We start from the raw sequence: 57,671 nt of genomic DNA, 5'->3' as shown, positions 1-57,671 counted from the left end.
TGTTGGATTGCGCTCTGACTTACAATGAGAAAAAACGTATTCTTAAGTTAGTTGAAAAACGTATTAAGCAACGTGAACCTCTGCCATATTTATTGGGCAAAGCTTGGTTTATGGGGCTGCCCTTTAAAGTCAGTAAAGATACACTCATTCCTCGATCTCCCATTGTTTCTTTGCTGGAAACAGAATTTGAACCTTGGCTAACGCAATACCCTCTGAATATTTTAGATATGTGCACAGGGTCAGGGTGCTTGGGGATTACAGCAGCTTTAGTATTTGAAGACGCTCAAGTCGATATTAGTGACATTAGTGAAAAGGCTCTGGCGATTGCTCAAGAAAATATTGAATTTCATCAGGTGGAAGATCGAGTAACCGCGATTCACTCGGATATGTTTAAAGGCCTGCATGGTAGACAATATGACCTAATTATTTGTAATCCTCCTTATGTGGATGCAGAGGACTTTAATAGTGCACCTGCTGAGTTTCATAACGAGCCTGAGCTTGCTCTTACATCAGGTGATGACGGGTTAACATTTACTTATGAGTTTTTATCGCAAGCCGCGCATTATTTGCATGATAACGGTATATTGGTATACGAAGTAGGTAATACCGAGGTGGCTCTGCAGGCAGCATACCCTGACGTTCCCTTTCTGTGGGTGGAATTAGAGCAGGGCGGCAATGGGGTCTTTGTATTAACCAAAGAACAACTTAACACATTACGACGCGAGCAAAAGTAACATTATGTCTGGCAATACATTTGGAACCCTTTTTAAAGTCACCACCTTTGGTGAAAGTCATGGCCTAGCATTAGGCGCCATTATTGATGGTTGTCCTCCAGGTATCGAGATTAGCGAAGCCGACTTACAACACGACCTTGACCTTCGTAAACCGGGAACATCAAAACATACGACACAACGCCGTGAGCCAGATGAAGTCAAAATCTTATCAGGCGTATTTGAAGGTAAAACTACCGGCACGCCCATTGGGTTGTTGATCGAGAACACAGATCAACGTTCTCGCGATTACGGCAATATCCAAGACACATTCCGTCCGGCACATGCCGACTACACCTACGATCAGAAATATGGATTTCGTGATTATCGTGGTGGTGGCCGATCTTCCGCGCGTGAAACGGCTATGCGAGTCGCGGCAGGTGCCATTGCGAAAAAGTACCTAAAACAACAGTTTGGTATTGAGATTCAAGGTTTTCTCTCTCAACTTGGTCCAATCAAGCTTGAGGTAAAAGATTTAACTCAAGTCTACGACAATAGTTTTTTTAGCCCAGATCCTGATGCCATTCCATCACTTGAAGAGTATATGACAGCATTACGCCGTGAGGGTGACTCTGTTGGGGCAAAAATTAGTGTCATCGCCAAGAACCTTATGCCAGGTTTGGGGGCGCCTGTTTTTGATCGTCTAGATGCTGATATTGCAAAAGCCATGATGAGTATTAACGCAGTGAAAGGGGTGGAAATAGGCGATGGCTTTAGTGTTATAGAGCAAAAAGGGAGTGAGCATCGCGATGAAATGACACCTGAAGGGTTTTTATCAAATCACGCCGGCGGCGTATTGGGTGGCCTTTCTTCTGGTCAGGATATTGTTGTTCACATGGCGTTAAAGCCTACTTCTAGTATTACGATCCCCGGAAAAAGTATCAACCGCGCAGGTGAAGCCATAGAAGTGATCACCAAAGGTCGACACGACCCTTGTGTGGGGATTCGTGCTACACCCATTGCGGAAGCGATGCTGGCACTGACAATCATGGATCACGTATTAAGGCATCGCGCACAAAATATGGATGTTGAATGTCCTACCCCAATTATTAAGGCTCAAGCTTAGTGCTGGATAAGTTACTTACTGTAAAATAAAAGCCGTGATGATTCCAAAGAGGGACATCACGGCTTTTTTATATATCGCTATTTTACTGTGGTGCTTTAATTAGAGAAATAAATTAAATAAACTTGGTACTTTTATTATGAATAATACCGTTATTCGCATCATCATTGCGTCCAAAAACCCTGTCAAAATAAGTGCAGCTTACCAAGCATTTAACAAAGCATTTCCAGATCATACTCTTCACTGTGAAGAAGTGAAGGCGCCATCAGGTGTGGCGGATCAACCCATGACAGAGGCAGAAACGCGCTTGGGCTCAGAAAACCGTGCTCGATTTTGCTATCAACAGAAGATTGATCAGCAAGGGGCCAATGTTATGGATGAAAATACAGCGGATTATTTTGTGGCAATGGAGGGCGGTGTTGATCAATTTGAGGAGGGGGCTGCCACCTTCGCCTATGTGACCATATTAGACAAAACGGGGAAAATGGTTACTAATCGCTCTGCTAGTTTGCCGCTACCTCGTTCAATTTATAACAGGTTGGTAGCGGGTGAAGAGCTTGGGGACGTGATGGATGACTTATTCGGCACTGTGAATATTAAGCAAAAAGGTGGTGCGATCGGCTTATTTACCAACGAAGCGGAAAATCGTGAAAGTATCTACACGCAAGCTTTGATTCTTTGTCTCGCACCTTTTATGCACCCAGAACACTTTTAGGGAATTAATCCCTTTAACTAAAGGAGATCGAACTCATGTATCAATGGATTATTTTTGATGCAGATGACACCTTGTTTCATTTTGACAATTTTGCTGGCCTAGTACACATGATGGCAAAGCATGGTGTGGAATTTACCGAACGGGACTTTAAAGATTATCAAAGCATCAACAAACCTTTATGGGTTGAATATCAAAACCAGGCTATTACCGCTGAGCAATTACAAACGAGACGCTTTCAAACATGGGCCGATAAATTGTCTGTGTCAGCACAACAGTTAAACCATGATTTTTTAGAGTCCATGGCTGAGATTTGCCAAGCACTACCAGGTGCCAAAGAGCTAGTTGACTATCTGCAAAGCCAGAAGGTGAATATGGCCATTATCACCAATGGCTTTACCCAGCTCCAGCAAACGCGTTTAGAACGAACTGGCTTTCACCGATATTTTTCTCCCGTTGTTATTTCAGAACAACTTGGTATCGCCAAGCCAAATCGTAAGATATTCGATCATACGTTGACTCTTATGGACAATCCTGATCGATCAAAAGTGTTAATGGTTGGCGATACTTTAGCATCAGATATACAGGGCGGCATCAATGCCGAGCTGGATACCTGCTGGATCAACCATCACAGTGAAACACATCCAGAACATATTAAACCAACTTACCAAGCTCGCTCTTTACTTGAGCTCAAGAACATAATGGAGAGCGTGCTTTAGAAGATGGCTTATATAAGGATGTAATGCGTAACAATGGAAATTCCGACAGAAGAAGAGCTCTTATTAATAGATGAAAAGCTAGCGAATATAGATCTTGATGTGGCGGTAAGCATGGGCTATGTCAGAAAAGCACAAGGGTGGAGTTTTTCCACCCTAAGCGAACGTTTCGCTGGTGTTAATACACAGTTATTACAACGTTATATGCAGCAAGGATATGCTTGCGTAAGGCCCATTCATTTTATAGCTGCTTACTCGTGGGTCACTATGGTGCCGATGACTAGCTTTTATAAAGGTCTAAAGATTCGAGAAACCTATAGAGGTATGGATGAGACGGGGGTTGAAGCCCTTATTTGCATAGCCAATATGCCCCATGATTTATTTAGCTTAGCGCTTCAATGTATACACTGCTTTCTAGACGAGTTTGGAAAAAAGCAAGTGGATAGTCTCAGGAAGCGTTTAGAGCAAGAATATGGTGTTTTTGATGAGGTTTTGTATCAATTTTGTTCTGCTCCTCCCATCATAGATATCGATAAATTTGCAGCAAGCTATTACCGCTCAATAGCACTAACGGTAACACAGTTTCGCAAGAGGTATCAGTTATCTCCCATGACTATGGCTAGGGTACTAGGGTTGTCTGAGTATAAATATAGAATTCTCGAGGATCCTGATAATCCTCAACCTTTCTCTATGGCAATTGGTTTGAGAGTAAAATTAGGGTTTAAGCTGAATGGTCATGTCCAATTTACTCATTGCATGAAGGATTATCCGGAATTTCACGAATATAGAAAGCTACAACACATAAGAGATTCTCTGCTGATAGAGTCACTAAGGTACATTTCTGAACAACAGAAACCGTATGTTATCGGTGTTATAAAAGGGTTAGCAACAGCTCACTCTAGCAAGAAAAAATGAGGGTAAAATCAACTTTTTTTTGACCTTGTTTTTCTGTAATCTATGTGATGTTACAAAAAAAGATACCTAGTGCCTTACCGTAATAATAGGGAGCTTATGAACATAGCAACGGATGAAGAGCTTCTTCACATTGAAAAAATGCTTGAAAATCTAGATATAGATATTGCATTTTCAATGTCATATGTCAGGAAGACACAAAACCTATCTTTTCGTGAGTTAAGCCGTCGCTTTTCTGGGATTGATGAAGTAATGTGGAAGCGTTACATGCAGCCAAGCTACCCATCAACTCGTCCTATTCATATTGTTGCTGCATACTCATGGGTAACTATGGTTCCCATGACAAGTTTCTATAAAGGGTTAAAGATTCGCGAATCGTATCGAGGAATGGACAATGAAGCGGTGGATGCACTAATATGTTCCGGTAGAATTCCAACCAATCAATTCAACCTATTTCTTAATATTATTTATAATTTTTTGGATCCGAAAGGACAAGACTGTGTAGATAATTTAAAACAAAAGCTTATTAAAGAAAAATCATATAGCGACACAGATATTATTCCATTGCCACCTTGTAAAATAGATATCAAAAAGTTCTCAAGAGATTATTATAAATCCATTGCTATTGAAATGAAGAAATTCAGACTAAAAAATAATTTCTCCTACGAAACTATGGCAAAGGTATTAGGTGTTTCTTTATATAAATATTCTAGATTAGAAGAGCCAAACACATATCAAACTTTTTCCATGTCATTAGGTGCAAGACTTAAGCTTGGTTTTAAAGTAAACAGCCATGTTGATTTCACTAGCAATATGGTCGATTATCCTGAGTTTCATCAGCTTAGAATTCAGCAAAACACTAGAGATCAACTCATTGTTGAATCACTTAAACATCTTTCCAAAAAACAAAAAAGAACAGCAACAGAAATTTTAAAAAAACTCGCAGAAGCCTATATCTGCGAGCCTTATCGATAAAAAGTGGACTTTTTTATAGCTAAAAACCCAGTTTTTTATTTTGACTGATAGGGTAGTTATCCTTTAAAAAGGATCTGTTTGAAGAAATAGCTCATCAATATATTTTTTGCTGCTTTCAATAGCGTAAGCGTTAGCAAGCATGGCCTTAGCTGTTTTTTCTGGATGCTGTATATGTACTAAATGATCGGCATTTTCAATCGATATGAATTTGCTATTGGGAATTTTTTGGGAGAAGGCTATCGCTCCTTTTTTTTTAACATAGGGATCATGTTCACCAATGCATAATAAAAATGGAACTTTTATTTTAGAAACATCGAATGAAGGCTTATGTACTAAGAGTCTAAGTGTGTTTTCACAAAAAGATTGTATTTGTACATCTGTATACCGAAAGACTTTCTGTATGGCGCTACGTGAAATAACTTTCCCCCTAGGTATTGATTCGTTATTTGACGTAAGGGATTTTATAAACTCTTGGGCAAATCGTTTTTTATCCGTCAATGCGTGCCCCATAATCTCTATTGTATTACTTCGTCCAGATTCAGGAATACCAGGAATGCCACCACAGATTGATAGACTGAGAATACCATCCCATATGTTATATAATTCTACAGAAATTGCTGTTGCATATGAAAATGCAAAAATATGTGCTTTTTCTATTTTTAAAAACATAATTAAATCCACTAACATTTTCGTTTGTTCGAGAATACTAACTGAAGCAGGTAGTACATCGGTCATTCCAGTTCCAGGTAACTCAACCGTTATACAATTTAGAGTGCTAGAAAAATATTTTGAAAAGAAATCCACTGATTCTATTTCTTGTAGGGCACCCATAAGGAAAATACCGTATTGGTCTGAGGCCTCGTTTTTATAAATTGTATAACGATATTTATTTCCATTTAGAACAAGTGTTGTTGTTTCCATTTTTTTTCTCCTTTAAATGACAATGGAAATAGAAATATAAAGGATAAAAGATACGAAAAATAATTTTATGTGGTGATTCACAGAATTTTTCATTGTTTATTTTGTCAGATTGGATTCATAGGAGTGAATTAGATGGAACATTTAACCGAGTTACTAAAGGATTTAGAGCTACTCACTTTTCGTGATATTTCAACCATTCCTGAAGAGCAGCAGCATGATGTAGCTGAGCAGATAGAGCGTCTTCAAGACTCATTACAATCAATCATTAGTCACTATGTTGAGACAAGCACAAAAAGCCAAAGTGACCAAGTCTAATCATTAATCAAATAGGATTTAAACATCAACTTAGGGCACATATTGCTATACACTAATTCCGATAAATGTGATTATCGGAATTAGTGTAATAACAAGAAATAAGCCTTTTTTGGCTTGGTTTTAATTATTTTTATTAAATTCAATGAGTTACTCTACATCATTCATTTTTAAACACGCTTTAATTTAATTAGTGCTATAAAGAAATATCCCTATCACTTTGACGATCAATGTAGTTACCCTGTCCATAATCGCAGCAGCCAAGTGATTTAATACACTGGTAGCTTGTATTTGTTTCGATGCCTGTTGCGACGACTTGAATATCCAGTGCATGTGCCATGGCACATAAAGCCTTGATACTTTGTTTAGCAACATCGCTATCATAAGCATTTTGCACCAATGACTCAGCTAAATTAATGCGTGATATTTGGCATTCAAGTAATGGCTGTATAGATAAGTTTTGTCCTGTGACATGACATAGTACCAATGATGATCCATAACTGCTTAGTAGCTTGAATGATTGCCTAGCTGGGCTATCTGGTAAGCTTGAAGAAACGATTTCGGCTGGAACCTCAAATAGTAATCTCTGCATTGCTATTGGGTGTTTTTTAACGAGAGGCAATAATACGGAGGCAAGCAAGTCCGGTTGAGATAAGCTTATCTGTGAAATAGGCATGCTTATTCGACAAGATCGGCACTCTGGAGTAGATGAGAATGATTCCATTTCTTTTTCTATTGTCGCAATGGCTTTGCTAATCAGGTTCACTTCTAAAAAAATAATATTGCCGGTCGATTCGGCAGTACTTAATAACTCCTCAGCAGAAATACATCCGAGTTGAGGGTGTTGCCAGCTATAAACCCCCTGCTCTTTTGTTCTAATACCTGTTTTTAAGTCTTCTAAGAGGGCTATTTTTAAAGAAAATACATCTTCTTTTTCAACTGTAGAGCCATTGCCTTCAAGTGCTAGCTTTAGCTCTTGGCATAAGAAATCATGACGTTTATTGTCCACGGCAATTTCTGGACTGTAGAATCGATATCTATTTTTTCCTGCTTTTTTCGCTTTGTACATGGCATGATCTGCTTTTTGCTGTATATCATGCAAGCTGACACGTTTTGCCGAAGTATAAACAATGCCAATACTGGTGGTAACATGGGCAATTCGATGATTAATGACAAAGGGGCTTTCAAAACTTTGGATAATTTTTTCTGCAATTTTTTCTACTACAGGTTGGTCTTTAATGGGGGCTGATATCACGACAAATTCATCACCGCCTAAGCGACAGATTAAATCTCGTTGACGAAGTGTATTTTTTAAACGTTCAGAGACTTGAGCGAGTAGCAAATCCCCGTAGCCATGACCATAGCAGTCATTGACTTGTTTAAAACCATCTAAATCCAATAAAAAGAAAGCAAAATTTTCGTTATTTTGGCGACATTCAAGCGTAATGCGCTCAAATTCACTGGTTAAATGTTGTCTATTTGATAGGCCTGTTAATTTATCAAAGTTAGCCTGTTGCCAATATTTGTCTTGATTCAGCTTGTATTCGGTGACGTCGTGAGAAATGCCAATCACCCCAATTACTTCATCCTTTGAGTTTTTTAAAGGAAGTTTGGTTGAGAGATTCCATGTGTCGTGACCATCATTCCACATTTCATGATGAAGTTTGTTATAGACGCCCTTTTGCGTTCTGATGATATTTAGTTCCTCTTGTCTTGTGATGTTAGCATGCTCACTAGAGTAGAAGTCAGCGTCTGATTTGCCTATTACATTGCTAGCATCTTTCACACCATAACGCTTAGCTAAGCTGGGGTTGATCAAGATGAATTTTGACTCAAGATCTTTAAGGTAAACTTGGTCGGGGATGGAGTTGATAAGTGACAGAAGTAGGTTATGTTCTTCTCTGATCTCATTTAGTAAGGCGTATTCTTTAGAGACATCTTCCCATAACTCAACCAATACATGGTCACCATCACCAAGCTCCATGGAAAATTCATTAAGGCGTAAAATGGATTGATCATGGTGTCGTAAATAGTCTTTCTGCAGCGGCAATTGTCCTTTGGATTCTGGCTGATTAGTGGTAATTGGTTGCAGAGTTTTATGGTATAGATTTTCTATCTGGGTTCGGTTTATGGTGTAGGAGCTACCCGCGACAATTGATGGCGCTAGCCATTCTTGAAAAAAAAGAGAGTTATAAAAATATACACGCCCATCTAGACCATAAATTACCATAGCCCTAGGTAACTGTTCTGCTAATGATTGGTAATCTTTTTCTAATAACACAATGTTTTTCCAACCATATAATAAGGGTAACTGTATAAATTTAGTCTTCAATTCCTACAGATACAATCCCTTACTACTAAAAAGCCGTCAAAAGCAAGGTTTTGGTGGCTTTTTTATGACTATTCTCTACTAATTGGTGGGTGTTAGCTTGCGATTAATGAATACTAATAACAATCCACAGCAAGATAATATGCCTGCTGCAGTAGGAATCCATTCATAACCAAGACCAACGGTAATAACCAGTCCGCCCAACGCAGCCCCTAAAGCATTACCTAAATTGAAGGCTCCAATGTTAATGGAAGACGCTAAGCCTGGCGCGTCCTCTGCGACCTTCATAACCTTCATTTGTAATGGCGGCCCAATACCAAAAATAGCGACACCCCATAGAAAAACCATAACTGCAGCAGAAAAGGTAGACTGAACGACGAAACTAAATGCCACCAAGAAAATAATCTGAGCTGTTAATACACAAAATAAAGCAAAGTCTGTCGACTTATCGGCTAACTTACCACTGATAAAATTCCCTAAGGTAAAACCTATTCCTGCCAGCATAAGAATAGAAGCAATGGCATTATCTGATGCATTTGATAAGGTTCGCAAGATAGGTGAAATGTATGTATAAAGTGTGAACATGGAACCTGCGCATAATACAGTACAAGCAAAGGCTCGTAATACGGCGGGTTGCACAATGGCCGTTAATTCTTTTTTCACGTTTGGTCTTTCTAATGCTGGCATATCTGGCAAGAAGCGCAGCATCCCCGAAATAGCGAGAATACCCAGCAAAGCAGTAACCGCAAAAGCGGCCCGCCAATCAAGCGTTTGCCCTAACCAAGTAGTGAAAGGGACACCAATAATATTCGCGATGGTCAAGCCTAGAAACATGGAAGCAACAGCCGAGCCTTTTTTGTCTATGGGCGCTAGGTTCATTGCCACCATGGCACCAATACCAAAAAAGGCGCCGTGGGAAAGACTTGTCACAATGCGAGAGATCAGTAATATATCGTAGTTCGGTGCTAAAGCAGAAAACGCGTTGCCGATAATAAATAATCCCATTAAGGCGATCAGAGATTTTTTACGTCCAAATCGATTTAAATATAAAGTCACGATTGGTGCGCCAAACATGACGCCGACCGCATAAGCACTAATCAATAGTCCAGCGCTAGGAATAGAGACATTCACACCATTGGCGATGACGGGTAAAAGTCCCATTGGCATAAACTCTGTTGTACCAATGCCAAAAGCACCTAACGCTAAGGCAAATATGCCCCATTGATAAGCTCGCATAGAAGCTCCCTATCTGCATATAATTAAATAAAAAAGGAAACCAAACCGAAGTTTGATTTCCTTTACGATAAGATCAAATACCGTTCTTTAGACTGCCATCATACTATTTGGGTGGTTTACCACAACAATGAGGAACATGGCGAATATTATCCCTTACATTTTGTTCGACTTGACGTAAGGTATTCAATCTCCAACGGTTTATCCAGCCATTATTAAGCATAATTTGTGAGGCTCGCATGGCTTCTAAAAGCGTCTTTAGATTCGTCCATTTTACATCATAATGGATCTGAATTTTTTGTTTTTTCACTAAAATACGTAAAAACTGAATACCGTCCGCCTCTTGCCATGTTTGAAAGAATGACTTTGCTTGCACCATTTGCATGGAGTGAGTGCAAATGGTGGCTTTAACAATGCTCGCCTGATCAAACGTTTTCATGTTCCACCCACCTGCGTCATTTTTTCTTTTTGTTCGGTGTTATCCAGAACCACCATATAATAAATACAATCAACATCACCCCGATGGCATTTACCAAATAAGTCATGAATTTTCTCCTTTTGAGTGGTCAGCTATTTTTAACTGTCGAAGTCGATTCGCATTTAACACAACGGTGATGGACGATAACGACATGGCCGCACCAGCAACCAATGGATTTAGTAACCAGCCGGTCAATGGAAACAACACCCCAGCCGCTAAAGGAATACCTAAGCTGTTGTAAGCAAAAGCCCCCCAAAGATTTTGCTTAATATTGGTTAATGTCGCTTTACTGACTTGGATAACATCGGCCACATTGATTAAATCACTGCGAATGAGCGTTATGTCGGCGCTTTGCATGGCAACATCCGTTCCTGCACCCATAGCAAAACCCACATTAGCTTGCGCCAATGCGGGGGCGTCATTAATGCCATCGCCAATCATGCCGACAATGTCTCCCTGATTTTGTAAACGGCGAACCCAGTCCAATTTATCCTCTGGCATCAACTCGCTATGAAAATCATCAATTCCCAACTCGTTAGCAACAAATTCAGCACTGTTTTGGTTATCCCCTGTTAGCATGACAACTTTCAGCCCCATATCATGAAGCATGTTAATGGCTCTTTTCGATGAGGATTTGATGGGGTCTTGTAGGTAAAAGATAGCCAACAATCGATTATCACGGGATAAGTATACTTTTGTTGCTGTGCGATTTTGATGAGTGCGCTCACTATTCGTTGGCTGCTCGATCGCTACACCTTGCAGCTCCATTAGGCGCTGGTTGCCAAGGTAGTAGCGCTCATGATTGACAATGCCTTGCAGCCCCAACCCAGTGAGTGACTGAAAGTCTGATATTTCTATCGAAGTCGCTTCTGTGATTGAGCCTGCATATTCCAGCAAGGCGTGCGCCAAGGGGTGATTTGCCCCCTTCTCCAGTGAGGCAATCAATTGAGCCGCTTCTGTTTCAGTTGTGTCATTGAAATATTCAGCCTTCACGACCGTTGGCTTGCCTTCAGTAATGGTGCCTGTTTTATCTAACACAATAGTGGTTAATTGGCTGGCCGTTTGCAAAGCTTCGCCATTACGGATGAGTCCGCCAAACTGTGCCGCTTTACCAACGCCAATCATGGTAGAGATGGGCGTCGCTAGTCCCAAGGCACAAGGACAGGCAATGATCAGTACGCTAATGGCCGCAATAAGCATATGAACAATGACCGGGGCTGGTCCGAAATTAAACCAAACCAATGCCGCGAATACGGAGATAATCATCACGCTTGGAACGAAAATAGCGGACACTTTGTCTGCCAGTTGGCTAATGGGAGGCTTAGAATTTTGGGCATGACTTACCATATCGATAATTTTTGCCAACATAGTGTGTGCACCCACTTCGGTTGCTTGGTAGCTCAAAGTCCCATTGCCATTCAGTGTGCCTGCTGAGATATTATCTCCTGTCTGTTTTTCGACGGGTATTGGCTCACCTGTGAGCATGGATTCATCAACACTGGATGAACCATTGGTTACAACACCATCAACCGGCATGGTGTCACCAGAACGAACCCGAATGATGTCACCCACCACTATGTTACTAACGGGAAGGCTTTGTTCTTCTTTGTTACGAATCACATTCGCCATTTTAGGGCGAAGATCCAGTAGATGACGTAGAGCCGCACTGGTCTTACCTCGCGCTTTTACTTCAAAGGCTTGTCCTAAGTTAATTAGCCCTAAAATCATAACACTTGACTCAAAATACAAGTGTCGTGAAGTTACCGGGAAAATATCAGGTACGATAACCACTAAGAAGGAGTACAACCAGGCACTGACGGTTCCTAATGTGATTAAGGTATCCATATTGGATTGACGATGTAAAAAGGCTTTAAACGCACTACGATAATAATGACGCCCAGCAATGATCATAACTAGTAATGTGAGCGCGCTCACCAAAAACCAACTTAACTGTTGTGATGTGGTTGTTACTGTCATATTGCCGCCAAGCCAGCCATAAAGCATCAACGGAATACCAAGCGCTAAACTGATAATGGAAGCATTACGTTTGCTCTTATATTCTTGCTGTTCTTGTTTCTCTCTTTCCACTGCGGCTTGATCTGGATCGTTAATAATGCTTGCGCCATATCCCACAGCAGAAATGGCTTCAATGATGGTGTCTGCAGATATGGATGCTGATACCTGTGCTGTACGACTGGCAAAATTCACTTCTGCTTTGGTGACACCGTCTAGATTATCCAATGTTTTTTGGATGGTATTCACGCAGGCAGCACAAGTAATCCCCGTTAGGGAAAATTGTTTTTGATGTGCTGAATCTTCTTGTTTTTGTCGGTTTGCTCCTTGTAGATCACTATTTTGCTTAGTCTCGCGGCCGTGAGAACTTTGCTGTTCTTCGGCTTGATAGTCTCCAAGATAGGTGAAGCCGACTTCTTCAATCCATTGCTGAATGTCGTTTTTGCTTTTTATCGTGGTCACCATTAGCTGATTTTGGGCGGGATTGCCTTCTACTTCGGCATTGCCTTCTTCTTGCTGAATGCGTTTTCTAATTTTACTGACGCAGCCCTGGCAGGACATTCCTTCTACGGATAAATTATAATGAGCGCGCTCAGTTTTTTTATATTGACCTAATGGTTGATAGCCTGCCTCTTGAACACATGCTTCCACTTGTTTTTGAGTTAAAACGGTTTGAACATCGAGACGATCCTCTCCTGGCGTTCCGACCACTTCCGCATTTTCATCTTCCAATTGAATTTGCTTTCTCACCTTACTGACGCAGCCCTGGCAGGACATTCCGGTTACGTTGAATGCCATGTTATGAATAGATGAGTTGGCAAGTTTATTTGAATTCATCCTATGGCTCCTTAGTGTCTGTTGTTGTGGTGCCATCCTCTTCATGGTTCCAATCCTCAATGAGGCAGCAAATAGAGTGTCCATCAGGGTTGCCGTTGGGCATTTGATCCCATACCGCTAATGCGGCTTCCATGGTGTTTAAATGCGCTTGTAGCTCAGCTATTTTTGCTTTTGTTTCGGGCACTTTTTGCAATAAGAGCTCACGCACCATGGGACATGGTGAATCCCCACTATCGGCATGCTGAAAAATATCGTCTATTTGCTTAAGACTGAATCCTAACGTTCTTGCTTGTTGAATAAACTGGATTCGCTGTAAAGCAACGTCATCATAGAGTTGGTAACCATTGTTAGGGTCGCGCTTGGCCACGATTAGACCTTCACGGGTATAGTGTCGTACTGTTTCGCTCGTTACATTGGCTTTTTTGGCCAGCTCACTCACTCGCATTTTCACCTCTCTTGAAACAGGTAGTGGAGTTGTTTGCTCCTTAGTATGGCTTATACTATAAAACCTATGGGTAACACATAGGTCAAATGCCATTTCGTAAAAAACACCATTTGCTTATGAATTGCACATTGATGAAAAGCAGGCAACTTGCAAAGTGACAAGAGAGCATCGTAAAAAAGAAAAACCGATGTGAAGACATCGGTTTTGGATTGGGCGGTTATAACAGAAAGGCCTTCTTTCTGATTAGAGAGTGAGATTAATGAAGTTTAAGCTTGGGTTTTACCACTTTGCCTATTTTTTGAGCCGCCATAATGATGGTCGCTTTAAACCAACCGTGAATAGCAATTAAATGCAAACGGTACAAAGACACATAGACAAAGCGAGCAACACGACCTTCCACAAACATGGAGCCACCCATTAAATTTCCCATCAAGCTGCCCACGGTGCTATAACGACTTAGGTTGACTAGCGAGCCATAGTCTTTATACACATACTCTTTTAACGGTTGGTCTTTGAATGTGGCTTTGATGTTGGCAAAGACAATAGAGGCCATTTGGTGGGCTGACTGAGCCCGCGGAGGCACAAAGGAACCATTTTCTTGCTTGCAAGCACAGCAATCGCCAATCACGTAGACGTTTTCATAGTTCGCGGTTTGCAAGTTTCCTTTTACTAATATTTGGTTATTGCGTGTGGTGTCAAAGCCTTCAATGTCTTTGACAAATTCGGGGGCTTTTACGCCAGCCGCCCAAATCATCAGATCGGCATCAATAACTGTGCCATCGGCTGTTTCAAAGCCATGCTTTTCAGCACGAACAACCCTTGTCCCTTGACTAATAGTGACGCCCAGACGAGTTAAGGCAGAATGGGCTTTCACGGAAATACGATCAGGTAATGCAGGGAGGATGTGTTCCCCTGCTTCTATTAATTGGACATTAAGACGCTTACCCGACATATCACGCATACCATAGGCTTTAAGAAGGTCTGCAACATGGAAGAGTTCGGCAGACAATTCAACACCTGTTGCGCCCCCACCTACTATGGCCAACTTCAGCTTGTCCTCTTTATCACCTTGGTTTAGGCGTAAAAAGTGCGTAAGAAGGGCTTGTTGGAATCGCTCTGCTTGCTTGTGCGAGTCAAGGAAGTAACAATGTTCTTTTACTCCAGGTGTACCAAAGTCATTACTGATACTCCCAACAGCCATCACTAAAATATCATAGCCAATAGTACGTTCAGGCAAAATCACATGGCCTTTATCGTCGCTGATGGCGTCAAGTGTTATGCTTTGTTCTTTGGGGTCGACATGAGAAACCGTTCCCAACTTGAATTGATAATGATGTTTTGCTGCATGAGCTCGATAATTAACACCATCACTATTAATATCAATGGATCCTGTTGCGACTTCATGTAGCAAAGGCTTCCAGATATGGATTTGGCTGCGGTCAATTAGAGTAATATTAAAGTCTTTCTTTTTACCGTATGCATGGCCAAGCTGTGTAACAAGCTCTAAGCCACCGGCCCCACCGCCGACAACAACAATTTCTTGCATTTCGATCCCCCTATAAATGAATAATCAGGAAAACATTCATAAAATGCTTTCCTGATGACTCAACACAGTAGAATACTCAGTAAGCGACCTATATAGCTCGACTATTCGATTGTGCTTTATAAATAGCATAGAACCTGAGCACTGTTTTATTCAGTCTTGATTCTTTGGGTTAATAATTTGTCCAGTGTATTGGCAAATGCCATACGATCTTGTTGACTAAATGTCGAAGGGCCATCGGATTGAATACCAGAAGAACGCATTTGCTCCATAAAGTCACGCATCGCTAGGCGTTGTTTAATATTCTCTTTGCTGTACAACTCACCACGAGGATTAATGGCCAACACGCCTTTAGTAATGACTTCCGAAGCAAGTGGAATATCAGCGGTCACAACAAGATCCAAGTTTTCCACTTGTTCAACAATATAATTATCAGCTACATCAAAACCTGAACTGACGACCCTTCGTTCAATCCATTTTGATGGCGGAATGGAGATGGCTTGATTAGCCACTAAAATACAGGGAATATTGACTCTTTCTGCGGCTCTAAAAAGAATGGTTTTAATGACATTGGGGCAGGCGTCTGCGTCGACCCATATTCGCATAATAGAAAGTTCCTCTGAATGAGCTTCTATTATTAATCAGGTTAATGATGAAATCCAGCAGCGATTATGAACATACAGATCACAAATAGTGATCTGTATGTAGTTTCAACATTTTGTGATGTTTTTTTAATAAATGCATCACATATTCGGGTAATTTGGACCACCAGAACCTTCTGGTGTGACCCAACGAATATTCTGTGATGGATCTTTAATATCACAAGTTTTGCAATGTATGCAGTTCTGAGCATTAATCTGAAAAACCGATTCCTCACCTTGTTGAACTACTTCATAAACCCCAGCAGGACAGTATCGCTGAGCGGGCTCACTGTATTTGGGTAGGTTCTCTTTAATCGGTACATCGGCATCTTTCAGTTGTAAATGACAAAGCTGGTTTTCTTCATGGTTTGTGTTAGACAGAAACACAGAAGACAATTTATCAAAACTTAATTTACCGTCGGGCTTAGGATACGCAATAGGCTGGTGTTTGCTCGCTAATTCCGTACAAGCGTAGTCCGGTGTCATATCCTTGAAAGTAAAGGGTAAACTTCCGGAGAAAATATTTTGATCCAACCAGTTGTAGGCACCACCTAAGAAGGTCCCAAACTTATGCATAGCGGGAACGAAATTGCGTGCTTGCTCCAGTTCTTTACCCAGCCACGACGCTTTAACTTCATTATTATATTGGCTTAACTCTTTTTCTGGCTGTTCTGATTGCAGCGCTTTGAACAATAGCTCAGCAGCAATCATGCCGCTTTTCATGGCAGTGTGAGTCCCCTTTATTTTAGCTGGATTCAATGTGCCAGCATCGCAACCGATTAATAAGCCACCAGGGAAGCTCATACTTGGTAAAGATCCCCATCCTCCTTTCACAATGGCTCTGGCACCATAAGCAACACGTTTGGCTCCTTTTAGGTGCTTAGCAATTAGCGGATGATGCTTATATTTTTGAAACTCTTCGTACGGGCTCAAGAAGGGGTTTTTGTAATTCAAATCGACAATTAGGCCAATAGACACTTGATTATTCTCAAGATGATACAAGAAACCGCCACCGCCCGCTTCTTTACCTAATGGCCAGCCCGCTGTATGTACGACTAATCCTGGGAAGCTTTGCTCGGCTGGCACATCCCAAAGCTCTTTTATGCCCAAGGCATAGTGTTGAGGCGCTTTACCCTTATCAAGCTGGTAACGCTCAATTAATTCTTTACCAAGGTGACCACGGCAGCCTTCCGAGAAAATCGTATATTTGGCTTTTAAGATCATGCCTGGCATGTAGCCTGATTTCTGGGAACCATCGGCCGCGACGCCCATGTCACCAGTAATGATGCCTTCGACGTTACCTTCTTCATCATATGATAGGGCTGCAGCGGAAAACCCTGGGAAGATTTCGACACCAAGGGACTCGGCCTGCTCCGCTAACCAACGACAAAGGTTGCCTAAGCTAATAACATAATTGCCTTGGTTGTGAAGGGTTTTAGGTATCATCCAAGAGCTGAATTTTCTACTGTCAGTTTCTGAACCGAGCCAATACAATTCATCCAGATTAACTTCGCTTAATAAAGGCGCTCCCATTTCTTTCCAATCAGGAAAAAGCTCTGTTAATGCCTTGGGGTCCACTACCGCACCAGATAGAATATGAGCGCCAATTTCAGATCCTTTTTCCACAAGGCAAACGCTTATCTCTTGGTTTTTTTCCTGAGCTTGTTGCATTAATCGACAGGCGGTCGCTAAACCTGCTGGACCACCCCCAACGATTACTACATCAAATTCCATTATTTCTCTGTCTGTCATACAGCCTCCTAAAACAGGCAGTTATGCTTTTGTAATGTCGCTAGAATAGCAAAACTTACCTTCCGCGACGATGCAAACTTATTGATTCACTGCCTGTTTTTTTCATTATCGAATAAAACTGTCTTCATTTAAGATTTGTACAGACTTTTGTCCATGCTCAATGGTTTTTGCGTAATAACCAGCCCTGACCAAAATATGATCACAATAAAAGTTAGCGGATTGTTGCCAAGAATTAACCTGTTGATCACCGAGTGATTCATCCGTTGTACTCACTTGCTGAGCACGAACCTGTAACCATCCACCTATAATATAACCCATCATCATCATGTAAGAATAAGCTAAGCCAGTTCCTAGCACAGGGTTCTCTTTCATGGCGGATAAGCATTTCTCTGTGGCTTGTTTAGCCACTTCAATCGAGTCTTTTACCTTTGCTGCATTATCATGTTTTTCTGAGCCTATATATCCATCGAGTTCGTTTTCCATTTCAGAAAACAATGCCGCCATGGCATGACCATTATCCCCTAATAATTTACGGCCAATTAAGTCGATGGCTTGAATGCCGTTGGTTCCTTCATAAATAGGAAGTATGCGAGCATCACGAGCATGTTGAGCGACGCCAGTTTCTTCAACAAAGCCCATTCCACCATGAATCTGAATGGCCAGAGACGTGATCTCTTGAGCTTGTTCAGTAATCCATCCTTTAACGATTGGCGTTAGTAATGCCGTTCGAGCAATAGCAGCTTGTTGTTCTTCTCCCTCACTAATGTGGGACAAATCATTTTCAACGGCAGCAACATAGATCAATGAACGCATAGCATCGATCTGGGATCTCATGGTCATTAACATGCGGAGCACATCTGGGTGCTCAATAATCGCTGCCTTGCCAGAACGGTCAGCTTTCATACCCTGCTTACGCTCTTTTGCATATTGTAATGCTTGCTGGTATGCACGCTCAGAGATAGCCAACCCTTGTAACCCTACGTCTTGTCGTGCGTTATTCATCATGGTGAACATGGCTTTTAAGCCGTCATTTGGCTTACCAACTAAATAGCCAATAGCGCCTGTTTTATCGCCGTAACTCATCACGCACGTTGGCGAGGCATGAATGCCCAATTTATGCTCAATAGAAACAACGCTAATATCATTGCGTTCTGCAGGGTTTCCCTCTTCATCAAGTAAAAACTTGGGCACAATGAACAAGGAAATGCCTTTGACTCCTGCAGGCGCATCAGGTAGACGAGCTAATACCAAATGAATGATGTTTTCAGACATTTGGTGATCCCCCCAAGTGATAAAGATTTTCTGCCCTTTAATGAGGTATGTTTCGGCTGCTAGATCAGCACTATTTGGGAAGGCTTTACAAGAAATGGCAGCGAGGTCAGAACCCGCAGAAGGCTCTGTCAAATTCATCGTGCCAGCCCACTGCCCCGTGACCATTTTGGGAATATAAGTGTCTTTAAGTTCATCACTGGCGTGAGATTCGATAGCCTCAATGGCACCGTGTGCTAACAAGGGACAAAGTGAAAAGGCAAGATTAGCAGCTTGGATGCCCTCATTTACCGCTGTGGCAATGGTGGAAGGTAATCCTTGTCCACCGTATTTCACATCACTCGATAATGCTCCCCAGCCGCCATTACAGTAGGCTTGGTACATTTCTTTGTAGCCTTTTGGTTCGAACACTTCACCGTTTTCTACTCGTGAGCCTTCTTGATCTCCGCTCCAATTCAGGGGCGCTATAACTTGCTCAGATAACTTACCTGCTTCACTAAGAATGGCTTCGACAAGTTCTTGATCAAGTGGTTCATCTAAATGGGGTGTTAAACGCTCAAGGCGAGCGACACGGTGCAAACTGAACAAAATATCTTTATAGGGGTACGTATAATCGCTCATTCTTATTCTCCGTTTTTGTTTTGAGCACAAATTTACACGATAGCATCGTCAAAGATACTCTATATCTCAATGACATTTCAGTGCTATATTTCTGACAAATACGTTCATTACTGACTTAATCCCTTTAAATATCAGCAATGCAGACTCTTAGCCATTTTTGTAAATCCCTCACTTTTTCGGTATTCCCCGGGTGTCATCCCTGTCCATTTTTTAAAAGAACGGAAAAACGCGCTTGGTTCATCGAAGCCCATTAATGCTGCGACATCATTGATACTCAGCTGAGGCGCATTCATATAGGTAATGGCCGCTTCTTTGCGACACTCATCTTTAATATGTTGGTACGAGGTCTGTTCTTCGTTAAGCCGGCGGCGTAAGGTTGAGACACTCATGTTTAGACCGCGAGCCACCTCTTCTGCACTGGGCATCTCCCGTGAAAAATCTTTGCCTAGCATCGCCGTCACCTGTGACTTAAGACTATTATCGTTGTCGACCATGACAAGCAACTGATAAGGTGCTGTTTTTAAAAAGCCTCGTAGGCTATCTTCCGTTTGAACAATTGGCATATCCAAATAACTAGAGGGAAAAACCAGAGCATTAGCATGCTGATTGAACTTTATTTCTGACTGGAATAGGGTTTTGTAATACTCCAAATCATTAGGGCGCTCACAGGTAAAATAGGCGGCTTTTAAGTTCAGGCGTCGACCAATTAACCAACAGAAAAAGTGATGCCACATCGACAGAGTGATACGAAGCTGCTCTTGGGACTCCCCTAATACTAAACTTGTGATATCGGTTTCCGTTGACTCAATTGGCGCAAAGGTAACCATGGCAAAACGCCCTTTTTTGATCAAAACCGGTTTGATTGTTGGACCACGACAAATGTCGTAAAAGTCACTACAACGGTACATAGCGTGGGCCAGTGAGGGAGCATGAATGATGCTCAAACACATCATGCGAAATGCTCCGTTGGGCATCTTGCCGCCACTCAACATACCAAAAGATTCGTCTTGAACCAGCCACATAATTTTTTGATAAAGCATGCCATACTGGTAGGCGGGGAAAGAATTATTTTGCTCAATATCTGCTCGAGAAAGGCCTAAAGACTCAAGCAGTTCATCACAATTTATTCCTTGATTCTCAACGGCTTTTAGAAGGTAGCGTACGCTTGACATCGGAACCGATGCTTTCAAATTCATAGACATAATTCCATCAAGTTTTATGCTTTTATTGTAAGGCTTATTTTACCCATAAAAAAAGGCTGCAAGAGCAGCCTTTTTAACTTTACTTCTTTAAAACTTAATTTTCTTCCGTGAAAGCGGATAGCAGCTCATCTACTGTTAACTCTTCAGTATCATCACTGTTGATACCAGACGCATTCACGGTTTTAACTGGTTCATCTTTTTTCGCCTCTTGAGGCTTTACGAACACAAAACGGCGTGGACGTGTTGCTGGCTGCGGTGCTTCTTTTTCAGGAAGCTGCCCTAGCCTTTCAAGTTTTTTGTGCGCTTGCTCTTTGCGCTCCTTGGATTTCTTAACAACAAAACGGCGAGTTGATGAGGCTTTGCGAGCTTTGTTTTGCTCTTTCATCATTTCCTTTGAGCCAGTTTTTCCAAGTTTGCCACGCATGCTGCGCGATTTTTTCGTACGAGCCATAAATAACCTCTCTTTCTCGCGCGCATTGTAGCAGCCAAACACTCAAAGGTCATCACTCTAAACGATGATTAACAGCTCGTTTTGAAAGAGCTGTGCCCGATTTTACGCTGTTGGCCTACTTTTCCAAGTAGGATTTTGACTTGTGCCATATCGTTTGCTTTTAGTGCTGTTTCCAACGACTTAAAAACACCAATGGTATCGTCAACAACCCCTTGGTACGCCTTTTCTTTTTTCGCTAATTCCGCACCTTGTAAATTCTCTTCTTTAAACAGATAAGGGGTTTCTTCGCGAGATTTTTTAAATAATGCAATAATCTTACTAACTCCTTCTGCTGCTGCTTGATTATCGCCAGATTTGATATCAGAGCTAACTGCACGCAATTCATCTTTAATATGATGCATGTACCCTGGTAATGGGCTTCCATCACAACCAGCTTGAGCTAAAGAGCTGCCTGTAAAAGCTAAAACGGCCAAAGAAGTAAGAAGAAAACGTTTAGACATGTCTGTAATCCTTTAAGATTGATTAAAGATAGAGGCAATATTAATGACTCTATTAATATAAATAGCATAAATACAGTAAAACAGACCAATAAATAATGAATTAGTTCATATATTCGGTCGAAATATGTAAAAATATAATCACTTTTCGATGGAATGATTTTGTAGATGGTGAATAAATGATTCTCATTCGTATTTTATTGCTTGTTATTTTTCTATCAAACATTACTCAAATAGCTAACGCAAAACCCAAATGCCCTGATATAAAGGCGATACAAGCATCCGATAAGCTGTCAGAGAAGTTAACTGGCGGAAAGGTATTTAAGGAAGGGGAAGTTTTAAAGGTGAACTTACCAAGCTACACTAAGGAAGTTGCCAGTTACATTTATGTAAAATCCGATGGTCTCTACTATTCAATATTTACATTGGTTAATACAAAGTGTGTGGCTCGTTTCATCAAGCGAACTAATGGCAAGTACTGAGAAAGTATGACACTGACCACTTAATATGCATCCCCTCGAGAGTGAGGCCAAAAACTAAAAGCCCCAGTGAGCTTTAAACTCACTGGGGCTTTGATTTAGACTAAGAAATATACGCTTCTTGGTAGCAGGATGAGACTAACCCTTTTTAGGCCCTTTTTTACTCTTCTCATTTTTAGATGAGTGGGAGTCATCCTTCGACGAATGGTTTTTAGCGTCGTCTTCATCCTCTTCGTCTTCTTCTCCCAGTTTAGAAATGGCTTCTAAGCGCTCAATAACTTTGGCTGAGATGGTATCTTCTGGATAGTTGCCCTCTTCATCCGCTACACCAGGCTCAATACCTGTCAGTAAATGCAGTGCTTCATCGGCGGTAGAAATCGCATAAACATGAAACTTCCCTTCTTTTACTGCATCAATAATGTCATCGCTCAGCATTAAGTTATTGGCGTTGGATTTAGGAATAATTACGCCTTGAGTTCCTGTTAACCCACGGGCGTTACAAACGTTAAAGAAGCCTTCGATTTTTTCATTGACGCCACCAATTGCCTGTATTTCACCGTATTGATTTAGGGATCCGGTGATCGCAAAATCTTGACGCAGAGGTATTTGAATCAGGGCTGATAGCAAACAACACAGTTCCGCTGTCGAGGCACTGTCACCGTCTACATAACCGTAGCTTTGCTCCATGGCAATTGATGCGGAGATTTCCAGGGGATAACGCTGAGCGTATTTATTGCCCAGATACCCTGAGAGAATCAATACGCCTTTGGAGTGAATATTTTGCCCTAGATTGGATTCACGTTCGATATCAACGATGCCTTTGCCACCAGGATGGACCGTGGTCGAAATACGAGCAGGCGCCCCAAAATGGCTATCGCCAATTTGCATGACAGTTAAGCCATTTATTTTGCCCACAGCGGTACCTTCACTTTCTAGCAACACGGTGCCTTCGATGATTTCCTCAATGATTTTTTCACTAACGCGACCTGTGCGGTGTTTTTTGGCTTTTAATGCTCTGGCAATATGGTCAGCGGTGATTGACTCATCCCGAGCCATTTCGCGAACAAAGTCTGCCTCGCCTAATAACTCAAAGACATCACCAATTTTTGCCGCCATCTCACGCTGGTGTTCGGCTAATCGGCTACTGTATTCGATCAGGGCGGCCACACCATCTCGGGTCACATTGGCATACTCTTCCTTATCTATTCGGTCTTTCATAAGACGAGCAAAAGACAGCTCTGCTTCTTTAGTGCGTTTGAGTGTGTCATCAAAGTCGACTAAAACACGAAACATCTCTTGAAAGTCCGGGTCAGCATCTTGCAATAAATAGTAAATATCCCGTGAGCCAATTAAGATGACTTTAACTTGTAACGGCAGATCTTGTGGTGACAAGGTCGTTGTATTCATCAACCCCATATCGGCGTAGGGATGTTCAATTTTGAGTGTTTTGCTCTTCAGGGCCCGTTTTAAAGCTTCCCACAGGTAATGATCCGTAAGCAGTTTTTCCGCATCTAGAATTAAATAGCCGCCGTTTGCCGCATGTAAACTCCCTGAGCGAATCAATCGGTAACTTGTAATCAACATCCCTTGATCACTGCTGTACTCTACTTGTCCAAACAGGTTGCGATAAGTCGGATGAGGCTCATATATAACCGGCATCCCCCCATTGGGACTGTGTGTGACAGCAACATTGGGCAAATACATTTCTTCATACATCTGACGACGGCCGATCTCATCACGGTTGTCCGATGCCTTGTCATCCGCCAGTTGGTCAATAATGGTTTTGTCTAAATCACTGCGCATGGCCTGCAAATATTCCTGTACAGGCGCATCGTCTTGATACTTTTCGAAGAGCGCTGCCATCAACGGATCCAGCGCTTCTTTTACGGTATTAAGGTTGAGTTGACGTAGCTGTTCATAAGAGGCTCGTTTCCATAGCGGTAGGCTCAACAACTCTTCATTTAACAGCCCCTCTAAATGGGAAACCGCATTTTGAAAATCATCTCGCTCTTCATCACTTAGTCCTGCAAAGTCACTTTCTTCAATGGCCTTGCCCTCTTTCATCGGAGCAAAACTGACCGAAGACGCATCACGAAACATGGCTACACCAATTTTGACCGCCACTCTCTCTACTTTATTAATTGCTGCTTCGTATTGCTCATTAAAGGCGCGATCTATTGCTCCTTTCTGTTGCTGGTAAGAGGGATTTTCAAACGCTGCTGGAAAGGTGGCCATAAGGCCATCAATCAATGAGCGAATTTCTTTTTCAAACTCAGCCGCATGACCGGGTGCGAATTCAAGCGCCTTAGGGCGATGGCTTTCTGTAAAATTATTGATGTATACCCACTCATTGGGTGGCGTACGGCGTTTCGCCTCGCTTTTTAAATAGCTGGTTACGTAGGAAGAGCGCCCTGTACCGGAGTCTCCCATGGCAAAAATATTGTATCCAGGACGTTGCATTGCAACACCAAATTGAATCGCTTCAACCGCACGCTCTTGCCCTAATATTCCACTTAGTGGCTCAAGATCATTTAAGGTTTTAAATGGGAGATGATCCGCTGGTACTTTAGCTGATAGTGCATGGTACGGAAGAGGGGTAACCATATTTGACATTAATGGGCTTCCTTGTAGCAAACAGGCCAACGCTTGGTTGACCTGAGAAAGAATCATTTCATCTTTCTAATGATATGAATTTTTAAAATATATGTGATGATTTGAGACTACCATTCTTATCTACTTTACACCTAATTTTTCAATAGAAAAATAGAGGAAAAGTAAACGAAAATAGGTACTTAAAACAAAGCTACTTAAATTAAACGGCTATCCATTGGCAACTTGTAAGATCTGGTCTGGGGTGGCTTTGGAAAAGACCCGATGAAAATTCGCGGCTGTTGCTTCAAGTAGTGCCTCGTAACGAAGCCCTTTTAAATCCGCAACGTACTGTGCCACATTCGCAACGTATTGCGGTTCATTTTTCTTTCCACGGTGCGGCACAGGGGCAAGGTAAGGCGAGTCTGTTTCAACAATTAACGAGTCAAGAGGAAGCTTCTTAACGGTTTCTTTAAGCTCCAGAGCGGTTTTGAATGTCACGATACCCGAAATAGAAATCAGGTAATTTTCATCTACGGCTGCTTTGGCCATAGCATAATCTTCAGTAAAACAATGCAGTACACCTGCACTGTCTGGATTACTGTATTCACGAATCAGTTTCATTGTGTCGACTTTTGCATCACGGGTATGAACAATTACGGGTAAACCGAGCTTACCTGCGGCGGTTAAATGATGAACAAAACTCGTCCTTTGTTTTTCATGAAGTGCGGTGTCTTCTTCGTAAAAGTAGTCCAGACCTGTTTCGCCAATGGCTATGACTTTATCATGCTGAGCAAGGTCCATCAGACGGTCTTCGCTGGTCAACAGCCCTTCTTTGTGCAAAGGGTGCACTCCGCAGCTGGCATAAACCCCCTGACGATGAGTGAAGGCAATAATGTCATCCATGTCATCTACATTAACAGAGATGCTAAGTAGCTGCTTAACGCCAGCCTTTGCTGCCGCATCAATCGCGCCGTTAACATCACCGTTATATGGTGTTAAGTCTAGTTTGTCTAAGTGGCAATGTGTGTCAATTAGCATAAAGTGGTTACCATTGGTTCAATTCGTGTGTGAGTTGCATAACCGGATTAAGGTTGGTCTTTGATAGGTCGGATTTTAACCTTTGTAAGGCTTGATAGCGTGCCATCAAAGCTTGAATCCCCATTCTCTGCATGATTAACGGATACAGTTCGGATAACACTGGGTGAATTGTGGCGCCAGCAGAATGACAAAGGCATTGATGCAGTATGGCGGCCAACCCATTGCAGTAATCTATAATGTTAGTGTTACTGACTCCTGTCAGTAGCGCCTCAACGGTGGTTGTGCCCTGCATCAGTTCTTTTACCTTTTCTGGCAAACTGGTGTAGATCCCCGTCTTCTGTTGTTTTTCCAAGCTAAGTAAACGAAAAGGTTGTGTTGTCAGCCAAAATAAAGCACTCAGAGCTTCACCATCGGGTTGGTTCTGCAACCAACTTTCGACCTCCATTTGGGAAGGCGTTGGCACATTAACCAGTAAACAACGGCTACGAACGGTTGGCATCAAGCTAGTAGATTGAGAACTGGTCAATAAAAAGTAGGTTTGATCAGCAGGTTCTTCTAGAGCTTTTAATACGGCATTGGAAGCATTGATATTCATGGCCTGAGCATGGGTAATCAGTACCACTTTATGGTTACCAACTTGGGGCTTTTGGTTGATTTTATTGATGAGTTGGCGGACTTGATCCACTTTGATGGTTGCTTCTTCCCCATCCAAAAGATAATAGTCAGGGTGTGACTCTCCAGCCATAAGTTCACAGGAATGGCAGTGGCCACAGGCGACGCCTTGGTCAATTTTTTCGCACATTAGATCTTTGACCAACGCTTTGGCTAAGTGCTCCTGACCAACGCCATCTGCTCCGGTAATAAGCAAGGCGTGTGAAAGCTTTTTTGTCTGTTTGAGGTGCTGTACTTGCTTATGGCAAGCCTGTAACCACGGCGCGAGTTCGATCATTTCTCGCTCTTACTCCAAGACAGTTGAAGCGCCTTTAATTGCTGTTGGATTTGTTGCTTGACGCTCTCTAAAGATTGGCTCGCATCAATCAATTTTATTCGCTGTGGGCTTTGCTGAGCGCGCTCTAAGAAACCTTGGCGCACTTTCTCGTGAAATAGATGAGACTCTTTATCCAGCCTATCTGAATGTTTTCTCTGCTGTACGCGCTGTTGCCCAATCTCTACTGGCACATCTAGTACGAACGTTGCATCGGTCTGGCAATTCCCAACGACCCATTGAGTAAGATGATCTAATACCGCGATATCACCGCCTCTAGCGATGCCTTGATACACATAAGTGGAATCGATAAAGCGATCACTGATGACCCATTTTCCTTGCTTTAAAGCGGGTTCGATTTTCTGGGAAATATGTTGAGATCGAGCGGCAAACATCATTAAAAGTTCCGCCATGTCGTCGACGGCTTCTTCCCTTGGACTTAATACGAGGTTACGAATATCTTCTGCCAATGGCGTCCCGCCAGGCTCACGAGTCATGACATAATCAATGTGTTGCGATTCTAACCAGTTTTGAATATGCGCCATCGCGGTGGACTTCCCACTGCCCTCACCACCTTCTAACGAGATAAATTTGCCTCTCACTGTGCTGTTTCTCCTTCTTTCTTTGATGATGAAGCGGATTGAGGCTCCGGACTTGAACGATAATCAGCACGTCGCTGCATTTGATATTTCTCAACTGCTTTATTGTGCTGAGCCAATGTCTTTGAAAAGACATGTGATCCATCACCTTTGGCCACAAAATATAAATCGTCTGTCTTTGTCGGATGCAAGGCCGCGACAATGGCTCGTAAGCCCACGTTGGTTATTGGAGTGGGCGGAAAGCCTTTGTGCAAATAGGTGTTATAAAGTGATTTTGAACGCAAATCCTTGTAGGTAATGGTGCCATTATAGTTTTTACCGAGACCATAAATAACGGTTGGGTCCGTTTGTAAGCGCATATGCTTGTGCAATCGATTAATAAATACGCCGGCAATTAAGCCTCGTTCCTCTGGTACACCGGTCTCTTTTTCGATCATAGATGCCATGATTAACGCTTGATAAGGGGCTTTATAAGGTAACCCCTTATCTCTTGTTGCCCATTCTGCTTTTAAACGTGATTCAAGTAGATGGTGTGCCCGCTCTAAAATACGTTGGTCGGTTGTATTATTATGATACTGATAAGTATTTGCAAAAAATAGGCCTTCAGGATTGCTTCTCTTTATCCCCAGTTTTTTGGCTATCTGAGCATTCGATAAGCCTTCAAGGGTCATTTGAATGTTCCCCTTGGCTTTCATATCCTTCAGATACTCTTGGAGTGTATTTCCTTCAACCAAGGTGATGGTATAGACAATAGATTTTCCGGAATCGAATAACGCCATCATGCTTAATAACGTCATGCCGTTGGTGATTTTATACTGCCCCACTTTAGGAACCCACTCAGGGTGAAGCTTGGCAACGACCCTGGTTAAAAAAGGGTATTTTATCCAGCCGCGCTGGGCCAGTTCTTCCCCTAAACCAAACGAGGTATCCCCTTTTTTAACCTCAAAAACTTGAGGCTGAGTGAGAGTGACCGGCTGGGTGATCTCATGATAAAGAAACCCCGCCCCGATGGCGCAAAAGGTAATGACAATAATAAAGGCTTTGAACAGCCATCTAAGCAACGTCATGCACATCCCTAGTCTGCATTTGTTTTTGGAGTCTTAAGGTATTTTCACCAATGAGAAAAGAACTACCTTGAAGAGAAATAACAGGAACAATTCCCATCAAACTGTTGGTGATGAATATTTCATCGGATTGTTTCAAATCATTTAGAGATAACTCACAAATATTGACTGGATAAAGGGTTTGGGAGGCCATGATGTGTTTTCGGTAAGTGCCCTGCACACCCGCTTCGGCCAAAGACGGTGTCATTAATACATCATTGTGAAAACAAAAAATATTGCTTTGAATACACTCAATTACATTGCCTGAGTAGTCAAGCATAACATCTTCAAAATGCTTGGCCATGAGTTGCTGTTTGGCTAATACGTTTTCTAAGCGATTAAGGTGCTTTAATCCACTTAAATAACGATTGCGACTTACCTCAATCGGAGAAAGGCCTAGATGAACTCCATAACGTTGTTCATGGGCATAATCTGGTGCGCAGCCTACGCCAACTAAAACCGTATGTTTGGGGGACGTTGGCGGTAAATACCCTCGCCCACCTTCACCTCTTGTGACAATGATTTTTACCACCGAGAAATCATCAATCTCAGCTAGTATATCGTCAAAAAGAAACTGTCTTAAACGCTGAGTATCTTCTTCTGAGAATGGCATCCCAAGCTGTTTTAGCCCTCTAGTGAGGCGAGCAACATGATCATATAACTGATAAAAGCCATAAGGTGACGCTTTAATGGTTTCGAATACACCATCACCGTAAGCCAGCCCTCGATCTGAGGCAGATACCATGTCATCCTGATAGTAATTAACAAACCACTTCATGAAAAAACGACTCAGAATAAAAAGGGTGATTATAATAGCCTAAAAACGGACATCATCACAGATTCCGCGTCTCTCTTTACTTATGTTTTTACTTATAGAAAGACCTATTGAAAGATGAGGGATGTTAGTGAAAAAGTTCGGTGTATAGTCGATTTTTACAGGGGCGAAAATGGAGGGAAGAAACAAGTTTGATAGAAAAATTGAGTTCCCTATTATTTTATAGGTTACTCTTTTTAATTTATAGATAGTGTTTAAATTTATAGATGTGGCGTCCCGTAGGGGGTTCGAACCCCTGTTACCGCCGTGAAAGGGCGGTGTCCTAGGCCTCTAGACGAACGGGACACAATCAGTTTTGCGAAAAACTGTAAACTTTATACTTTCACACTTAGTGAAAGTGGAGCGGGAAACGAGGCTCGAACTCGCGACCCCAACCTTGGCAAGGTTGTGCTCTACCACTGAGCTATTCCCGCCCTATAAAACCACCCTACTTTATTCGGGTAATTTACTAAATAGTGGCGTCCCGTAGGGGGTTCGAACCCCTGTTACCGCCGTGAAAGGGCGGTGTCCTAGGCCTCTAGACGAACGGGACACAATCAGTTTTGCGAAAAACTGTAAACCTTATACTTTCACATTAAGTGAAAGTGGAGCGGGAAACGAGGCTCGAACTCGCGACCCCAACCTTGGCAAGGTTGTGCTCTACCACTGAGCTATTCCCGCCCTATAAAACCACCCTACTTTATTGGGGTAATTTACTAAATAGTGGCGTCCCGTAGGGGGTTCGAACCCCTGTTACCGCCGTGAAAGGGCGGTGTCCTAGGCCTCTAGACGAACGGGACACAATCAGTTTTGTGAAAACTGTAAACTTTATACTTTCACACTTAGTGAAAGTGGAGCGGGAAACGAGGCTCGAACTCGCGACCCCAACCTTGGCAAGGTTGTGCTCTACCACTGAGCTATTCCCGCCCTATAAAACCACCCTACTTTATTCGGGTAATTTACTAAATAGTGGCGTCCCGTAGGGGGTTCGAACCCCTGTTACCGCCGTGAAAGGGCGGTGTCCTAGGCCTCTAGACGAACGGGACACAATCAGTTTTGCGAAAACTGTAAACCTGTACTTTCACATCGAGTGAAAGTGGAGCGGGAAACGAGGCTCGAACTCGCGACCCCAACCTTGGCAAGGTTGTGCTCTACCACTGAGCTATTCCCGCCCTATAAAACCACCCTACTTTATTCGGGTAATCTACTAAATAGTGGCGTCCCGTAGGGGGTTCGAACCCCTGTTACCGCCGTGAAAGGGCGGTGTCCTAGGCCTCTAGACGAACGGGACACAATCAGTTTTGTGAAAACTGTAAACCTGTACTTTCACACAGAGTGAAAGTGGAGCGGGAAACGAGGCTCGAACTCGCGACCCCAACCTTGGCAAGGTTGTGCTCTACCACTGAGCTATTCCCGCCCTATGGCTGCCCTACTCGTTACTCGCATAACACAGTGAACAACACCTAAACTGTTTTCTACCAAACACTTGTTGCAAGCAGAAAGAAAGTGGCGTCCCGTAGGGGGTTCGAACCCCTGTTACCGCCGTGAAAGGGCGGTGTCCTAGGCCTCTAGACGAACGGGACACAATCAGTTTTGTAAAAACTGTAAACCTTATACTTTCACACTAAGTGAAAGTGGAGCGGGAAACGAGGCTCGAACTCGCGACCCCAACCTTGGCAAGGTTGTGCTCTACCACTGAGCTATTCCCGCAAAATGCTTTTCATACAACATCAAAGAGAAGTAAACTACCACCAATATAATTAGATGGCGTCCCGTAGGGGGTTCGAACCCCTGTTACCGCCGTGAAAGGGCGGTGTCCTAGGCCTCTAGACGAACGGGACATATGTTCACGTCTTGCTGTGTGAGCGGGTGCGTATATTACTGTTACTATTTGGAAAATCAACATTTTTTTTAATAATCTGCTAAGTTAGTAGATTAAACACTTGTTTTGCAACAATATTGTATAAAAATGGAGCAACTATGCTTAATAAACGTCTTATTTTGACTTTTACATTGTCAGCCGCTTTACTCGCCGGCTGTTCAACGACGCACTACATACAAATAGATCCCACTGCGGCGATCCAAAGCGAAAAACTCACCAATAACCGAGTGATCCAAGTCAGCACTACGACAAATATAGGCAACCAAATAGGATCAATCAAAACTGGTCTAAATGAACATGCGGATATCTTTACCACTAACAATGTAAAACAAAGTGTTAACCAAAGTATTGTGAATGGTCTTCGCAAGTTAGGCTTTACTCTAGATCAAGGGGTTTTGCCACCGGCGAAAATGGATGTTGTCATTACAAAAATGAGTTACACCACTAAAGTAGACAATTTAAAGACGATTGCGACCCTAAACTTTGCGTTGAATGTGACGGTGACAGCAGGAGATGAAACCTATAAAGCCACATTAGCATCACAAAAAACCGAAGAATACGGAACGCTACCCTATCAATCTACTGTACAAAAAAATATGAACGAGCTGGCAAGCAAAACTGTTACTCGACTACTAAAAGACCAAAGTATCATCAAGCTCCTTCAGCAGTAATCTTCGAATCCTTTAAAGGGGGAGCGTTGTGCAGTCTCCCCTCTTCATTTTCCCTCAGGTTAACTTTGTGACATCTTTAGCTCTCATCTTGAATGCCTCAAGGTAAAAGGTCGTGCTACTATTTGAGGACGGAATTTACTATGGACTTAAGGTTGCCAGCTTAACGAGGAATAAACGTGCACATTCGAAAGTCAAACAAACTATCAAATATCTGCTATGAAATTCGTGGTCCTGTTTTAAAAGAGGCCATGCGCATGGAAGAAGAAGGACAGCGAATTCTGAAGCTTAACATAGGGAACCCCGCCACATTCGGCTTCGAAGCGCCAGATGAAATCCTCGTCGATGTCATTCGAAATCTTCCAACTGCCCAAGGGTATTGCGAGTCCAAAGGTTTATACCCTGCGCGCAAAGCGGTTATGCAAAAATATCAGGCCCTCGGCGTCAAATCCTCAGATGTTAATTATATTTGGATGGGCAACGGCGTAAGCGAACTGATCGTGATGGCAATGCAAGCCTTGCTGAATGATGGCGACGAAATTTTGATCCCAGCACCCGATTATCCATTGTGGACAGCGGCAGCAACGCTGTCTGGGGGGTACGTCAGACACTATCATTGTGATGAAGGTGCAGGTTGGCAGCCAGATTTACAAGATATTCGCGCTAAGATATCCAATAAAACCAAAGCCATTGTGATTATTAACCCAAATAATCCAACAGGTGCCGTTTATGAGAAAGGCATACTAGAAGGCATCATCGACATTGCCGCCGAGCATGATTTGCTCATTTTTTCCGATGAGATCTACGATAAGATCTTATACGATGGTGCGACCCACATTCCAACCAGTACGTTAACAGAAGGTAGAGCCCCATGTATAACTTTTGGCGGTCTATCAAAAGTGTATCGAACTGCCGGTTTTCGTTCTGGTTGGATGATTGTCACTGGCGACAGATCGGGCATTAAAGACTACATCGAAGGGTTGGATATTCTGAGCTCAATGCGCTTATGCGCCAACGTGCCAGCACAGCACGCGGTGCAAACGGCTCTTGGTGGCTACCAAAGTATTAATGAGTTAATCGAGCCTGATGGTCGCTTATACGAGCAGCGACGGGTCGCCTGGGAGGCTTTGGACGCTATTCCTGGTGTACATTGCCATAAACCACAAGGGGCGCTCTATTTATTCCCGAGACTCGATCCTAAAATGTACCAAATAAAAGACGATATGGATTTCATTTTGCGTTTTTTACAGGAAGAGAAGGTGCTGATCGTGCAAGGTACTGGATTCAACTGGCCAACACCGGATCATGTGCGTTTTGTCTTCCTTCCACATATAGAGCAACTGGCCCCTGCCATGGAGCGATTTGCCGCCTTCTTAGATCGATTAAGAAAGCGTTAACTTCTGCTTGAATTTCCACCAAACAGCCCTATCATGCTCTTTAACAATCTTTTAAGGAGCATGTTTATGCGTATCATTCTGTTCTTAGTGACGAACCTAGCCATCATGTTGGTGGCGGGTGTGATTCTCAGCTTGCTGGGTGTTAACAACTATATGACCAGTAACGGGTTGAACTTCACCTCGTTACTGATTTTCTGTGGTGTATTTGGTTTTACGGGGAGCATCATTTCACTACTGATTTCCAAATTCATGGCCAAGCGCGGTACTGGTGCGGTGGTTATTGAGCAACCAAGAAACCATAAAGAAGCTTGGCTGTTGGAGACGGTTGCTCAATTATCAAAAGAAGCGGGGATCAAAATGCCAGAAGTGGCTATCTTTCCGTCTCACGATGCAAACGCCTTCGCTACTGGTTGGAATAAAAACGATGCTCTGGTTGCTGTATCAAGCGGTATGCTTGAGCGCTTTCCGCCAGATGAAATCAAGGCGGTGCTAGGCCACGAGATAGGTCACGTTGCGAACGGTGACATGGTGACCTTGACTTTGATTCAAGGGGTGGTTAACACCTTTGTCATGTTCTTTGCTCGTATCGCCGCTTATGCCGTTGATCAGTTTTTGCGCAGAAACGACGATGAAGGCTCTGTAGGTTGGGGGTACTACATCGCCACGTTTGTGTTCGAAATTTTATTCGGCATTCTCGCCTCAATGATTGTGATGTGGTTCTCTCGATACCGTGAATTCAGGGCGGATGAGGCGGGTGCTCGTCTAGGCGGTAAAGGCGCAATGATCGCAGCGCTAGCACGTCTGCAAAGTGAGCATGAAGAAAGCCATATGCCACAAGGCATGGTTGCTTTCGGGATTAACCGCGGCAAAATGCCAACACTAGGCGAGTTGTTCTCAAGCCACCCACCTATCAATGATCGAATCAAAGTATTGCAAGCTTTATAGTTAAAAGTACAGTTTGGTACAACGTAAAACGCCCGATTTGTCGGGCGTTTTTTTGTTCACATCTCACGATTCATAAGGATATAAACGCTCTTCAAGGGGTTGTGTGACGTTACCTTATCGGCATAATAAGAAATTACCCGTTGTAAAAAGGAAGAATCTATTGTGCCCTATTCTCTGTCTTCGATTTCTATCTATCCAATCAAATCCATCCACGGCGTGGAATTAGCACAAAGCCAAGTAGAGTGGTCTGGGTTAACTGGGGATCGTCGCTATATGCTCATCAATTCAAATGGCGAATTTATCACTGGCCGAGAGTTTCCCCAATTGGTCTTGATCAAAGCTGAGCGACTTACTAATAAAACATGGGAACTTTCTCATCCTGATACTGCTATTAAGCTGGTATTAGACCCTGCGACCTTTAGCTCTACCTATCAAAATGTTGTGATTTGGGAAAAATCACTAAAAGCACAACATTGCTCGGAGCTGGCCAATGCTTGGTTTAGCCAAGTATTAAACAGTGATGTTCGCTTGGTTTATTTTGGTGAGCAATCTGAACGGTTCACGAAAAGAAGGCCAGAAAGTCCTGTGGGCTTTGCCGATGGTTACCCATTTCACTTAACTTCCCAAGCTTCTCTAGAGGAGTTAAATCGTACATGCCAAGAAAACATACAGATGGCGCAATTTCGTCCCAATCTTGTTGTGACGGGCTCTCAGCCCTTTGAGGAAGAGACATGGAAACGTCTGCGGATAGGTGGCATCGAGTTTGAGAATGTAAAACCCTGCGCTCGCTGTATTTTTACAACTGTACACCCAGAGACGGCACTACGCAGTAAAAAAGGCGAACCAATGAAAACATTAGGCAAGTTTCGTTTGCAGCCTGAGGAAAAAGTCATCAATTTTGGCATCAATCTCATTGCCCTCAATACAGGGGAGATTCACGTGGGCGACAAAATGGAGGTTTTAGAGTATCAAGAAGCCTTTACTTATCAAGACAAACGCTAACGTCATTTTAGCAGACATAAAAAAAGGGAGCCTCTCGATACAGGCTCCCATTTTATTGTGAATCACTAACGTGTTCGCTCAATACAAGACATTAAGCGTCCTGTTTGGCCAAATATTCGTCGTAAGTACCATGGAAGTCGACAATGCCATCACTGGTGACTTCAACAATGCGAGTCGCCAAGGAAGAGACAAATTCGCGGTCATGACTGACAAAAATCAATGTCCCTGGGTAGTTTTCCAGCGCTAGGTTTAAAGACTCAATCGACTCCATATCCATATGGTTGGTTGGCTCATCCATTACTAGCACATTTGGTTTTTGCAACATCAGTTTGCCAAACAACATCCGGCCTTGCTCTCCACCAGAAAGCACTTTTACCGACTTTTTGATGTCATTTTGTGAGAACAACAGGCGACCCAGCGTACCACGAATCACTTGCTCGTCATCGCCCTCTTTAGCCCACTGCCCCATCCATTCAATCAAATCAACGTCTTTGGTGAATTCATGGGCATGATCCTGAGCGTAATAGCCTATACTGGCATTCTCAGACCACTTTACCTCACCTTTAGTCAGTTCCGTGTCACCGACCAAGCATTTAAGTAACGTCGTTTTACCGATTCCGTTTGGCCCGATAACAGCGATACGTTCACCAACTTCAACCATCATGTTCAGACCACTGAACAGTTCTTCATCGTAAGATTTTGCCACATTTTCTACTTGAACCGCCATGCGGTGCAATTTCTTCTCTTGTTCAAAACGAATAAAAGGACTTTGACGACTTGATGGTTTGACTTCTTCAAGTTGGATTTTGTCTATCTGTTTCGCACGCGAGGTGGCTTGTTTCGATTTCGAAGCGTTAGCAGAGAAACGACTCACGAACGATTTCAGCTCGTTGATTTGTGCCTTTTTCTTGGCATTATCCGATAATAGACGCTCGCGAGCTTGTGTTGCGGCGGTCATATATTCATCATAGTTTCCTGAGAACAAACGCAATTCGCCGTAATCTAAATCCGCCATGTTGGTGCAAACGGAGTTGAGGAAATGGCGGTCATGGGAAATGATGATCATGGTGCAGTTGCGCTCAACCAATACACCTTCCAACCAGCGAATGGTATTGATGTCCAAGTTGTTGGTAGGCTCATCAAGCAGCAGAATATCAGGATCAGAGAATAATGCTTGAGCAAGCAGTACACGCAGTTTCAAGCCCGGTGCGACTTCACTCATCAAGCCATAGTGTTGCTCGGTAGGAATCCCCACCCCTAATAACAACTCTCCGGCACGGGCATCAGCCGTGTAACCGTCCATTTCAGCGAACTCTGCTTCCAAATCCCCTGCCCGAAGTCCATCTTCTTCGGTCATTTCTGGATTGGCGTAAATTGCATCTTTTTCAGACTTAACTGCCCACAGCTCTGTGTGACCCATAATCACCGTATCGATGACAGAATATTCTTCGTAAGCGAATTGATCCTGTTTTAATTTACCAAGGCGTTCATTTGGGTCTTTAGATACGTTACCAGAACTTGGCTCTAAATCGCCGCCGAGGATTTTCATAAAGGTGGATTTACCGCACCCATTTGCACCGATTAGACCGTAACGTTTGCCTTCAGCAAACTTAACAGACACGTTCTCGAATAAAGGCTTGGCACCAAATTGCATGGTGATATTGGCAGTTGTTAACAAGGTATTTTTCCGCTTCTTAAAAGTAAATTGAGCACACCTAGGTTGGCGGCTTGCATTAATGGCCAGCATTATCGCACAGATATACCTTGCTCTTTAAGGTACAAGATAAAATTACCGATAAAAAATCAAAAACGCTTAAAAACTAACAAAAAATAAGCGAAATCAAGGGAACAAATGCTTACAATCTTACTCCAATAGTTACTACTAAACACAGAAACTGACTGTCATTAAATGGTAGAAGGCGCTAAAACTTATACAAGCAGGGATACAAAGCTAACAAACAAAGGATTACTATTGACTGAGAAGAGACATTGATTGACGGGAGACCATAATGAAAACCGTCCTTAAGCAAGACATAAACTCTAACCTAGAGCCATCTAAGCTCAAAGAAGGCTCGGTTTTTGGTGCCCTATCGGAACGCTCTATTACCTATTTACTCAACAATGGCGTCCTTATTGAACTGGACGCTGGCGAACAGCTGTTTGACTATGGGGATAAAGGTGACCGCTTTTACATTGTCCTGAAAGGCTGTTTGGATTTCTACAAAACTCACAATGACCAAACCTCTCATACCAGAACTATCAACTTTGGTGAGGCCGTCGGTTTCGTCTCAATGATTGCTTTGCATGATAAAGTAGGTAAAACCATTGCTAAAGAAAGCAGCATTGTATTAGAAGTGACCAGCCAGTTATTTAGTGATTTTCATGATGATCATGCGTTTGACTTTGGCATTTTATTAATGAATTTATCTCGGGATATGGCAAGGTCACTAAGGGTGCTCGGTAATGCCTTGGTAGAAAATCACATAAACGTAAGCACGTAAATCAAGCAAACGTAAGAGCCTTGCTTACCCACCAAAACATTACCAATGTATTTCGCGCCGCGCTTAATATTTCTCTGCTGCTATAACTGAGATCTCAACTAATAACTCTGGACGAGCTAAACGAGCCTCAACACAGGCGCGTGCTGGCGTATGTCCTTGTACAACCCAAGCATCCCAAACATCGTTCATTGCGGCAAAATCTTTCATGTCGCGAAGATAAATAGTGGCCGATAAAAGGTGTTGTTTGCTAGAGCCCGCTTGTTCTAACAAGGCTTCCACTTTATCTAACATGGTTTGAGTTTGCTCAGTAATACTTGCATTTGCATCCGCCGCTACTTGTCCGCAGAGGTAAATGGTCCCATTGTGTTTCACAATACGACTCATGCGTGGAGTGATTTCTTGGCGCTCAATTTTCATAATCCACCTCAATATGAATAAAGTAGAATATTAACAATATTTAAAAAGAATATTCATCTATATATTAATGAAAGTTAAGTATTTCTAACTGGCGATAACTAAAATTCCAGTCCTTTCTGAGCCTTTATGCCACGCTTAAAAGCATGTTTCACTTCTTTGATTTCACTGACAGTGTCCGCTAACGCAATCAAAGACTCACTTGCCCCTCTTCCTGTCACAACAAGGTGCTGACTCTCTGGTCGATTCATCAGGGCTTCCAGGACTCGGTCTTCAAAAAGATACTCATAATGAAGTAGATAAGTCAGCTCATCGAGCACCACCAAATCAAGACTTGCATCCGCCAGCATATCCGCTGCTTTTTGCCAGGCCTCTTCTGACGAAGCGATATCCGCTTCACGGTTTTGCGTTTCCCATGTAAAGCCAGAGGACATAATTTCCCATCTAATGCCGTCTTGCTTTTTAAAAAAATCAATTTCTCCAGTGTTCCACTCACCTTTAAGAAATTGTACTACCCCTACTTTCATACCATGACCCAACGCACGAGCGACCATCCCTAATGCTGAGCTGGATTTTCCTTTCCCATTACCAGTTAATAGTACAAAGGTTCCCTTATCTTCTTGAGCCTTAGCAATGCGCTTGTCTACATGCTTTTTGATGTTTTGCATGCGTTTTTGATGTTTTTCTGGGTCTTGAATCGCTTTTGACACAATGGCCTTCCTAGTTGACGTAAATAAACAATGAGAGTTAACAACCCGTCATACTACACTCTATCATCTTCTGGGTCGTAGCCAAGGTTTGGCGCTAACCAGCGCTCTGTATCTTCTTTACTCATACCCTTACGTTTGGCGTAATCATCCACTTGATCAGGACCTATTTTGCCAATACCAAAATACGTTGAGGCTGGATGGGCAAAGTACCAGCCACTGACCGCTGCTGTTGGCAACATAGCAAAGCTTTCTGTAATTTCCATATCAATATTATCTTTGACATTCAATAGTGACCACAGTTTGGCCTTCTCTGTATGATCAGGGCAAGCAGGATACCCTGGCGCAGGGCGAATCCCTTGATACTTTTCTTTAATTAACTGCGCATTAGTCAAACTTTCATCTGGTGCATAGCCCCAGATCTCCTTACGTACTTTTTCATGTAAGAACTCTGCTGTAGCCTCGGCTAAACGGTCCGCGACAGCTTTGATCATAATAGAATTATAATCATCGTGATCGGCCTCGTATTTCGCGACGATGGGCTCAATGCCGAAACCCGCAGCGCACGCAAAAGCACCGATATAATCAGGAATCTTAGATGCTTTAGGGGCAACAAAGTCGGCCAAGCTGTGGTTATATTTGCCTGGTGCCGTCAGTTCATTTTGTATTCGCAAGAAGGATAGCCGCTCGATAACCTCACCGCGAGACTCGTCTGCATAAATTTCGATGTCGTCATCGTTCACTTGATTGGCAGGAAATAAACCCACTATGGCTCGTGCCTGTAAGCTGGCATTCGCGATTACGTTATCCAACATGGCGAGCGCATCGTTATAAACACGCGTCGCTTCCGCGCCAACTATTTTGTCCGTCAAAATGCGTGGATAAGCGCCGGCCAATTCCCACGTTTGGAAAAAGGGTGTCCAATCGATGTAATGTCGTACTTCAGCCAAATCGATATCGCTTTCGGTCAACACCGTAATGCCAAGGTTATTTGGCGTCACTATGCCACTGGAAAAATCGACAGGGCTTTTATTTAGACGCGCTTTGTCCAGTGAGACTCGACGACCTGCTTTGGCCCGGTCTTTATAGCGCAAGCGCGTTTTTTCATAATCGGTTTTGATCTCATCAATAAAGGCTTGTCGTCGTGTTGTATCCTTGCTCAGCAATGCGCTGGCAACCCCCACACTGCGTGAGGCATTGGTAACATGAACCACTTGATTTTGTTTATAGTTTTGCTCAATTTTAACCGCCGTATGAGCCTTAGAAGTGGTTGCCCCACCGATCATTACTGGCAATTTGAAACCTTGTCGTTCCATTTCTTTTGCCACATGCACCATTTCATCCAGTGATGGAGTGATCAAGCCAGACAAACCAATCATATCGGCTCCCTCCTCTTTTGCGGTACGCAATATTTTTTCGGCAGGAACCATGACCCCAAGATCAATGACTTCAAAGTTATTACATTGCAAAACAACACCAACAATATTTTTACCGATGTCATGAACATCGCCTTTCACGGTGGCCATAATGATCTTGCCATTACTGGACGATGCCGTGTCCATGTTTAGACGTTTCTCTTCTTCAATAAAAGGCATTAAGTAAGCAACGGCTTTTTTCATGACACGAGCCGATTTGACCACCTGAGGTAAGAACATCTTACCTGAACCAAACAAGTCCCCCACAATGCCCATGCCATCCATAAGGGGGCCTTCAATGACCTCCAGCGGACGGGCATACGCTTGGCGCGCTTCTTCAGTGTCGTCATCGATGAATTCGGTAATCCCTTTAACCAAAGCATGGCTTAAACGTTCTGTCACTGGCAAGTTGCGCCACTCTTGTGTTTCTTTTTCTGCGACTTCGCCTGTGCCTGCAAACTCGCCAGCTATGGCTAGCAAGTTATCGGTGGCATCCGGAGTGCGATTTAATACGGCGTCTTCTACCGCATCACGCAATTTGATTGGGATGTCTTCATATAAAGCTAATTGCCCAGCATTGACGATCCCCATGGTCATACCTTGTTTAATGGCATGATATAAGAACACCGCATGGATCGCCTCACGAACAGGGTTGTTACCTCGGAAAGAGAAGGATACGTTAGACACTCCACCAGACACCTTGGCATAGGGCAGCTCACGGGTAATGTCTCCTGTTGCTTCAATAAAATCTAACGCGTAACGGTTGTGCTCTTCAATACCGGTCGCTATGGCAAAAATATTGGGGTCAAAAATAATGTCTTCTGGCGGAAAGCCGACTTCATCGACAAGGATTTTGTAAGAGCGTCGACAAATCTCGATTTTTCGCTCTCGAGTATCCGCCTGGCCGAGTTCGTCGAATGCCATCACGATAACAGCCGCACCATACTTCATGAGCTTTTTCGCTTGCTCTCGAAAGTTGTCTTCCCCTTCTTTCATACTAATGGAGTTAACAACCCCTTTACCTTGAATCCATTTCAAGCCTGCTTCGAGAATGTCCCACTTAGATGAGTCCAGCATGATAGGCACACGCGAGATGTCAGGCTCAGATGCGATCAACTTAAGGAAGCGCTCCATGGCAGCCTTGGAGTCCAGCATGCCTTCATCCATGTTAATATCGATAATCTGCGCGCCGTTTTCTACTTGTTGACGAGCAACGTCCAGTGCGGTATCGAAGTCCCCTTCTTTAATCAAGCGCTTAAACATCGCTGAGCCCGTGACATTGGTTCGCTCACCAACATTTACAAATAAGGCGTTTCCATCAATATTGAATGGCTCAAGTCCAGATAAGCGACAGGCTTTTTCGATAGTCGGGATTTGGCGAGGAGTCGACTGTAGGAAGGCTTTAGCAAAGGTTTCTATGTGACTCGGTGCGGTACCACAACAGCCCCCAATGATGTTAATAAAACCGGCATCGACCCAACCTTGAATTTCTTCGAGCATTTCTTCTGGTGTTTCATCGTATTCACCAAATGCATTAGGCAAACCAGCATTGGGGTGCGCAGACACATGAGTATCAGCAATGCGGGATAATTCCTCTACATATTGGCGCAAATCTTTTGGTCCCAGCGCACAATTTAAACCAACAGAGAGTGGTTTGGCATGCGCAATAGAGTTCCAAAACGCTTCAGTAGTTTGTCCTGACAACGTTCGGCCAGATGCGTCCGTGATGGTACCTGAGATCATAATTGGGTAACGAACACCGGTTTTTTCGAAATAATCTAATACGGCATAAATAGCGGCTTTGGCATTTAAGGTATCGAAAATCGTTTCAATTAGAATGAGGTCCACACCACCTTTAACAAGACCATCAACGGCAACTGTATAAGCCTCGACTAACTCATCGAAGTGTATATTACGAAATCCTGGGTCGTTAACATCCGGTGAAATCGTACAAGTTCGGCTTGTCGGTCCCACGGCACCAGCAACAAAGCGAGGCTTATCAGGGTTTTGTTGAGTAAATTCGTCTGCGGCCTCGCGCGCCAATCGAGCCGATTCATAGTTCAGCTCATAGCTAAGTGCTTCCATATGGTAATCCAACATGGAAATGGCGTTAGCATTGAAGGTGTTTGTTTCAATGATATCTGCTCCCGCCGCTAAATAGGCTGAGTAGATATCTTTGATGATTTTTGGTTGTGTTAATGACAGTAAATCATTATTCCCTTTTAGCTCGCTCTCCCAGTCTTCAAAACGTTCGCCTCGATAGTCCTGTTCTTCAAGCTTGTACGACTGAATCATGGTTCCCATTGCGCCATCAAGAATCAGTATATTTTGCGCTAAACGCGCCTCAATAATGGAATACGATTTGGACTTTACCACTGTCACTACCTCAATATGTATATGCGAGCCTACTATACCTAAAACTCATCGGCTAAGTATTGAATATTAATAATGTAGAGTTGAATGATCTGACTCATCAAAGACAAAATATAAGAAGTGTAGGGCGAAACAAGCCCATTGAAAATCCCCAGACAAAAAAGCCCTGCTTTGTTTAAAAAGAAAGCAAGGGCTTAGAGTGGCTGGTAGCGACACCTATGTCATCCGTTTTTATCACTAGTTCGTGGTATTGTAGGCCGCTTTATCAACTAGATAGCGTGTTTGAAAAAACAGCGAATTATGCCTCTTTCTTTCTTCTACTCATATAGCCTGCCCCAAAGCCACCAGCCAACCCAAGTAATATCGCGCCAGCCCAGAAACCATATTTATCAAGCAAGTTATCGTTTTTCAGCGCCATGGTTTCACTACCATCGTACACTTGTCTTAAGATAACTTTATCGTGGTAGTTCATTTGTTGCGACACAAATAGATTTAATTTCGCATTAGGTCGTTCGTTTAGACCGTTTAACCGCCAACGCCATTGTAATTGACCATTTTGTACTGTCGCCTCAACTTTAGGGCTACTAATCATTTGAATAGCACTGTCTGTCACCAATTGCGCAACGTAACTTTGCCCTGCTACAGGGTTAGTAACGCGGGCGGTCACAACGATCTCAAAGTTATTGTGTAAAGACGCTTCTTTAGGTAGCTGCCAAGTCACACTGTCTAGACTAACGGCTAGCTGATTTTTAAGAGAGGCTACTTCCGCTTGAAACGGAATCAAGTCATTCACTTGAGCCGCCAATTTAGTCCGCTCTGCAGTATCTTTGGCTGATTGTTCTTTTAAAGAGGCCAATTCTTTCTCTAAATTGGCTTTGTCTTGTTCTAAGCCTGTCAATTGATCCGATAAGGATTCGGCATGGGCCTGACTTACTAATAACGCTTTATTGCTGTCTTTGAGTGCTTTGTTCGCATCAACATTCATTTGTTCAAGTCGTGCCAATTGTGACTCTAAAGCTGCTATGTGACGGTTATTGACTTTGTGTTGAGCAAGTTGCTTTTTAAGTGTCTGTACATTCTTTTTATAATCGTTAATCAAACTTTCCTGTGCGTTTAACTTTGCTTCGAGGGTCGCTATCTGGCCTTGCAGTTGGCTGCTGTCTTGATTGCTTGTTGTATCGTCAGAAGGTGTCGACTGACTTCTGTATTGTTCAGTTAAGTTAGCCTGTAAATGTTTTATCATGCCCTCTTGAACATGAATTTTATTCCACAAAGACTCTTGCTGTGCTCTGGCATCGGATATTTGCCCGCCTAGCTTTAAATTTTCTGCTTTTAGCGAGTCTAATGCTTTTTCATTGGATAAGTTGTCGAGGTTCAATTTATTATAACGCTGCTGCAGGTTTTTTTGCTTGCTTTCTAACGAATGGTATTTCTTTTGCAGTGCAGAATAAGCAGAGTTTAGCGTTTGATAGCTTTTGTTTAACCTCACAAAATCCAATTTAGCATTCGAGTTAGCTTGGTTTTGTGACGTTTTGCTTACAGAAGAATTACTGAAAAGCTGTTTTTTAAGAGAGAGATTTTCCGCTCTCAATTGGGAGAGTTTTTTATTAAGGTGGTCATTATCAACTTTAAGTTGGGCATACTGAGATTCTAAATCACGGCGTAGTCGCTTTTCTTTTTCTAAGGCAATCAGAGCCTCAGAGCTTGACGATGATTTTCCTAGAGCGTCTATTAACGCGTCTTTTTCATCCAGTTGGTGTTGTAAGTCAGCCAGTTTGTTCTGGTTCTTTGCTAGTGCTTGCTGCAGCGCTTCAATACGCTGATTTTTTTCTTCTAATGTGTCTTTAAGAGAGGTCTCCGGCTTGATATTGGTTGGACTTTTCTGGGTGGCTGTAACAGCCCCTGTCATGCTGGACTGATCTTGTGATGACGTATTGCTCGTTGTGCTGCAAGCCGTGGTCATCAGTCCTAATGCAATAGGTATAAACAAAGCGGTACGACTTATCATTATATGCCCCTAAACAAACCCAAGCCCATCAATCAGTTAACCTGTTATGCCAGAATCCAAAGTGAAATGCAAAAAAAACGTAAATTTTTTACTTTTTTCAATAGCTTCTTTAGTGTAAGTGTAGGTGCTAAAACAAAAAAATACCCAAGACTAAAAGCCTTGGGTATAAATTCGTTTACTTCACTTTATAAAGGCACGTTATGCCAAAGATTTTGAAACCACTTCATAAACATCTTTAGAAAGATCTTCTGTAAGAATGCGTTCTAATTGCTTCTTCATTTGAACACTTAGCTCTGGTTTGAGTTTTTTCCAGCGTGTTAGAGGGGTACATAACCGAGAAGCCAATTGTGGATTTCGCTTGTTCAAAACGATAATTTGATCGGCTAAGAATTGGTAACCTGAGCCATCTTCATGATGAAACCCTGAAATATTTTGACCAAACCCACCCAATACAGAGCGAACTTTATTAGGATTTTTCAAATCAAACGATGGGTGTTCCATTAAAGCCTTCACAACGCCTAATGCTTCATCGCTTTCTTGTGAGGCACTTAACATTAACCATTTGTTGACAACAAGAGGCTCTGCTTGCCATTGTTCGTAGAAAGCCGACAACATATCTTGTGCATTCGTGTGGTTGGTTTTTACCGCAATAGACAAGGCAGCAAACTGATCTGTCATGTTGTCTGCTTGTTTAAATTGTTCTGCCACAGTAGTTTTTGCTTGCTGATCGGTTGATTCTGCCCAATATGACAAGGCGGTATTTTTCAAAGAACGATGAGCTATGTCTTGTGCATTGGCTTGATACTTGCCTGTGACAACATGTTTATGGTAGATCTCTGCAAACTGAACAGACAGAGCGTTGGCAATGCTCACTTTCAAGAAATGACGAGCCGCTTTGATTGCTTGAGGGTCAATGACCTCTGCCAGTTCTGACAAATAAGCTTGGCTTGGTAATTCAAGAATCAAAGCCACCATCGCAGGGTCAAGCGTTTCGTCTTCTAGTAATGCTTTAAAACCAGCCACTAAATTTGAGTCGATAGAGAAAGCGTTACCATTTTCGGCTTGCTTAATCAGTTGGTTCAATTCATTCACCGCTAATTGCTGCGCTGCACTCCAGCGATTAAAGCCATCACTGTCACAGGACAATAATAGAAGCAGTTGCTCTGTGGTGTACTCGTAGTGCAGTTTTACGGGTGCCGAGAATGAGCGCAATAAGGATGGAACCGGTTTGCTGCTTACATCCGTAAATTCAAACGTTTGCTCGTTGTCTTTTAAGTGAAGCACGAAATCGTCTGAGCGTTCGTTTTGAAAGCCAACCGTTAGTGCGTCACCCTGCTCGCTTAATAAGCCAACTCGAATTGGAATATGCAGAGAAAGTTTGGTTGGTTGAGCAGGGGTTGCTGGAGTATGTTGCTTAATGGTTAAGCGATAGGTGTTCGTTTGCTCATCGTATTCATCCGTCACGGTGACAAGAGGTGTGCCTGCTTGTGAGTACCAACGTTTAAACAGAGTTAAATCCACGCCAGAAGCATCTTGCATGGCGGCAACGAAATCATCACATGTTACGGCTTGACCATCGTGGCGTTCAAAGTATAAATCAGAGCCTTTACGAAATGCTTCTTCACCTAATAAGGTGTGGATCATGCGAACAATTTCAGCGCCCTTTTCATAGACCGTCAAGGTATAGAAGTTTGAGATTTCAATATAAGAGGCAGGTCGAACGGGATGAGACATTGGTCCGGCGTCTTCTGCAAACTGTGCTGTTTTCAGAAAAGACACATCTTCCACACGCTTTACTGTTTCAGAGTGCATATCCGATGAGAAGCTTTGATCACGGAAAACCGTAAAGCCCTCTTTTAAGCTTAACTGGAACCAGTCACGGCAAGTAACTCGGTTACCAGACCAGTTGTGGAAGTATTCATGGGCAACAACGGACTCAACTCGCAGGAAAGTATCGTCAGTCGTGGTTTCTGGGCTGGCTAATAAGCAAGAGGAGTTGAAAATATTTAGTCCTTTATTTTCCATTGCTCCCATATTGAAGTCATCTACCGCGACGATCATAAAGATATCTAGGTCGTATTCACGGCCATAGGTTTCTTCATCCCAACGCATGGCGCGTTTCAACGCTTCCATCGCATAATTCACTTTATCGATATTATGTCGCTCAGTAAAAATTTGCAGTTTAATATCGCGTTTACTTTGGGTTGTGAACACATCATTTTTGACCGCTAGATCGCCTGCCACTAACGCAAATAGGTAAGCGGGCTTTGGGAAAGGGTCGTGCCATACAACGAAGGTTTTCTCCTCATCTGTTTTACCGCGCTCTGTTTCATTACCATTAGACAGCATCACAGGGTAACGAGTCTCATCAGCAATGATGGTGGTCGTAAAAACCGACATAACATCAGGGCGATCGAGATAATAGGTAATGTGACGGAAGCCTTCGGCTTCACATTGCGTACAGAACATGGAGGAAGAACGGTATAGGCCTTCCAAACGTGTGTTGTTTTGTGGATCGATTAATGTTTCACAGGTAAGAATAAACTCATCAGCCGTTGCAGTAATAATCAGTTTGTCATCCACCAAACGGTATTCTTCACTAGGGAGTGCATAGCCATCCATTGCAACACCAATTAATTTGACATCTTCCCCGCCGTCTAAAACCAGTGGCTGGGTTGATTTGCCGCAGGCTGGGTTACGGCGCATATGCAAATGCGATGTGACTACGGTGTTCGTTTCATCAAGATCAAAGGTCAATTCTGTTTTATCGATAAGAAAAGGAGGAACCTTATAGTCTTTCAATAATATTGCTGAGGGCTGACTCTCTTTCATATACTCTCTCCTAAAATGAGAATGATGCTTGGTAACCAGTGTATTTACGAATGTTAATGACGCCGGTATCAAGCATCCAATATTGACCTTTAATACCCATTAACACCCCTTCTATATCTGGGGTTTTATCGCCATTGAGACTGGTTACCTTCGTTGGGTAGTCTAAAACTGGGTAAGTAAATTGATGTGTTTCATTTTCATCAGACAGATCGGTAATCGATTGCAAACCGAATTCATTCTGTAATGCATCCAACCCTTCGTATAACAACCCGATTAAACGTTCTTGCTCATATTCTAAATCCAGCTCAGCGGCGCTTCCTTTTAACATATTACGCCAATTGGTTTTATCCGCTACTTGGGTTTTGAATAAGGTTTCTACTAATCCCGACATACGACGATTGTTGACGCGAAACAAGGCTCTTGCTTGAGTGGCTCCTTGATCAATCCAACGGGTAGGTAATTGATCGCCACGGGTAATGCCGACTTTTAAGCCTGATGAGTTGGCAAGATAAACATAATGATCCTGCATACAATACTTTTCACCCCACTCAGGTTCTCGACAAGTGCCTAGGTGAAAATGGCATTTCTCTGGGCTCATAATACAGGTATCACAGGCGGCCAGTTTTTTAAAACAAGGAAAACAAAAACCTTGATTGAAAGATTTTTTGGTTTGGCGACCACAGTGCACACAATGAATGTCGCCGGAAAGAGTCAATGAGATTTTTTGTCCTAATAAATCATTTAAGGCAACGCTTTCCTCTCCTAGATTCAATGAATACTGAACTTGGCCAGAGGGTGCCGATACCGACATTTTTTTCAAACTGCCCAATAACATTAAACCTTACCCTTAGGGTCATTGCTCACCCATTTAACGGTTTCATGTTCATTGGTACTGGTTTTGCTGTCACAACCTGTATGTACGTTGCGTTCAATATACCCTACTCGGCTTTCTTCTGATTTATTACTGTAGTCATAGGTAATAACAGCTTGCAAACATAACTCTTTTTGTTCTTCTGTTAAGCGTACACCATTTGGCCATTTGCCTAATTCGACAGCTTGCTTCAAGCGAACGTAGACCTCTGGCGACATATTATCGATCATTTCTTTAAAATTCATCACACACTCTCATTGCCGCTAGTAGACACGGCCTTTATAAATGACGAGCCAAGCCAATCTGATTGAGGGATTGGCTTGGTATCTTTGAATCTGGCTAGCCGATTTATCATCGTCTTAATGGACGATGCTTAGTTGCCACCCAGTAAATAAGACACAATGCTAACCCAGCAAACAAACCAATGGTATGGGCTGTATTGGCAATGCTTCCTAACCCTAGTGACTCAGGAATTGGCGTATAACCGATTCCCAGCCACACCATGAAAAAAATCATCAGCGGTTTACTGACAATAACGGGCCAGTCTTTGCGCAATACCGGTAATAACCAAGCAAAGCCGATTAACCCGTAAACCACCCCCGACAATCCACCAAACAAAGGGTTAGAATCAATCTCAAACTGCAATATATTGCTGAATATCGCGATAACAATAACGCCTACTATCCAGGCAAGTGAACCAACCATTCGTTCTAGACGACGCCCCACATCCCAAACCCATAGGGCGTTAAAAGCGATGTGCATCACACTAAAATGAATCAATGCTGGAGTCAGTAAACGCCAATATTCTCCTTGAGCCAGTACTTCTTGTAGCGAAAAGAAACGAATCTGACCGCCAAAAACCGTAAAAGGAGAAATCGTAAAATACCGTACCATTGAAAGATCCGACCCTAGCTGAGTCACGAATGCCACAATGGCCGCTGCTAACAACACGCCCACTGTGGCTGGTGCTGCTTTTATTTGTTCAACAATGCTGGATGAAGAGTGAGGAATGGGCTGGCTAGGGTCGATTTCGACTTTATTCAGCATCTGAGGGTCGTTAAGCCAAATTTTCACTAATTGTGCTGCAGGTTCTTGATGGGAGGGATGGCTCACCCAAAGCTCGCGGTGCCCATCATTCACAATAACTCTATGAGAAATTTTTAAGCGCCAAAGGGTTTGGCTTAATAAAGATGGATCTTCATTCGCTGAAAATTGATAGACGAGATACATGGTCTAGGAGACACCTCTTATTCTATTGTTAGATACAACGTTAGGCAATCACTAGGATTTGTAACTGGATTGCCAACCTAACTTGTCACGGCATACATCGTAAAAATCATGGGTTTTAGGATGTATTAAACGAATGCCACCTTCTTTTTTCGTGATATTAATTTCATCACCGGGTGCTGTTGTAATATTCAATTGACCATCACAGCTAACACTTGGGTAGGTTAAATTTGTCTCACAGACAACGATTCGAATGCGGGCATTGGCATCAATAACAATCGGACGATTACTCAATGTATGTGGGTGCATGGGCACTAATACAAGTGCATCTAACTTAGGAAGCATAATAGGACCGCCTGCAGACAACGCATAAGCGGTAGAACCTGTTGGGGTGGCAACAATCAAACCATCCGATTTTTGGTTCATAACGAACTGATCGTCAATGAACAAATCAAAACGGATCATTCGTGCCGACTTGCCTGGATGAAGTACCAAATCGTTTAACGCAATACCTTCACCACTTGGCCTATTCTGACGCTTGATCTTGGCCTCAATCATAAAGCGCTTTTCTTCATAGTATTCACCACGAAAAATAGGCTCCAACTCTTCTTTTAACGCATAAGGCGAAATATCCGTTAGAAAACCTAATGTACCACGGTTAATACCAATAACAGGAATATCGTAATTACAAATGGCTCTAGCCGCACCGAGAAAACTGCCATCGCCTCCTACCACCATAACCAAATCACATTCATTACCGAGTTCCTTTAACGGAGAAGAAGCCACCTTAAGGCCGGGCATCATGGCCGCTAATCCTGTTTCGAGTACAGGTTGTGACCCCTTCTCTGCAAGGTACTCCATCAAACTTTTAACCGTCTCTAGGATTTGTGACTTATCTAATCGAGCAATTATGCCAACACGTCTAAAAAGACTCATTTAGTATTCTCTTTTTCATCTAATGGTGTCATTCGTCTGATCTAGCAGGGTGTTTTGTCTTGCTCTTTTTATTTCCTGCGTGCCGCGCCACTTTAACATGAAGCAGGCTCTTATCGCTATCTGGTGATCTATCCTGTTTTACTCATAACCACGCCAACCTTGCAAGCCACCGGTATGAATCATTAGGGTTCGTTGATAGGGCCAGTTCCCTTTACGCCATTGTCTCATAATATGAAAGAGGGCTTTGCAAGTATATATGGGATCTAACGGCAGGTCAGGGTTCACCGTGTTACATTCGTCAATAAATTCCAGCAACGCCTCACTGTGTTTGGCAAAACCGCCTTCATGGGCCTCAGAGTGAAAAAACAAACGCTTATCTAAGTCTTGTTTGTTCTTAGTGCTATCCATTGTCTGTAATCTATCCGACGGTCTTAATGATGAGGCGAGCGCTAATATGACGGCTCGTTGTTGCTCTGCACCTTTTAAGGCACTAGTAACGTGCAAATCCGCAGACTGAGGATGTGATAACAACCCTGCTGCTGTCGTGCCCGTTCCTGCAGACACTACCCAAGCATCATATTGATTATCTAATGTACCAATATGTTTCGCCCAATCTAGACAACCTTGGGCTCCTAAAACACCTCCGCCACCTTCAGGAATCCAGTAAACATCATCGTATAATGCATTAATTTGCTTTACCACATCCGCATTCATACCTCGTTTGTAGTCGCGTCTTAATGCAGGCCATAGCTCAACGCCATTCCAAACCATGTCACGTAATGTTGGTGTGAGCTGTGGATGAAGTTCTCCGCGAATCACTGCAATCGCTTTAAACGCTTGGTGCGTATAAAGCGTTTGAGCGAACGCATGAAGATGATTCGAGTATGGCCCACCAAAAGTGGCAATGAACTTAGCCTGTCGTGTTTGAGCTTCCAACAGATGATATTTCAACTTATGCCACTTATTACCCGGCGCATAAGGGTGTTCAAGATCACCTCGATAGACAAAGATCTGACCGTGGCTAAGCGGACTTCGATAGTACTTAGGGATGATAAAAGGTTGAATAATGGACAAAAAAAAGCCTCGATGGTTAGTCGAGGCGAATTCTAGCATATATTGAAGGAAGCAAAATAAGGGAACATTCTACTGCATTCCTACCGTTTGACCTCAGCTTTTAAAATAAGTTCAACAGTAAGACAAAGATAATAGAGAACAAATGTCCCTATGCATGGCATTTCTTTGTTAAAATTTTGTCAGTCATCATTAACGGAGTAAAAGATACATGATTCCATCTCTTTCTGAAGTCTCGCCCGTTCAGGCTAAATACCTCTCGTTTATTGAGCGCCTGAAGGCTTCAGGATTTTCCGGGGACACCAATCCTGATTATGCCAACCGAATTGTCTTGTCGACGGACAATTCCATATACCAAGTCTTACCTCAAGGGGTTATTTACCCCAAAACAGCTGAAGATCTTCAATGTCTTGTTAAGCTGAGTAACGAGGATACTTTTCACGATATTGTACTCAGCCCTCGTGGTGGCGGGACAGGAACCAATGGTCAATCCCTCACGGATGGTCTGATTGTCGATTTGTCTAAATACATGAATCGTATCCTTGAGATCAATGTGGAAGAAGGTTGGGCACGAGTTGAAGCGGGAGTAGTAAAAGATCAGCTTAACAAAGCCATTAAGCCACATAGATTATTTTTTGCCCCTGAATTGTCGACCAGTAATCGAGCCACTATCGGCGGCATGATCAACACCGACGCAAGCGGACAAGGCTCAGTAATGTATGGCAAAACGCGAGACCACGTATTGTCACTCAAAACGGTTCTTTTGGATGGTACATTACATGAGTCGGCTCCCATCAATGATGATACATTGGAGAAAATTAAATCTGGAAGCGATTACGTTGCCCATGCCCATCGGGTAATTGATTCGATCCAAAAAACGAAGCAGCAAGAGATCAGTGACACTTTCCCTGAATTAAATCGTTGTTTAACAGGTTACGACTTAGCCCATATTCGTACCGACGATGGCAAATTTAATTTAAACTCGATTCTATGTGGCTCCGAAGGAACGTTAGGGTTTATTGTCGAAGCGAAGGTTAACTTGCTGCCAATTCCAACCTATGCTGCATTAGTTAACATCCGCTACGATAGCTTTGAAGGCTCCCTTCGCCACGCTCGTGAATTATTAGCAGCCAAACCGACCTCTATTGAAACGGTTGACTCAAAAGTACTGGGCTTAGCGAAAGGCGACATTATTTGGGGTTCTGTCTCTGAGTTCTTCCCTGAAAACGAAGACGAAAACATCCAAGGAATCAATCTTGTTGAATACACGGGAAATGATGAGCAAGAGGTCGCTAAGCGCATCAAAGTACTGACAGACAAGCTAGATAACGCGAATAAAGAAGGGTCTGGAAGTAGCGCTCTAGGCTATACCGTTGCTATGGGGCATGACAACGTCAATAAGCTTTGGGCAATGCGTAAAAAATCCGTTGGACTGTTAGGCAACGCCAAAGGGGAAAAACGCCCAATTCCATTTGTCGAAGATACTGCCGTACCTCCGGAAAATCTCGCTGACTTTATCATGGAGTTTCGTGCCGTCTTAGACAGTTATAAAGTTCAATATGGCATGTTTGGTCATGTTGATGCTGGGGTTTTACACGTTCGCCCCGCACTGGACCTAAAAGACGAATCCCAAGAGCCGATGATTCGCGACATTACCGATAAAGTGGTCGCTTTAACGCAAAAGTATCATGGTTTACTCTGGGGTGAGCATGGTAAAGGGGTTCGCTCTGAATATTCGCCCTCCTTCTTTGGTGAGCTTTACCCGAGTATTCAACAAGTCAAAGGAGCCTTTGACCCGAGAAACCAACTCAACCCAGGCAAAATAGCCACACCATTTGAGCTTGGGGCTGACCTTCTGAAAATCGACGAAGTGCCGTTACGCGGTCAGTTTGACCGACAAATCCCTTTGCATAATCGAGATCAGTTTAAAGAAGGTATGTACTGTAATGGCAATGGCGCCTGTTACAACTTTGACCCTAATGATGCCATGTGCCCTTCTTGGAAAGGCACACGTGATCGTCGTCATTCACCAAAGGGGCGAGCCTCGCTAATGCGCGAATGGTTGCGTGGTATGAGTGAGCATGGTGTGGATACGTTAAAAGTAAGCAAAGAGATAAAAAACAGTCGTTTCATATGGCAGTTTATTCCTCGCTTAAAAAACACGCTGGCCAAGCGTCGCGGGAAATATGATTTTTCCAACGAAGTACACGAGTCCATGATGGGCTGTTTGGCATGTAAATCTTGTGTCGGACAATGCCCTATTAAGGTTGATGTGCCAGAATTTCGCGCCAAGTTTTTAGAGCTTTATTACAGTCGCTACCTACGTCCAATAAAGGACTATTTAATCGGCTCTCTTGAGTTTATGATGCCAACGCTCTCTATGTTTCCACAGCCATATAATTGGCTTGTTAAAAACCGTTGGATCAATCAGCTAAGCAGCAAATACTTGGGCTTGACCGATAGCCCGGCACTGAGCGCGATCAATCTTAAAAAAGAAATGTCTCGTCGAGGCATACGCTTGGCCACGCCGATGGCCATCGAATCACTCAGCCCTAAAGATAGAAAGCGTGCCGTCATCATTGTTCAGGACGCCTTTACCAGCTACTTTGAGACAGAACTGGTATTGGATATCATGGAAATGCTGACTCGTCTTGGCTTTCAAGCGTACCTTGCCCCTTACCTACCAAATGGTAAACCCCTGCATGTTCATGGTTTTATGAAAGCATTTGAGAAAGCCGCCCGTAAAAATCTAGACATGTTACAAAGTCTGTCATTCTACGGTTTGCCCTTTGTTGGCATTGATCCTTCAATGACCCTTACCTACCGATCAGAATACAGCAAAGCTTTTGGTGATAGCCGACAAATCCCTACGATTCAACTTATGCAGGAGTGGCTGGCAGAGCAAGCAGAACATTTACAAAATCAACCTCTTTCCGGGGATGGCAGCACCTACCATTTAATGACCCACTGCACAGAAAAGACCAATGCGGCAGGATCGATCAAGAATTGGCAAGAGGTATACAAAATGCTTGGTTTGGAACTAAAGGTCGAAGATGTTGGTTGCTGTGGCATGGCTGGTACCTACGGCCATGAAGCCAATAATGCAGACACCTCTAAAGTCATCTATGAGCTGTCCTGGAAAGACAAAATACATGACCCAGCACTTGCTGGTAAACTGGTTGCAACTGGCTATTCTTGCCGGAGTCAGGCAAAACGTTTGGATGATGCTACACTTCCCCATCCTGCGCAGATACTACTGAAACATCTTAAACAATCAGCGGCTACTTCGTAATACTGGGTATTCCCTACGGGAGCCCTACCTCGCACTTGCCAATCGAGCCAGCTGCTGCCTGGCTCGATTTATTTAAAAGGAAAACCATGAACTATCTTAACTTGCTACATGACAGTGCAGACGAGTTCGGCCCTATTCGTGTTTATGACGATGGAAAGTTTCGTATTTTATCTTTCGCTGATGGAGATGAGCAAAGCCGTATCAAATTAGCGACGCCTCATATATTACAACATGAGTACACACAGGCCATGACCCTGACGTTGCTCTTTTGTCAGCCCAAACGCGTGGGGATTTTAGGATTAGGTGGAGGCACACTGTTAAGCGCTCTTTATCATGCTGTACCCAGTATACAAATTACCGCAGTAGAACTTAGGGAAGAAGTGATTGAATCGGCCAAAATGTACTTCAAGGTACCACAAGGCAAACGCATTCAAATCGAACACGCTGATGCCCAAGAGTACATTAAAAAAGGTTTTAATCGAAAGGTCGATATTCTAATGACAGACCTGTATAACACCGATGGCATGGAGCACGGTGTTCTAGAAAAAAGCTTTATTGAAAACTGCGCACAACAGATCAAAGAAGACGGCTGGTTAGCTCTAAATTGTTGGATAAATCATAAAGATGACCCCCATTTAATCTCGACACTAAAAGCCTCATTCCGCGATATTCGCGCACTAGATACAGGCAGTGGAAACTGGGTCGTACTAGCAGGTAAAATCAAGAACGAAATGAACAGCAAAGAGCTAAAAGCTGTTGCCCAGAAAGTAAGCCAACAGCTTGGTTTCCCACTCAATAAGTGGCTATCTCGACTTTACACTATTGAATAACAATAACTTTTCGCTTTCTTATGCATGGCACCCGAAATAATACAAACAGGACGCATGCGAGCGTCCTTTTTGTACCTTATGTAGAGGGCATTGTTTATGTAAACTAAGCTGGCAAAACGCTGTCAACTAAGGCTTTCGCTTCTGTTTCCAACTTCGCTAAATGCTCTTCTGAGATAAAGCTTTCCAAATAAATTTTATACACATTTTCCGTTCCTGAAGGGCGAGCAGCAAACCAGCCATTTTGTGTCGACACCTTCAAACCGCCAATGGCAGCGTCATTCCCCGGGGCGTGTGTCAACACGCTCGCAATCTCTTCGCCTGCTAGCGTGGTTTGCGTAACATCCTCTTTATCTAATGCACCAAGAATTTTTTTCTGCTCAGGAGTTGCAACCACATCAATGCGTTTATAATAGGGTTTACCATACTTGGCCACTTGTGCTTCGTATAAGGTTTGTGGATCTTTGCCTGTCACCGCTAAAATCTCAGCTGCAAGCAGCGCCATAATAAAACCATCTTTGTCTGTCGTCCAAACCGATCCATCATGACGCAGGAAGGAAGCACCGGCACTTTCTTCTCCTCCGAACGCCATTGTGCCCTCAAATAGCCCCTCGACATACCACTTGAAACCGACCGGGACTTCACATAACTGGCGACCTAACCCGTCGACCACCCTATCTATCATGCCACTGGATACGAGGGTCTTACCAAACTGAATGTTCTTCGACCATGTTGGACGGTGAGAAGATAAATACTCAATTGCTACCGCCAAATAGGCATTCGGGTTCATCAAGCCAAAACCGGCACAAACAATGCCGTGGCGGTCGTAATCAGGGTCATTGCCCACGGCAATATCAAAGTTGTCTTTTAATTTCAGTAGGTTCTGCATGGAATAAGGAGACGAACAATCCATACGAATTCGGCCATCTTTATCAAGAGGCATAAAGCGAAATGTTGGATCCACTTCATTATTGACAACGGTGATGTCTAATCCATATTTCTCCGCGATAGGTCTCCAAAAATAAATGCCCGAGCCTCCCATCGGATCAACACCAATTTTAATGCCAGCCTTAGCAATCGCTGACATATCAATCACGTTTTCAAGGTCATCAACATAATGTCTAATGTAATCAAACTCTTCAACCAACCCTGAAGCCTCTACTTCATTGTTCGAAAAAGACTTCACATCGACAAGCTCGCTTGCCAACAGAGCGTTTGCACGTTTGGCAATCCAATCGGTTATGTCCTTATCGGCGGGGCCCCCCTTTATCGAATTATATTTAAATCCACCGTCTTCTGGTGGGTTATGGGATGGGGTGATGACAATACCATCACTTCTATCGGATGAAGTGGCCTTAGCATTATGTGTCAATATGGCATGAGAAATAACAGGAGTGGGCGTAAAACCATCATCAGTTTGAACTCGTACGCGAATACCGTTTGCGGTTAGAACACTTAGTGCCGTTTGAAAGGCTGACTCAGATAACGCATGAGTATCTTTCCCCAAATACAAAGGCCCTTCAATAGACTGATTTTTGCGATAATCCGCAATGGCTTGGCTAATGGCTAAAATATGATTCTCATTAAAGCTAGACTGCAAAGCACTACCACGATGTCCAGACGTGCCAAAACTCACTTGTTGAGATGAGATCGAAACGTCCGGTTGTTTCATAAAATATGCCGTCATGAGTTCTGGAATATTAACCAATGAGCTCTGTTCAGCCAACAGCCCAGCGCGTGGATGAATTGCCATGTCTCAAATGCCTCTTAAGAAAATGATACGAATTAGTGTGTCTTATTATTATGACGGTTTCAACGGCCATGCCAAGTGTTTTCCATGAAGACTCAATCACTTACTGGGATGATTGCATTACAAAATAACCCAAAAATACGAAGGAAAACCTTCTTTCCTGACTTTCCTGCGAGCACGACTTAAGCCATACTCAAAATAAAAAGGATGGTTTTGATCTATGATGAATCAAAATGCGCTTATTCTTTCAG

The 57,671-nt window shown here is 43.0% G+C and carries 47 protein-coding genes and 13 tRNA genes (2 of these 60 cut by a window edge); 16 read left to right on the top strand and 44 right to left on the bottom strand.

Annotated elements, in window-relative coordinates:
• The 6 genes from prmB to AC0VYG_RS11775 form a co-directional block, all read left to right on the top strand.
• Positions 1-734, top strand: the 3' portion of a protein-coding gene (gene prmB / locus AC0VYG_RS11800) for a 50S ribosomal protein L3 N(5)-glutamine methyltransferase (protein ID WP_475432463.1). It extends 181 nt beyond the left edge of the window; only the last 734 of its 915 coding nucleotides appear in the window; its start codon lies beyond the left edge, outside the window; its stop codon occupies positions 732-734.
• Positions 735-738: 4 nt separating this feature from the next.
• Positions 739-1,836 carry a chorismate synthase gene (gene aroC / locus AC0VYG_RS11795; protein WP_475432461.1) on the top strand — a complete coding sequence of 366 codons (1,098 nt, stop codon included), beginning with the start codon at positions 739-741 and terminating at the stop codon, positions 1,834-1,836.
• A gap of 136 nt (positions 1,837-1,972) precedes the next feature.
• Complete coding sequence (yjjX, locus tag AC0VYG_RS11790; protein ID WP_475432460.1) at positions 1,973-2,548, top strand: inosine/xanthosine triphosphatase; 576 nt, start codon at positions 1,973-1,975, stop codon at positions 2,546-2,548.
• Between the two features lie 35 nt (positions 2,549-2,583).
• On the top strand, positions 2,584-3,264 hold the full coding sequence (gene yjjG, locus AC0VYG_RS11785) for a pyrimidine 5'-nucleotidase (protein WP_475432458.1): 681 nt from the start codon (positions 2,584-2,586) through the stop codon (positions 3,262-3,264).
• Positions 3,265-3,297: 33 nt separating this feature from the next.
• Positions 3,298-4,176 (top strand): hypothetical protein, encoded by an 879-nt coding sequence (locus AC0VYG_RS11780; protein ID WP_475432456.1) that lies wholly within the window; start codon positions 3,298-3,300, stop codon positions 4,174-4,176.
• Positions 4,177-4,272: 96 nt separating this feature from the next.
• Positions 4,273-5,148 carry a hypothetical protein gene (locus AC0VYG_RS11775; RefSeq protein ID WP_475432455.1) on the top strand — a complete coding sequence of 292 codons (876 nt, stop codon included), beginning with the start codon at positions 4,273-4,275 and terminating at the stop codon, positions 5,146-5,148.
• Between the two features lie 63 nt (positions 5,149-5,211).
• Here the strand turns inward: AC0VYG_RS11775 and AC0VYG_RS11770 are convergent, their stop codons facing one another.
• Complete coding sequence (locus AC0VYG_RS11770; protein ID WP_475432454.1) at positions 5,212-6,069, bottom strand: alpha/beta fold hydrolase; 858 nt, start codon at positions 6,067-6,069, stop codon at positions 5,212-5,214.
• A gap of 132 nt (positions 6,070-6,201) precedes the next feature.
• Here AC0VYG_RS11770 and AC0VYG_RS11765 point away from each other — a divergent pair, with 132 nt between their 5' ends.
• Positions 6,202-6,384, top strand: a complete 183-nt coding sequence (locus tag AC0VYG_RS11765; RefSeq protein ID WP_475432453.1) for a hypothetical protein — start codon at positions 6,202-6,204, stop codon at positions 6,382-6,384.
• A 193-nt stretch (positions 6,385-6,577) separates the two neighbouring features.
• Here the strand turns inward: AC0VYG_RS11765 and AC0VYG_RS11760 are convergent, their stop codons facing one another.
• The 12 genes from AC0VYG_RS11760 to AC0VYG_RS11705 all read right to left on the bottom strand — a co-directional run bounded on the left by AC0VYG_RS11760 (position 6,578) and on the right by AC0VYG_RS11705 (position 21,695).
• Positions 6,578-8,662, bottom strand: a complete 2,085-nt coding sequence (locus AC0VYG_RS11760) for a diguanylate cyclase domain-containing protein (protein WP_475432452.1) — start codon at positions 8,660-8,662, stop codon at positions 6,578-6,580.
• Between the two features lie 129 nt (positions 8,663-8,791).
• Positions 8,792-9,946, bottom strand: a complete 1,155-nt coding sequence (locus AC0VYG_RS11755; protein WP_475432451.1) for an MFS transporter — start codon at positions 9,944-9,946, stop codon at positions 8,792-8,794.
• Positions 9,947-10,049: 103 nt separating this feature from the next.
• Positions 10,050-10,382: a hypothetical protein gene (locus AC0VYG_RS11750; RefSeq protein WP_475432450.1), complete on the bottom strand. Its 333-nt coding sequence runs from the start codon at positions 10,380-10,382 to the stop codon at positions 10,050-10,052.
• A 102-nt stretch (positions 10,383-10,484) separates the two neighbouring features.
• On the bottom strand, positions 10,485-13,271 hold the full coding sequence (locus AC0VYG_RS11745) for a heavy metal translocating P-type ATPase (RefSeq protein WP_475432449.1): 2,787 nt from the start codon (positions 13,269-13,271) through the stop codon (positions 10,485-10,487).
• 1 nt (position 13,272) lies between these two features.
• Positions 13,273-13,716, bottom strand: coding sequence for a MerR family transcriptional regulator (locus tag AC0VYG_RS11740; protein ID WP_475432448.1), 444 nt, complete (start codon positions 13,714-13,716; stop codon positions 13,273-13,275).
• A gap of 256 nt (positions 13,717-13,972) precedes the next feature.
• Complete coding sequence (locus tag AC0VYG_RS11735; RefSeq protein WP_475432446.1) at positions 13,973-15,262, bottom strand: NAD(P)/FAD-dependent oxidoreductase; 1,290 nt, start codon at positions 15,260-15,262, stop codon at positions 13,973-13,975.
• 146 nt (positions 15,263-15,408) lie between these two features.
• Positions 15,409-15,864, bottom strand: a complete 456-nt coding sequence (locus AC0VYG_RS11730; RefSeq protein ID WP_475432445.1) for a YaiI/YqxD family protein — start codon at positions 15,862-15,864, stop codon at positions 15,409-15,411.
• 138 nt (positions 15,865-16,002) lie between these two features.
• Entirely contained in the window at positions 16,003-17,652 is a 1,650-nt protein-coding gene (locus AC0VYG_RS11725) for an electron transfer flavoprotein-ubiquinone oxidoreductase (protein WP_475432443.1), read from the bottom strand.
• Between the two features lie 105 nt (positions 17,653-17,757).
• Positions 17,758-19,542 (bottom strand): acyl-CoA dehydrogenase, encoded by a 1,785-nt coding sequence (locus tag AC0VYG_RS11720; RefSeq protein WP_475432442.1) that lies wholly within the window; start codon positions 19,540-19,542, stop codon positions 17,758-17,760.
• Between the two features lie 131 nt (positions 19,543-19,673).
• Positions 19,674-20,738 (bottom strand): AraC family transcriptional regulator, encoded by a 1,065-nt coding sequence (locus AC0VYG_RS11715; protein WP_475432441.1) that lies wholly within the window; start codon positions 20,736-20,738, stop codon positions 19,674-19,676.
• A gap of 100 nt (positions 20,739-20,838) precedes the next feature.
• Complete coding sequence (locus tag AC0VYG_RS11710) at positions 20,839-21,195, bottom strand: hypothetical protein (protein WP_475432440.1); 357 nt, start codon at positions 21,193-21,195, stop codon at positions 20,839-20,841.
• Between the two features lie 68 nt (positions 21,196-21,263).
• Positions 21,264-21,695, bottom strand: a complete 432-nt coding sequence (locus tag AC0VYG_RS11705) for a cytochrome b562 (RefSeq protein ID WP_475432439.1) — start codon at positions 21,693-21,695, stop codon at positions 21,264-21,266.
• 176 nt (positions 21,696-21,871) lie between these two features.
• Between AC0VYG_RS11705 and AC0VYG_RS11700 the strand changes: the two genes are divergently transcribed.
• Entirely contained in the window at positions 21,872-22,174 is a 303-nt protein-coding gene (locus tag AC0VYG_RS11700) for a hypothetical protein (protein ID WP_475432438.1), read from the top strand.
• Between the two features lie 135 nt (positions 22,175-22,309).
• On the opposite strand, the gene AC0VYG_RS11695 is transcribed toward AC0VYG_RS11700, so the two are convergent.
• The 19 genes from AC0VYG_RS11695 to AC0VYG_RS11605 all read right to left on the bottom strand — a co-directional run bounded on the left by AC0VYG_RS11695 (position 22,310) and on the right by AC0VYG_RS11605 (position 31,143).
• Complete coding sequence (locus AC0VYG_RS11695) at positions 22,310-24,784, bottom strand: Lon protease family protein (protein WP_475432437.1); 2,475 nt, start codon at positions 24,782-24,784, stop codon at positions 22,310-22,312.
• 207 nt (positions 24,785-24,991) lie between these two features.
• The gene (locus tag AC0VYG_RS11690; protein WP_475432436.1) at positions 24,992-25,801 is read right to left on the bottom strand and encodes a TatD family hydrolase; all 810 of its coding nucleotides are present in this window, start codon (positions 25,799-25,801) and stop codon (positions 24,992-24,994) included.
• Between the two features lie 7 nt (positions 25,802-25,808).
• Positions 25,809-26,750, bottom strand: coding sequence for a DNA polymerase III subunit delta' (holB, locus tag AC0VYG_RS11685; RefSeq protein WP_475432435.1), 942 nt, complete (start codon positions 26,748-26,750; stop codon positions 25,809-25,811).
• Entirely contained in the window at positions 26,747-27,388 is a 642-nt protein-coding gene (tmk, locus tag AC0VYG_RS11680; RefSeq protein WP_475432433.1) for a dTMP kinase, read from the bottom strand. The genes holB and tmk overlap by 4 nt, the downstream gene beginning before the upstream one ends.
• Positions 27,385-28,452, bottom strand: coding sequence for an endolytic transglycosylase MltG (gene mltG / locus AC0VYG_RS11675; RefSeq protein WP_475432431.1), 1,068 nt, complete (start codon positions 28,450-28,452; stop codon positions 27,385-27,387). The genes tmk and mltG overlap by 4 nt, the downstream gene beginning before the upstream one ends.
• A complete protein-coding gene (gene pabC / locus AC0VYG_RS11670) occupies positions 28,439-29,266 on the bottom strand; it encodes an aminodeoxychorismate lyase (protein ID WP_475432429.1) in 828 nt (275 codons plus the stop codon). Before pabC ends, mltG begins: the two co-directional genes overlap by 14 nt.
• Before the next feature lie 266 nt (positions 29,267-29,532).
• Positions 29,533-29,608: transfer RNA gene (locus tag AC0VYG_RS11665), tRNA-Glu, on the bottom strand.
• 53 nt (positions 29,609-29,661) lie between these two features.
• A tRNA-Gly gene (locus AC0VYG_RS11660) sits at positions 29,662-29,736 on the bottom strand.
• Positions 29,737-29,779: 43 nt separating this feature from the next.
• Positions 29,780-29,855: transfer RNA gene (locus tag AC0VYG_RS11655), tRNA-Glu, on the bottom strand.
• A 53-nt stretch (positions 29,856-29,908) separates the two neighbouring features.
• Positions 29,909-29,983, bottom strand: a tRNA-Gly gene (locus tag AC0VYG_RS11650).
• A 43-nt stretch (positions 29,984-30,026) separates the two neighbouring features.
• Positions 30,027-30,102, bottom strand: a tRNA-Glu gene (locus AC0VYG_RS11645).
• Between the two features lie 52 nt (positions 30,103-30,154).
• A tRNA-Gly gene (locus tag AC0VYG_RS11640) sits at positions 30,155-30,229 on the bottom strand.
• Between the two features lie 43 nt (positions 30,230-30,272).
• Positions 30,273-30,348 (bottom strand) — tRNA-Glu (locus AC0VYG_RS11635).
• 51 nt (positions 30,349-30,399) lie between these two features.
• Positions 30,400-30,474, bottom strand: a tRNA-Gly gene (locus AC0VYG_RS11630).
• Between the two features lie 43 nt (positions 30,475-30,517).
• Positions 30,518-30,593, bottom strand: a tRNA-Glu gene (locus AC0VYG_RS11625).
• Between the two features lie 51 nt (positions 30,594-30,644).
• Positions 30,645-30,719 (bottom strand) — tRNA-Gly (locus tag AC0VYG_RS11620).
• Positions 30,720-30,809: 90 nt separating this feature from the next.
• Positions 30,810-30,885: transfer RNA gene (locus tag AC0VYG_RS11615), tRNA-Glu, on the bottom strand.
• A 52-nt stretch (positions 30,886-30,937) separates the two neighbouring features.
• A tRNA-Gly gene (locus tag AC0VYG_RS11610) sits at positions 30,938-31,012 on the bottom strand.
• Positions 31,013-31,067: 55 nt separating this feature from the next.
• Positions 31,068-31,143, bottom strand: a tRNA-Glu gene (locus AC0VYG_RS11605).
• A gap of 139 nt (positions 31,144-31,282) precedes the next feature.
• Here AC0VYG_RS11605 and AC0VYG_RS11600 point away from each other — a divergent pair.
• The 4 genes from AC0VYG_RS11600 to AC0VYG_RS11585 all read left to right on the top strand — a co-directional run bounded on the left by AC0VYG_RS11600 (position 31,283) and on the right by AC0VYG_RS11585 (position 35,196).
• Positions 31,283-31,855 carry a YajG family lipoprotein gene (locus AC0VYG_RS11600; protein WP_475432427.1) on the top strand — a complete coding sequence of 191 codons (573 nt, stop codon included), beginning with the start codon at positions 31,283-31,285 and terminating at the stop codon, positions 31,853-31,855.
• A 176-nt stretch (positions 31,856-32,031) separates the two neighbouring features.
• Complete coding sequence (locus AC0VYG_RS11595) at positions 32,032-33,249, top strand: pyridoxal phosphate-dependent aminotransferase (protein WP_475432425.1); 1,218 nt, start codon at positions 32,032-32,034, stop codon at positions 33,247-33,249.
• A 66-nt stretch (positions 33,250-33,315) separates the two neighbouring features.
• Positions 33,316-34,194 (top strand): protease HtpX, encoded by an 879-nt coding sequence (gene htpX, locus AC0VYG_RS11590; RefSeq protein WP_475432424.1) that lies wholly within the window; start codon positions 33,316-33,318, stop codon positions 34,192-34,194.
• Between the two features lie 162 nt (positions 34,195-34,356).
• Entirely contained in the window at positions 34,357-35,196 is an 840-nt protein-coding gene (locus AC0VYG_RS11585; RefSeq protein ID WP_475432423.1) for an MOSC domain-containing protein, read from the top strand.
• Positions 35,197-35,287: 91 nt separating this feature from the next.
• Here AC0VYG_RS11585 and AC0VYG_RS11580 read toward each other — a convergent pair whose 3' ends face one another.
• On the bottom strand, positions 35,288-36,874 hold the full coding sequence (locus AC0VYG_RS11580; RefSeq protein WP_475432422.1) for an ABC-F family ATPase: 1,587 nt from the start codon (positions 36,872-36,874) through the stop codon (positions 35,288-35,290).
• 331 nt (positions 36,875-37,205) lie between these two features.
• Here AC0VYG_RS11580 and AC0VYG_RS11575 point away from each other — a divergent pair, with 331 nt between their 5' ends.
• On the top strand, positions 37,206-37,697 hold the full coding sequence (locus tag AC0VYG_RS11575) for a Crp/Fnr family transcriptional regulator (RefSeq protein ID WP_475432421.1): 492 nt from the start codon (positions 37,206-37,208) through the stop codon (positions 37,695-37,697).
• A 63-nt stretch (positions 37,698-37,760) separates the two neighbouring features.
• Here the strand turns inward: AC0VYG_RS11575 and AC0VYG_RS11570 are convergent, their stop codons facing one another.
• The 10 genes from AC0VYG_RS11570 to AC0VYG_RS11525 all read right to left on the bottom strand — a co-directional run bounded on the left by AC0VYG_RS11570 (position 37,761) and on the right by AC0VYG_RS11525 (position 51,554).
• Entirely contained in the window at positions 37,761-38,114 is a 354-nt protein-coding gene (locus AC0VYG_RS11570; protein WP_475432420.1) for a RidA family protein, read from the bottom strand.
• 98 nt (positions 38,115-38,212) lie between these two features.
• Positions 38,213-38,821 (bottom strand): cob(I)yrinic acid a,c-diamide adenosyltransferase, encoded by a 609-nt coding sequence (gene cobO / locus AC0VYG_RS11565; RefSeq protein WP_475432419.1) that lies wholly within the window; start codon positions 38,819-38,821, stop codon positions 38,213-38,215.
• Between the two features lie 53 nt (positions 38,822-38,874).
• A complete protein-coding gene (metH, locus tag AC0VYG_RS11560) occupies positions 38,875-42,609 on the bottom strand; it encodes a methionine synthase (RefSeq protein ID WP_475432418.1) in 3,735 nt (1,244 codons plus the stop codon).
• A gap of 295 nt (positions 42,610-42,904) precedes the next feature.
• Positions 42,905-44,614 (bottom strand): hypothetical protein, encoded by a 1,710-nt coding sequence (locus AC0VYG_RS11555; protein WP_475432416.1) that lies wholly within the window; start codon positions 44,612-44,614, stop codon positions 42,905-42,907.
• A 198-nt stretch (positions 44,615-44,812) separates the two neighbouring features.
• Positions 44,813-47,446 carry an aminopeptidase N gene (gene pepN / locus AC0VYG_RS11550; RefSeq protein WP_475432415.1) on the bottom strand — a complete coding sequence of 878 codons (2,634 nt, stop codon included), beginning with the start codon at positions 47,444-47,446 and terminating at the stop codon, positions 44,813-44,815.
• 10 nt (positions 47,447-47,456) lie between these two features.
• Positions 47,457-48,281, bottom strand: a complete 825-nt coding sequence (locus AC0VYG_RS11545) for a DUF2797 domain-containing protein (RefSeq protein WP_475432414.1) — start codon at positions 48,279-48,281, stop codon at positions 47,457-47,459.
• Positions 48,281-48,562, bottom strand: coding sequence for a YeaC family protein (locus AC0VYG_RS11540; RefSeq protein WP_475432412.1), 282 nt, complete (start codon positions 48,560-48,562; stop codon positions 48,281-48,283). The genes AC0VYG_RS11545 and AC0VYG_RS11540 overlap by 1 nt, the downstream gene beginning before the upstream one ends.
• Before the next feature lie 106 nt (positions 48,563-48,668).
• Positions 48,669-49,547: a rhomboid family intramembrane serine protease gene (locus tag AC0VYG_RS11535; RefSeq protein ID WP_475432411.1), complete on the bottom strand. Its 879-nt coding sequence runs from the start codon at positions 49,545-49,547 to the stop codon at positions 48,669-48,671.
• A gap of 51 nt (positions 49,548-49,598) precedes the next feature.
• Positions 49,599-50,480: an NAD(+) kinase gene (locus AC0VYG_RS11530; RefSeq protein ID WP_475432410.1), complete on the bottom strand. Its 882-nt coding sequence runs from the start codon at positions 50,478-50,480 to the stop codon at positions 49,599-49,601.
• 138 nt (positions 50,481-50,618) lie between these two features.
• The gene (locus tag AC0VYG_RS11525) at positions 50,619-51,554 is read right to left on the bottom strand and encodes a 1-aminocyclopropane-1-carboxylate deaminase/D-cysteine desulfhydrase (RefSeq protein ID WP_475432408.1); all 936 of its coding nucleotides are present in this window, start codon (positions 51,552-51,554) and stop codon (positions 50,619-50,621) included.
• A 208-nt stretch (positions 51,555-51,762) separates the two neighbouring features.
• Between AC0VYG_RS11525 and ydiJ the strand changes: the two genes are divergently transcribed.
• The gene (gene ydiJ / locus AC0VYG_RS11520; RefSeq protein ID WP_475432407.1) at positions 51,763-54,843 is read left to right on the top strand and encodes a D-2-hydroxyglutarate dehydrogenase YdiJ; all 3,081 of its coding nucleotides are present in this window, start codon (positions 51,763-51,765) and stop codon (positions 54,841-54,843) included.
• Between the two features lie 86 nt (positions 54,844-54,929).
• Positions 54,930-55,673: a spermidine synthase gene (locus tag AC0VYG_RS11515; protein ID WP_475432406.1), complete on the top strand. Its 744-nt coding sequence runs from the start codon at positions 54,930-54,932 to the stop codon at positions 55,671-55,673.
• A gap of 103 nt (positions 55,674-55,776) precedes the next feature.
• Here the strand turns inward: AC0VYG_RS11515 and pgm are convergent, their stop codons facing one another.
• Positions 55,777-57,423, bottom strand: a complete 1,647-nt coding sequence (gene pgm, locus AC0VYG_RS11510; RefSeq protein ID WP_475432405.1) for a phosphoglucomutase (alpha-D-glucose-1,6-bisphosphate-dependent) — start codon at positions 57,421-57,423, stop codon at positions 55,777-55,779.
• A 217-nt stretch (positions 57,424-57,640) separates the two neighbouring features.
• Here pgm and AC0VYG_RS11505 point away from each other — a divergent pair, with 217 nt between their 5' ends.
• Positions 57,641-57,671, top strand: the beginning of a protein-coding gene (locus tag AC0VYG_RS11505; RefSeq protein ID WP_475432403.1) for a patatin-like phospholipase family protein. Its footprint extends 1,127 nt past the window's final position; the window shows 31 of its 1,158 coding nt (coding positions 1-31); the start codon lies at positions 57,641-57,643; its stop codon lies beyond the right edge, outside the window.

Source organism: Marinomonas sp. 63XJN7_7_ISO-PGPR-S23-202, assembly GCF_056173505.1.
The sequence above is the reverse complement of the archived record's forward strand: the minus strand, read 5'-3'. Positions and strand labels throughout refer to the sequence as shown.

What these genes read in the sequence shown, in the direction of transcription:
- pabC (WP_475432429.1), bottom strand. Translation starts at nt 29,266, where the DNA reads ATGAAGTGGTTTGTTAATTACTATCAGGATGACATGGTATCTGCCTCA.
- htpX (WP_475432424.1), top strand. Translation starts at nt 33,316, where the DNA reads ATGCGTATCATTCTGTTCTTAGTGACGAACCTAGCCATCATGTTGGTG.
- AC0VYG_RS11705 (WP_475432439.1), bottom strand. Translation starts at nt 21,695, where the DNA reads ATGTCTAAACGTTTTCTTCTTACTTCTTTGGCCGTTTTAGCTTTTACA.
- aroC (WP_475432461.1), top strand. Translation starts at nt 739, where the DNA reads ATGTCTGGCAATACATTTGGAACCCTTTTTAAAGTCACCACCTTTGGT.
- AC0VYG_RS11775 (WP_475432455.1), top strand. Translation starts at nt 4,273, where the DNA reads ATGAACATAGCAACGGATGAAGAGCTTCTTCACATTGAAAAAATGCTT.
- AC0VYG_RS11745 (WP_475432449.1), bottom strand. Translation starts at nt 13,271, where the DNA reads ATGAATTCAAATAAACTTGCCAACTCATCTATTCATAACATGGCATTC.
- AC0VYG_RS11575 (WP_475432421.1), top strand. Translation starts at nt 37,206, where the DNA reads ATGAAAACCGTCCTTAAGCAAGACATAAACTCTAACCTAGAGCCATCT.
- AC0VYG_RS11700 (WP_475432438.1), top strand. Translation starts at nt 21,872, where the DNA reads ATGATTCTCATTCGTATTTTATTGCTTGTTATTTTTCTATCAAACATT.
- pgm (WP_475432405.1), bottom strand. Translation starts at nt 57,423, where the DNA reads ATGGCAATTCATCCACGCGCTGGGCTGTTGGCTGAACAGAGCTCATTG.
- AC0VYG_RS11755 (WP_475432451.1), bottom strand. Translation starts at nt 9,946, where the DNA reads ATGCGAGCTTATCAATGGGGCATATTTGCCTTAGCGTTAGGTGCTTTT.
- AC0VYG_RS11770 (WP_475432454.1), bottom strand. Translation starts at nt 6,069, where the DNA reads ATGGAAACAACAACACTTGTTCTAAATGGAAATAAATATCGTTATACA.
- AC0VYG_RS11545 (WP_475432414.1), bottom strand. Translation starts at nt 48,281, where the DNA reads ATGTTATTGGGCAGTTTGAAAAAAATGTCGGTATCGGCACCCTCTGGC.
- AC0VYG_RS11735 (WP_475432446.1), bottom strand. Translation starts at nt 15,262, where the DNA reads ATGCAAGAAATTGTTGTTGTCGGCGGTGGGGCCGGTGGCTTAGAGCTT.
- yjjG (WP_475432458.1), top strand. Translation starts at nt 2,584, where the DNA reads ATGTATCAATGGATTATTTTTGATGCAGATGACACCTTGTTTCATTTT.
- AC0VYG_RS11535 (WP_475432411.1), bottom strand. Translation starts at nt 49,547, where the DNA reads ATGTATCTCGTCTATCAATTTTCAGCGAATGAAGATCCATCTTTATTA.
- pepN (WP_475432415.1), bottom strand. Translation starts at nt 47,446, where the DNA reads ATGAAAGAGAGTCAGCCCTCAGCAATATTATTGAAAGACTATAAGGTT.
- AC0VYG_RS11725 (WP_475432443.1), bottom strand. Translation starts at nt 17,652, where the DNA reads ATGACAGACAGAGAAATAATGGAATTTGATGTAGTAATCGTTGGGGGT.
- mltG (WP_475432431.1), bottom strand. Translation starts at nt 28,452, where the DNA reads ATGACGTTGCTTAGATGGCTGTTCAAAGCCTTTATTATTGTCATTACC.
- AC0VYG_RS11740 (WP_475432448.1), bottom strand. Translation starts at nt 13,716, where the DNA reads ATGCGAGTGAGTGAGCTGGCCAAAAAAGCCAATGTAACGAGCGAAACA.
- AC0VYG_RS11600 (WP_475432427.1), top strand. Translation starts at nt 31,283, where the DNA reads ATGCTTAATAAACGTCTTATTTTGACTTTTACATTGTCAGCCGCTTTA.
- AC0VYG_RS11780 (WP_475432456.1), top strand. Translation starts at nt 3,298, where the DNA reads ATGGAAATTCCGACAGAAGAAGAGCTCTTATTAATAGATGAAAAGCTA.
- AC0VYG_RS11515 (WP_475432406.1), top strand. Translation starts at nt 54,930, where the DNA reads ATGAACTATCTTAACTTGCTACATGACAGTGCAGACGAGTTCGGCCCT.
- holB (WP_475432435.1), bottom strand. Translation starts at nt 26,750, where the DNA reads ATGATCGAACTCGCGCCGTGGTTACAGGCTTGCCATAAGCAAGTACAG.
- AC0VYG_RS11570 (WP_475432420.1), bottom strand. Translation starts at nt 38,114, where the DNA reads ATGAAAATTGAGCGCCAAGAAATCACTCCACGCATGAGTCGTATTGTG.
- AC0VYG_RS11750 (WP_475432450.1), bottom strand. Translation starts at nt 10,382, where the DNA reads ATGAAAACGTTTGATCAGGCGAGCATTGTTAAAGCCACCATTTGCACT.
- AC0VYG_RS11695 (WP_475432437.1), bottom strand. Translation starts at nt 24,784, where the DNA reads ATGTCAAATATGGTTACCCCTCTTCCGTACCATGCACTATCAGCTAAA.
- AC0VYG_RS11730 (WP_475432445.1), bottom strand. Translation starts at nt 15,864, where the DNA reads ATGCGAATATGGGTCGACGCAGACGCCTGCCCCAATGTCATTAAAACC.
- AC0VYG_RS11765 (WP_475432453.1), top strand. Translation starts at nt 6,202, where the DNA reads ATGGAACATTTAACCGAGTTACTAAAGGATTTAGAGCTACTCACTTTT.
- AC0VYG_RS11690 (WP_475432436.1), bottom strand. Translation starts at nt 25,801, where the DNA reads ATGCTAATTGACACACATTGCCACTTAGACAAACTAGACTTAACACCA.
- AC0VYG_RS11720 (WP_475432442.1), bottom strand. Translation starts at nt 19,542, where the DNA reads ATGAGCGATTATACGTACCCCTATAAAGATATTTTGTTCAGTTTGCAC.
- ydiJ (WP_475432407.1), top strand. Translation starts at nt 51,763, where the DNA reads ATGATTCCATCTCTTTCTGAAGTCTCGCCCGTTCAGGCTAAATACCTC.
- AC0VYG_RS11715 (WP_475432441.1), bottom strand. Translation starts at nt 20,738, where the DNA reads ATGAATTTGAAAGCATCGGTTCCGATGTCAAGCGTACGCTACCTTCTA.
- yjjX (WP_475432460.1), top strand. Translation starts at nt 1,973, where the DNA reads ATGAATAATACCGTTATTCGCATCATCATTGCGTCCAAAAACCCTGTC.
- AC0VYG_RS11530 (WP_475432410.1), bottom strand. Translation starts at nt 50,480, where the DNA reads ATGAGTCTTTTTAGACGTGTTGGCATAATTGCTCGATTAGATAAGTCA.
- AC0VYG_RS11710 (WP_475432440.1), bottom strand. Translation starts at nt 21,195, where the DNA reads ATGGCTCGTACGAAAAAATCGCGCAGCATGCGTGGCAAACTTGGAAAA.
- AC0VYG_RS11540 (WP_475432412.1), bottom strand. Translation starts at nt 48,562, where the DNA reads ATGAATTTTAAAGAAATGATCGATAATATGTCGCCAGAGGTCTACGTT.
- AC0VYG_RS11555 (WP_475432416.1), bottom strand. Translation starts at nt 44,614, where the DNA reads ATGATAAGTCGTACCGCTTTGTTTATACCTATTGCATTAGGACTGATG.